Raw genomic sequence first — 57,671 nt, 5'->3', positions numbered from 1 at the left:
AGCCAAAGACGGAAACTTTGGCAGGACCTCCGGCATAACGGCCCGCGATGGCCGAGGCGACGTCCAGAAATAATTGCCCCAGGCCGATACGGCTGGCCAGCACACCGAACAGCACAAAGTGAAAGACGTAGGTGGCGACCACGCCTACGGCGACACCATAAATGCCCTGGCTGGTCAGGTACATGTGGTTGACGATCTGCGGCCAGGTATTGCCAGCGTGCTTGAGCAGGCCGGGAAACCAGGGTCCGAATGCAGCGTAGGCGAGAAACACCAGCGCGATGATGGGCAAGGGCCAGCCCATGGCGCGGCGCGTGCCCTCCAGCAGGCCGATGATCAAGACGGAACCCATGAATACATCCATCGGCAGCGGGTTGCCGACGCGGAACGCCAGGTCTTCGAAGATGTACGGGATGTACAGCACGCTGAGGGCCAGCACGATGGCGATGATCCAGTCGTACAACGGCACGCCGCCCGGCGATAGCAGCGTCGAACGGGGCTCGCGCTGATAATGCGATTTGCTGAAACCGAACACGAGGAAAATCAGGCTCAGCACAAAGGCCAGGTGCACACCGCGGTGCGTGGCCTCGCGCAACAGGCCAAATCCTGCCGTGTAATAGTGAAATATCGACAGCGATACGAGCAGGACCGACACGATCGCGGTGGCGGTTTTGGCCAGTGGCCGGAAGCGGATTTCGGAATCGAATTTTTCCGCGAGTTGCTGGGTTTTATCGTGATCGATTTCCATCGCCAGGCCTGTCAAAAGAAACGCAGCGCGCCGGGGTGCGTTCCGGCGCGCTGAGAGAGATACTGCAAGCGATACGGCTTACTTCAGCAGGCCGGCTTCTTTGTAGAATTTTTCGGCGCCCGGATGGAACGGGATGCCAGCGCCTTTGACGGCGTTTTCCTTGGTGATCAATTTGCCTTTGGCGTGACCGTTGTCGAGCACTTTACGGGTTTCCGCGCTGTAGAGGGCTTTGGTGATGTCGTAGATGGTCTCGTCGGACAGTTTGGCGGACGTCACCATTTGCGCATTGACGGAGATGGTCTTGATCTCGCCCACGCCTTGGTACATGCCGGCGGCGATGGTGTCGGGCGTGAAGAACTCTTGTTCGCTGCGCAGTTTGTCGATCTCGGGGCCGACCAGAGGGACGAGCTCGATGCCTGCGCCGCTGGAAGCCAGTTCCGCGATCGCACCGGCGGGTGCGCCACCTACAAAGAAGAATGCGTCCAGGCCTCCGTCACGGATCTTGTCGCCGGCTTGGTTCGGCTTCAGGTATTCGGCTTTGATGTCCTTGTCGGTCATCCCGTACGCCCCGAGAATCAGGCGAACGTCTACCAAGGTGCCCGAGCCGGGCTCGTCCATCGAGACACGCTTGCCGCGCAGATCGGCGACGGACTTGATGCCGGAGCCCTTGCGTGCCACGAGGTGGATGCTTTCGGGATAGAGGGTAGCGATCAAGCGCAGATTTTCGGCCTTGGGTTTGCCGTCGAACGTCCCTGTGCCGGTATAGGCCCAATAAGCGACGTCGGATTGCGTGAAGCCGGCTTCGAGCGAGCCGCCCAGGATGCCGTTGATGTTGGCGACTGAACCATTCGAGGCAACCGCCGTCGCGATGAGCTTGCCGGGTTGCGAAATCGCGTTGGCGATCATGCCGCCGACAGGATAGTAGGTTCCCGCAGTGCCGCCGGTACCGATGCGGAAAAATTGCTGTGCGTGCACAGTCCCGACACTGCCGGCAACGGCCAACGCGAGAGTCAGGGTCTTGATCCAGTTTTTCAACGACATGAAGCTTCTCCAGGTGCGGGTGTTTTCGATCCCCACGCGATTTTGTCACGGGGGTGATTCCAGGAGGCATAGGGTTTGCCTGGGGGATACACTATGTGCTTGTCCAGTACGCCAGATCCGATGGCGTGCATGTTCGTTCGAAAAGGAAACGCGCATCCATGGCCGCCATCCCTGCCGCCCCGATTTTGACGTTGCCGCCAGCCGCAGTGCCAGGCGATTTGCTCGCGCACGTCGACACGCCCAGCCTGGTGCTGGATCTGGATGCGTTCGAATCGAATCTGCGTGCGATGCAGGCCTGGGCGGATCGTCATGGCGTGAACCTGCGGCCGCACGGCAAGGCCCACAAATGCCCGGAGGTCGCGCGGCGTCAGATCGCATTGGGTGCGCGCGGGATCTGCTGCCAAAAGGTCAGCGAAGCACTGCCGTTTGTCGAGGCAGGTATTGACGACATCCATATCAGTAACGAGGTCGTGGGTCCGGCCAAGCTGGCCCTGCTGGCGCAATTGGCCCGTGTGGCGCGTGTCAGCGTATGCGTAGATGATGCAGGGAATTTGGCCGATATCTCGGCCGCCATGGTGCAGGCCCAGGCAGAGGTCGAGGTGTTGGTCGAGGTCGATGTCGGCCAAGGGCGTTGCGGCGTGTCGAATGCAGCCTTGGTGTTGGCACTGGCACAACAGGCTCAAACCCTGCCTGGCGTGAGTTTTGGCGGCCTGCAGGCCTATCATGGCTCGGTGCAGCACGTGCGTAGTCATGGCGAGCGGGCAGCGGTGGCGGCTCGGGCCGCACAGACTGCCGCAGACTATGCCAACCATCTGCGCGCGGCGGGCATCGCCTGTGATCGCATTACCGGTGCAGGGACCGGCAGCGCCGAGTTTGATGCCGCTTCGGGCGTCTACACCGAGTTGCAAGCGGGTTCGTACGCGTTCATGGACGGCGACTATGGTGCGAACGACTGGTCTGATGCGTTGGCTTTTCGCAACAGTCTGTTTTTGCTCACCACGGTGATGAGTATGCCCGCCGCCGACCGTGTGATCGTGGATGCGGGCCTGAAATCGACGACCGTGGAGTGTGGTTTGCCCCGGATCGCGGAATCAGTCGGGTTGCAATACACGGCCGCGAATGATGAGCACGGCGTGTTAAAGACGCTTCAGGCCGCATCGATCCCTCAGGGTCCAGGCGCCAAATCGGCCTCGGATGAGGCGTATTCCCAGGGGACAGGCGTGCGTCTGGGCGACACGCTCCGTCTGATCCCGTCTCACGTGGACCCGACATTCAATCTGCATGACCAGCTCGTGACCTACCGCAACGGCGTGGTCGAGGGCGTGTGGGATATCGCTGCCCGAGGGTTGAGCCGATAACGTACAGGCGGGGGGCACCGGCCCGTCTATGTCGATTGCCTGGCGCGTACTGCGCCAGCGGCAACAATACGGTGCTAAATTCTTCAATTCTTCCTTTTCTCTAGTTTTCCCATTCCGTAGGAACCGCCATGGAATTCAGCCAGTTCAACGTCAACGCCCTCATGGAGATCACCTCCCGCCCGGACCTCGTGTTCGTGCGCGGTCAGGGCTCGTGGCTGGAGGACCATACCGGCAAGCGATATCTGGACTTTATCCAGGGCTGGGCCGTCAATACCCTGGGTCACTGCGACCCGGCAATGAAAAAGGCGCTGCTGGATCAATCCGACAAGCTGATGAACCCCTCGCCGGCGTTCTACAACCAGCCGTCCATCGATCTGGCGCTGCGCCTGACTGGCGCGTCGTGTTTTGATCGCGTGTTCTTTGCCAACAGTGGCGCAGAGGCCAACGAAGGCGCCATCAAACTGGCGCGCAAGTGGGGCCGCGTGAATCGCAACGGCGCGTACAAGATCATCACGATGAACCATGGCTTTCATGGCCGTACGCTGGCGACGATGTCGGCCTCGGGCAAGCCCGGTTGGGACACGATGTTTGCGCCGCAGGTCGAGGGTTTCCCCAAGGCCGAACTCAACGACCTGGACTCGGTCCGTGCGCTGATCGATGACAAGACCGTGGCCATCATGCTCGAGCCGGTACAAGGCGAGGCAGGTGTCAACCCGGCGACACGCGAATTCATGCAAGGCCTGCGCAAGCTGGCTGACGAGCACAAGCTGCTGTTGATCGTCGACGAAGTGCAAACCGGCATGGGCCGTACGGGCTCGATGTTCGCGTATCAGCAATTCGACGTGGTGCCGGACATCATGACGCTGGCCAAGGGCATTGGCGGCGGCGTGCCGTTGGCCGCGTTGCTGGCTCGTGAAGAGGTCTGCGTGTTCTCGCACGGTGATCAAGGCGGCACCTACAACGGCAATCCTTTGATGGCTGCGGTAGGTGTTGCGGTATTCGATACCTTGGTGTCGCCGGGCTTCATGGAGTCGGTGCAGGCGCGCGCCAAGCAGCTGTCCGAAGGGCTCTTGGCGCTGTCGGCCAAATGGGGCATGAAAGGCGAGCGTGGCATGGGCCTGTTGCGCGCCTTGATGCTCGATCGTGATGACGGGCCTGCGATTGTCGACGCCGCTCGTGTCCTGGAGCCGCAAGGCATGCTGTTGAATGCGCCGCGCGCCAATCTGCTGCGCTTCATGCCGGCGTTGAACGTCAGCGAGCAAGATGTCGCGCAGATGCTGACCCTGCTGGACCAGGTGATTGCTTCGGTACGCAAGAACTAAACCGTACTATCACCAGAATGCAAAAGGGGCGCGTTTGCGCCCCTTTTGCATTGATGCTCCTGAATCGGTAGCGGCATTCAGAACGGCATTGGTTTTATAGCACCGCATCGGACGGGTCCAATTAGCCGTTTTGATCGTTCGTCGAATCCAACGCGGCGGCTTGATCACGTAAAACGAATTTCTGGACTTTGCCGGTTGCGGTTTTTGGCAGCTCGCAAAACACCACCGTGCGTGGCACTTTGAATCGTGCGAGATGTTCGCGGCAATAACGCAGTACATCGTCTTCCGTGCACATGGCTCCCGGTTTGAGCGTGACAAAGGCGCAGGGTGTTTCGCCCCAAGTCGTATCCGGCCTTGCCACTACTGCTGCTTCCAGGATGTCAGGATGCCGGTACAACACGCTCTCGACTTCCACCGTGGATATGTTCTCTCCGCCCGAGATGATGATGTCCTTGGCACGATCCTTGATCTCGATATAGCCGTCGGGGTGCATGACCCCGAGGTCGCCGGAGTGAAACCAACCGCCCGCAAAGGCCTGTGCGGTGGCATCGGGATTGCGCAGATAGCCTTTCATGAGCGTGTTGCCACGCAGCACGATTTCTCCCATGGTCTTGCCATCGGCGGGTACGGGGCGTAGCTCGTCGTCGACGACTTGTACATGTTCGACATTGAGTTTGCGCACGCCGATGCGTGCCTTGAGCGCGGCGCGTTCGGCCAGGGGCAGCTCATCCCATTCATCGTGCCAGGCACAACTGATGGACGGCCCGTAGGTTTCCGTGAGTCCATACAAATGCGTGACGCCGATGCCGAGCTGTTCCATGGATTCGATCACAGCGGCTGGCGGCGCGGCGCCACCGGTCAATACTTGTACGGGATGCGTGGCGCGATACTGGACTTGCTTGGGCGCATTGATCAGCATGCTCAGCACCACGGGAGCCGCGCAAAAGAAGCCGACATGATGACGCCGGATGGCCTCGAAAATCGCAGTGGGCTCGACGCGGCGCAGGCAGACGCTGGTACCCGCCAGCGCCGCGAGCGTCCACGGAAAGCACCATCCGTTGCAGTGGAACATGGGCAACGTCCACAGGTAGACGGCATGAGGTGGCATGCCGCAGGCCAGTACGTTGCCCGTGGCATTGAGATAGGCGCCGCGATGGTGATAGACCACCCCTTTGGGGTTGCCGGTGGTGCCGGACGTATAGTTCAGGCAGATGCTCTGCCATTCGTCGGCAGGCCATTCCCAAGCATGATCCGAGGGCTGTGCCGCCAACCAGGATTCGTACTCCGCGTCGCCCAATGTGCCGTGATCACCTTGGTACTCGCGGTCTTCGATGCGGACGGTGCGCGGTGGGATGGAGAGCCTGGAGAGCACGTCGCTTACGAGTTCTGCATATTCACTGTCGTACAGGAACACGGCGGCGCGGCCGTGTTCCAGAATGAACGCCAAGGTGGCGGCATCCAGCCGGGTATTCAAGGCATTGAGCACCGCACCGGCCATCGGCACGCCAAAATGCGCTTCGTACAGCGCGGGCGTGTTCGGCGCCAGGACGGCGACCACGTCACCGCGGCGAACGCCCCACGCCTGTAGCGCTGCCGCCATCTGTTGGCAGCGTTCTCGTGTGGTTTGCCAATCTTGACGGTAGTCGCCGTGCAGCAGCGCTGGTCTCTGTGGATAGACGTCCGCGGCCCACTGCAGAAAACCCAACGGGGTCAGTGCGACGTGATTGGCGGGATTGGGCGGCAAAGCATCATTCGGATCAGTCATCGCGGTCTCTTTTGATGCAGCGCAGACATTCAATGATGCGTCTCCTGCCATGTCCGCGCGACTCGGGTTTCTAGGACGAAAAACCTGCACGACCTATTTATACCTCGTGAGGTCCACGTAGTAATGGTAACCATGCATCGGGAACCTCCAATTCGAAACGTAATACTGCGCTGGCGAGCGCTTTACCGTAGTTGTCGATCGCCAGGCTGCGCGAGACGCCGCCGCCCAATGCACCCTCCAGCACAAAGTTCAATACGCCCAGGCCATCGACGTCGTAGCGATTGATGGCACCGCGCACCGCTGTATCGTTATAGATCGAGCGCATTGCGTCGACCGTCAGGGTTTGTTTTATCAGTGGATAAAACATGGGCTCGTAGGCGATGACGGCGATATTCGAGGTGTTGCCCTTGTCGCCCGAACGGGTGTGGGCGATACGCCGCAAGTTGACTCTCATGTTGTCTCCTTAGACGAATTCAATCGTGCAGTGAACCGAGTCGCGGGGCACCAGGGTGGACCACAGGCCGATGACTTCGCGTACGCGGTCTTGATGCGGTACGCGTTTGCCTGTCGATGCCAGACCGCACACCGCCATGCCGTCGACCTCGCGGCCGATTTTTTCTGCTTGTGCGCGAGATGCGCAACGCGCGGCGATGCGTACGGCGATTTCCGCCGGAACATGATCCTGAGACGGCGTCGCAGAGGCCGCACCATGCACTGCGTTCAACCCGATGAAATCAATGCGCAGATCGTCGGCTTGCAGATTGGCCATGTGCAAGCGCTCGCGCAAGATCGTATCGGCCAATTGGGCTTTTTCCAGGCATCCGGGACCTGCGAAAAAGAACATGTCCTCGCCGATATAACCTTCGGTGCATCCCACCGAGACCTTGAGGGTCGGGGTGCAGGGGCGTCCCGAAATTCCGCTTACCATGACGCGGTTTTCACCTGTTTGCTCCAATTGTGCGGTCGTGAAGTCCACCACCACATCGGGGGTGATATAGCGCGCCGGATCGTGCACCTCGTAGAACATCTGCTCTTTCACGGTACGCAGATCGATGCAGCCGCCCGTGCCGCTGACTTTTCCGATCTCGGCAGTACCGTCCGCTTCGATGTCTGCATAAGGAAACGCGAGATTCCAGGGCTCGGGCACATTTTTGTAGCCAGGGTCGCCAAAATAGCCGCCGGTGACTTGGGCGCCGCATTCGAGCAAATGGCCGATGCCGCTGCCCTGCCCCAATTTGTCCCAATCGTCATGGCGCCAACCGTAGTGATGCATCATGGGCGCGAGAAATAGCGATGGATCGGCAACCCGGCCGGTGATGACGATGTCGGCTCCTTGATCCAGTGCTTGCACGATGGCCTCGGCGCCTGCATAGGGTTCGGCCGAGATCAAGGTATCGCGCAGCGATGCAATCGGCGCGCCGCTTTCCATGATGGACAGGCCGCTGGCGGCGATGGTGGCACTGAGGTCCGTGGCCGTGATGGCGGCGACTTTGGCGTTTTTCCAGCCGACTTCCGCACACAACTCTGCGACGCGCCGGGCCGCCGCCTGGGGATTGATCCAGCCCTGGTTGGAGATAATGCGTGTACCGTTGGCCATGCAATGCGGCAGTACCGCACGCATGCGATCGTCCAGCCAGGTGTCATAACCGGGAAAGCCCGGGTCGCGGCGTTTGCGGACCTGAGCCGCAGAGACCGTGGCTTCGGCCATGGTTTCAAAGCACAGAAAATCCAACTCGCCGCGTTCGGCATTCCAGCGCGCGGGATCGATGCGATCGCCCCACCAGCCAGCGCCGGAGCCGATACGCAATTTGTTCGGGTTGCGGGTCATTTACCTCTCTCCTGATGAGTATGGCTATATGAGCGTTGTGGCGCGTGCCGCATCATTGCGGTTTGATTCCCGCGTTGCGGATGACTTGTTGCCATTTCTCCGTATCGGCGCGGATGATGTCGCTGAACGCCTGTGGCGTGCTGGCAACCGGGATGGCGCCCAGGGCCTCGATCTGGCGGCGTACGGCGGGTTCGGCCACGGCGTTGGCGACGGCCGAATAAATGCGGCTTACGACGGCATCGGGTGTCCCGGCAGGGGCGAGTAATCCAAACCATGCGTTTACTTCATAGCCGGGGAGCCCGGCCTCGGCAACCGTGGGCACATTGGGTAATAGCGGCACGCGCTCGGGAGTCGTCACTGCCAGGGCCTTTACCGTACCGGCCTGGATCTGCCCCATGGCCGAGGGCAAGTTGTCTATCATCATCTGCACCTGGCCGCCGAGCAGATCAGTCATCGCCGGGGCTGATCCCTTGTATGGCACGTGACGAATATCGACCTTGGCCATGCCGTTGAACAGCTCTCCGGACAGATGAGGCGAACCTCCCAGGCTTGTCGACGCAAAGTTCAATGCGCCTGGCGTGCGTCGTGCTCGTTCGAGCAATTCCGCGACGGTGGAGATGCCCAGCTTGGGACTGACCAACAAGACGTTCGGAGAGTTGGCAACCAATGTGACCGGCGCAAAATCCCGCGCCGAGTCGTAAGGCATCTGCGCATAAATGAATTGATTGGTGACTTGCGTGCCCAGTGTTCCCATTACCAATGTGTAGCCATCGGGCTGCGCACGTGCGACGGCTGCGGCGCCAATGCCGCCGCCTGCACCGGGACGGTTCTCGACAACCATGTTTTGGCCCAGACGATTGCCGGCTTCGCGGGCGACGAGGCGCGCCAGCAGATCGGTAGTGCCGCCCGGCGGAAACGGCACGACCAAGGTGATGGGACGTGTAGGCCAATCCGATGCTGCCTGGGCATGAACTGCCGTTGCAAAAGGTGTTGCCAGTATCAACACCATGGATAAGAGCAAACCGCGCATGGGTGTCTCCTGATAGTTGTGGTGCTTCAGGTTTCAGAGGCGTTTGACAGCTCGACTAACGCATCCAGTGCGATCGCGCCTTGACCTTGCGCGCACACCAGAACAGGGTTGATGTCGATCGAGGCAATTTTTCCGTTGGCAGCCAACGCGCACTGACCGAGCCGCACGGCCTGTTCGGCCAGCGCCGCCATATCCGCAGACGGGTCGCCGCGCACGCCTGCCAGCAGCGTGCCGATGCGCAGGCCCTGCAGTTTGCGGATGACGTCTGCGGTGTTAAAGGGCGGCAGCAGCAGGGCGACGTCCTGCATGGCTTCGACATATTTGCCGCCACTGCCGATCATGATCACGGGGCCAAAGACTGGATCATGCCGCATACCCAGCGCACATTCGTGCAGGCCGTCCTGCATGCGCGCGACGATCCATGTGGCGTCGTGGACGTTCAAGTCTTTCAGCGTTTGCGCTTGCCGACGCAGCGCCTCGCGCAGGTCGTGTTCGCTGTTCAGGCGCAACGTCACGAGGCCGTGTTCGGATTTGTGAGGTAACTGGGCCGAGCAGGCTTTCAATGCGACGGGCGCATTGATCGTGCGCCAGGCTGCCACGGCAGTGTCTGCATCGGTGCAACAGCGGTAGTCGGCCACGGTCAAGTCGTAGTCCGACAACAGTTCGAGGCTTTGAGATTCAGAAAGAAAGCGTGATGGCGATGACAATCCATCGAGCGAACCCGGTATGCCTTGTCTGGCGTCCTGGTGTGGCGCAGTGTCGCGCGTCTGCCATTGATGCAGGCGATACAAACTCGCCATGGCGTTGGCTGCCTGTTGTTCATCGGCGTAGACTGCGACGCCGCGTGCACGAAACGTGGCGGCTACGTTCTCTTGCCAGGCGACGACGGCGACCGGTTTGCCAGAGGCTGCGGCAAACTCTGCCGTGTCCGCCGCAAACGTCTCGACGTCATAGCCGCGCCCCGCGACCGGAATATCGATCAGAAACATATCGGCGGCCGGGTCGTCAGCGATGACGGGCAGGACCTGACCGAACAGACCATTGTTCGATAGCAGTGCCGCCGTGATGTCGATCGGGTTGGTCGTGGTCGCATAGCCCGGCAGGCGATCGGTCAATGCCTGCTGAGTACGATCGGCCAGCGGCGTAATCTGCAGACCGTGTTCGACAGCGGCATCCGATGCCAGCACGCAGCTCGCACCGGAATTGCTGACGGCGACGACTCGCGGGCCTCGAGGTAATGGGCCGCGCAATGACAACTCCGCCCACCGCACCAATTCATGTGGATCTCGGGCACGCAAGATACCGTGATGTTCGAAGTACGCATCCACCACGCGGTCTTCGCTCGCCATGGCGCCGGTATGCGACGCTGCCGCGCGTGCACCAGCCTCGGAACGGCCGGATTTGACGGCGATCAATGGGACGCCACGCTCGCGTGCGAGTGCGGCTGCTCGCGCCAGAACGTCTGCGTCTTGCAGGGATTCGAGATAGAGCAACACCATGCGTACCTGCGGGTCGCACAACACGGCGCAGGCCAGCTCCGATACGGTGACATCGGCTTCATTACCGGTGGCATGCATGTGACGTACACCGATACCGCGTTGGCGCAACAGCCCATATATCATCGCGCTCATTCCGCCGCTTTGGCTGATGACGGCGACCGGTCCATCGGCCGGTTCGACCTCCAGGAACATGGTTGAAAAGCAGGCGATCGCACCATTGCCAAAATTCGCAAGGCCTTGCGAGTTGGGACCGACGATGCGCATGCCCGCCGCGCGTGCGCGTGCGGTCATGGCATCCTGCAAGGCTTTTCCTGCGCTGCCTGTTTCAGAAAAGCCCGCCGAGATCACGATGGCTGTGGATACGCCAAGCTCCGCGCATTTATCCACAGCTTGTACGGCTTGTTCACCGGCTACTGCCACGATGGCCAGGTCGGGCGTCGTGGGCAGTGCATCCAGACTGGGCCAGGCGCGCTCGCCTTGCACCTCGGTGCGTTGCGGGTTGATGGGATATATCGTGCCCGCATAGCCATGCCGGCGCATGTAGAAAATGGGCCGTCCGCCGATTTTGTCGGGGTTGTCCGAGGCGCCCACGATGGCAATGGATGCTGGGTCAAGCAAGGTGTTCAGGTTGTCATGGCGAGAAGTAAAGCCCATGGAGATTCCTATGCCGGTGATGATATTCAGTTGACAGTGGCGCCCGACGTCTTGACGACGTCTGCCCATTTCTTGATTTCGTTGTCGACGAACTGTTGATAATCCGCCGGACTCATCCACTGCGCGTCGAACCCTTGTTGGGCAAATTGCTGCTGTAGCGCCTTGTCTGCCAGAACCTTTTGCAGTGTGGTGCTCAGCTTCTGCACGATCGCATCGGGAGTCCCTGCCGGTGCCATCAGGCCGTTCCACGCCGTCGCCTCGTACCCCGGTAATCCGGATTCTGCGACGGTAGGGATCTCTGGCGCTGCTGGCGATCGCGCCGCACTGGTCACCGCGAATGCTTGCAGCTTGCCGTCGCGCACATAGGGCATCGATGACAGCATGGTGTTGAACATGACATCGGTTTGACCTCCCATCACATCCGTCATGGCGGGCGCGCTGCCTCGGTACGGGACATGCACCATGCGCGTTCCCGCCATGGCGTTGAACAGCTCCGCGGCCAAGTGTGTCGACTGCCCGTTTCCAGACGAGGCAAAGGTCAATTTGCCCGGCGTGGATTTCGCCAGCGCGATCAGCTCACGGACGTTGTGCGCGGGCAGATCGGGGCGCGCCACGATGACCAGCGGACCTTGTGTCAGCAGTGACAGAGGAACGAAGCTCTTGCTGGTGTCATAGCTCAGGGTTTTGAACAGCGACATGTTGATGGCATGAGCCGTCGTGGCCAACAGCAGCGTATAACCATCGGGGGCGCTCCTGGCGACGAGCTCTGCACCGATGTTGCCGCCCGCGCCTGAGCGGTTGTCGATGATCACGGTTTGCTTGAGTTCGTCGCCCAGGCCTTTCGCCACCGACCGGGCCACGATATCGGTGGGCCCTCCTGGTGGATACGGCACGACCAAGGTAATCGGTTTGGCTGGCCAGTCAGTGGAGGCAGCATGGACAGAGATCGTCGCGGTGAATAGCGTCAACGCGGCGAATGCGCCACGCCATAGCGTTTTGATAGGCATGAGTGTCTCCTCCGTCCTCTCGGGACGTGTTGTGGATGCGGTTCATTTGGATGTGATGCCGTGGATACGGCCAGCATCACGGCGGGGAGCGGGCTTCGAACTTCAGTAGCAGGCGGCTGTTGATTTCTACGGCGTGTCCATGCACGTGCTGGCCGACGGTGATGGTGGCGTCTGCATGCCCCATCAGCGTGACATGTTCATGCAGTTTGACGAGCACCAACGTATAGGGTGTCAGCGCTTTCCATTGCGCATCCGGGGCACGATGTACCTCGCTGCGTGCGATGACGACGCCCTCGCCTGTGGCGCGTTGCCACGACAATGTGGTGCCGCCACAGGAGGCGCAGGCGTAGGGCCGCAGCGCCCACCATGTGCCGCAGTGGTCGCAACGTTGGATATCCAGAGGATGCTGTGTACTCACGTTGTGCCCTCCGCTTCCAGTACCAGGCTCACATGTGCAGAGAGCACGCCACCATCGGCATGGACCAGGGCTCGCCGCCGCGGGTCGATCTGGCGTTCGCCAGCGCGGCCGGCCAGTTGAGTCCAAGCCTCGACGATGTGTGCCAAGCCACCCGCCACGCCGGAATGGCCGAACGATAGCAATCCACCGTGCGTATTGAGAGGCAGTGCACCAGACGCTGCAAAATCTCCGCGACGCAGCCGGGTTCCTGCGCCGCCACGCGGCGCGTATCCCAGCTCTTCAAGCAACATGACCAGCGTAATCGTGAAAGAGTCATAGATCGCCAGATAATCGATGTGCCGTGACTCCAGCTTTGCCTCGGCCAGGGCTCTGGCGCAGGCACGCGCGGCACCCGTGTCCAGCACGTCGCGCATCGCTGACAAATGCTGATGACGGTGCGCCTGGCCATCGCCAACGACCTGGACCGGGCCTTCGTCGGCGCTGATCACCAGCGCTGCCGCCCCATCCGATATCGGGCAACAATCCAGCAGATTCAATGGTGTTGCGATCGGCTTGGACGCCAGCACTTGATCGACAGTGATAGGGTCGCGCAGATGGGCATGAGGATGGCCAGCGGCATGTTCGCGCATCAGCACCGCAAATTCCGCCAAGGTCTCGCGATCGAGTCCGGTCTGATGCATATAGGCCGAGGCCAGCAATGCGTAGTAGGCCGGCACGGATGCGCCATTGGGCACCTCGGTATCGGGCTCTCCGACCTGGGCCAAGGTCTGGATGGATGTATCCACGGCCTGGCCGGTCAATCGATTTTCACCAGCAACCACCAGAATGTGCCGGCAGGTGCCTGCGCGCAGGAGCGTACGCGCCAGCATGACCATGGCAGCCCCGGTGGCCCCGCCCATTTGCATGCCGTGCGCATAGTGGGGCTGCAAGCCCAGCTTTTCGCTCAGCAGATCGGCCAGCATCAAATGCGGAAAGGTCGTCGCGTAGCCGCACAATACGCCGTCGATGTCGCTGCGTTGCAGGCCCGATTGTGCCAAGGCCTGATTCGCAGCTTGCGCCATCAAATCCAGCGCACTGCTGCCCTCGTGCCGGCCGTAGCGCGTCGTCGCGGCGGCGTGGATATAGGCGTGGGGATAGCGGATATCACGCATGGGGCCACCACGAGCGTTCGATGTCGCGGGCCTCTTGCGAGAGGGCCTGGGCGAGTTCCGCTTCGCGAGACTCGATGCGTTCATTCAACGCCGCGATGCTGAGCGCGGCGATGGCGCGTCCGCTGGGGCCTCGCACGGCGACACCCAGGCCGCCCATTTTTTCTACCACTACATCCAGCAGCATGGCGTGTCCCAGACCTCGTGCACGTTGTGTTGCCGTGATCAAATCCGATTCCGGAAAACGGGGATACTTGGCGGTCAGGCGTTGCCGCACCATGGGCATGACCGCCTGCGTTTCGATCTCGCCCAGCGTTGACAGCAGCGCCAGACTGCCCGCCCCCACGCCTAGCGGGCGGCGGCTGCCCACCTGCAGATAGTTGGCGCGAATGGGGTAGTCGCCAAAGCACAGATCCACGCAAACCGACTCCCAGCCCATTGGCAACGACAGAATGACGGTGTCGCCAAAACGGCGCGCCAATCGGATCAGGGCTGGCCGTGCGAGGCCGCGCAGATCGAGGCCCTCCACCATTGCATGATGCATGGCATAGACCTGGGGGCCCAACATGTAGTGTTTGTTGACGGGGTCCCGTTCGACGAAGCCTTCCGCTTCCAGGTCCTTCAGGATACGTCGCGCCGTAGAGATATCCAGCGCGGCGCGTTGCGCGATATCGGTCAGCCGTTGGACATTGGGGTCCGACAGGCTGGCCAGTACTCGGCAGGTCTTTTGCGTGGCGGATAAGGCGTTGGCGTCTGGTGTGGACATGAATGTGGGGCAGCCCGATAGGGGAACACCGCCACAAGATAAGAACACCAGCCACGCCGGTAAAGTTGCATCGCAACAAATTTTCGTCCAGCGACAATCGAGGCCGCCCAGCTTCGCGGGCCAGGCCCCTGCCTCATAGAGACAGGGCCTGGCCTGTCAGAGGCGCTACGCGACGATAGCGACCAACTCGGCACCCTCGCCGACCTGGTCTCCGACGGCGTAAAACACCTCTTGCACTTCGCCGTCGCTCGGAGCCGAGATTGTGTGCTCCATCTTCATGGCTTCCATGACCAGCAAGGCTTGGCCTTTCGTCACTTTGTCGCCTGCCTGAACGGCAATCGAAATGATCTTGCCGGGCATGGGGGCTGTCAGCCCGCCTGCATGTTCGCCCTCGCCATCCTGGGCGTGGGCCAATGCATCATGCAGACCCAGTATCTGGGTGCGGCCCTCGCGAAACACATAAGCTTTATCACCGTGCAATACCACCGTGCCTGTGCTTTCGCGTCCGTCGAGTGTCACACGCAGACCGTAGGCCAGATTCGGGTTCGCTCCCGATTGGGCCCGCCAGGAAAAAGCCCACGATGTTTGATCGCTGCGTAATGTCCAGGTCCGTCCATCACGCGCGATCGTGACATCACGCAAGGTTTCATGATCGAGCCATTGCAGCGTTTGCTGATACTGTCCACCCAAACGCCATCCATCGCGCACGTCCCATGGATCTGTGGCTGACGCATGCGCTGAGGGCGTCGTGGCTGCAGAGCCTGGCAACAACGCACCGCCTGCGGGCGCCAAGCCCTGGCGGACCAGCACTGCTGCGGTGGCCAGCGCCACATCGGTGGCATCTGCCGCGGCCGGCGGCGGCAACAGTGTCTCGCGCTGACGCTCGATCAAGCCCGTATCCAGATCCGCCCCGGCAAAGGCCGCATCCTGCATTAGACGCGTCAGAAACGCTACATTGGTCTGCACGCCCACGGCATGCGTATGCGCCAACGCCTGAATCATGCGTGCGCGGGCCTGATCGCGGTCCGCACCGTGCACAATCAGTTTGGCGATCATCGGGTCGTAGTAGGGCGTGATGGTATCGCCCATCCGCACTCCGCCATCCACCCGCACATCGCCGTTGGAAAACGCCACATGAGGCGGCAGTTCCAGATAGGCCAGCGTACCGATCGAAGGCAAAAAGCCTTTATCGGGGTTCTCTGCATAAATGCGCGCTTCGATGGCATGGCCATGAATGTGCAGGTCTTCTTGTTTGGCAGGCAGAGGCTGGCCAGCGGCGACACGCAACTGCCACTCTACGAGATCGTGGCCAGTGATCATTTCCGTGACCGGATGCTCCACTTGCAGACGCGTATTCATTTCCATGAAATAAAAACGTCCGTCTGGCTCGGCGATGAATTCCACCGTCCCCGCACCGACATAGCCGACTGCGCGCGCGGCCGCGACGGCCGCTTCGCCCATGGCCTGCCGGCGCTCTGCCGTCATGCCGGGGGCGGGGGCTTCTTCGATGACTTTTTGATGGCGGCGTTGCACTGAGCAATCGCGTTCGAACAAGTACACGCAGTTGCCATGCGTATCGGCAAAGACCTGGATTTCGATGTGCCGCGGTTTCTGCAGATAGCGTTCAATCAGCACGCGATCATCGCCAAAACTCGATGCCGCTTCGCGCTGGCACGAGGCTAGCGCCTCGATAAAGGCACCGGAGGACTCGACTACGCGCATCCCCTTGCCACCACCGCCCGCGCTGGCTTTGATCAACACGGGATAGCCGATGGCATCGGCTTGTGACTGCAGAAACGCGGGATCCTGGTTATCGCCGTGATAGCCGGGCACCAGCGGCACCCCGGCTTTTTCCATCAAGGCCTTGGCGGCCGATTTGCTGCCCATGGCGGCGATGGCCGATGCAGGCGGCCCGACAAAGGCAATGCCCGCGTCTGTCGCAGCCTGAGCAAACGCCTCGTTCTCCGACAAAAATCCATAGCCCGGATGAATCGCCTGCGCACCCGTATCGCGCGCCGCTTGCAAAATAGCCTCTGCCCGCAAATAACTCGCACGCGGCTCAGCCCCCCCTATATGCACCGCGACATCGCAAGCCGCCACATGTCGCGCACCGGCGTCAGCATCGGAATACACCGCCACCGTCCGTATGCCCAGACGTCGCGCCGTCGCCGCAACACGGCAAGCAATCTCACCACGGTTAGCTATCAGCAGAGTATCGAACATGTTGTCTTCCACACAAAATTTTTTAACGGCGATGCCAATGAAGTGGTAAGAAAAGCCTTTCACAGCGCCGCACAAATGAGATATCACTACAGTCCATCACCGCTCCCCCACAATCGGGAAAGTCACAGATCCGGCTCCGCCGGTCTGTAGACTTTGCCCCCTTGAGGGGGCGCGCGAAGCGCGTAGGGGGTGGGTTCTACTCACATCCGGAATACGCCAAAGCGCGTGTCCTCGATAGGCGCATTCAACGCCGCCGATAACGCCAGGCCCAGCACACGGCGGGTATCGGCCGGCGCAATGATGCCGTCGTCCCACAGACGCGCGGTCGCGTAGTACGGATGCCCTTCGCGCTCGTACTGATCACGAATCGGCGCCTTGAAGGCTTCTTCGTCTTCTGCCGACCACTGCCCGCCTTTGGCCTGAATCCCATCGCGGCGTACCGTAGCCAGCACGCTCGCGGCCTGTTCGCCACCCATGACGGAAATGCGCGCATTGGGCCACATGAACAACATGCGTGGCGAATACGCGCGTCCGCACATGCCATAGTTGCCCGCGCCGAATGAGCCGCCGATCAACACCGTGAATTTAGGCACGTTGGCCGTCGCGACGGCGGTGACCATCTTGGCGCCATGCCGTGCAATCCCTTCGTTCTCGTATTTACGGCCCACCATGAATCCGGTGATGTTCTGCAAAAATACCAAGGGGATTTTGCGTTGCGCGCAGAGTTCAATAAAGTGAGCGCCCTTTTGCGCCGACTCTGAAAACAGGATGCCATTGTTGGCCACAATGCCTACCGGCATGCCATGAATATGCGCAAAGCCCGTCACCAAGGTTGTGCCGAAACGCGCCTTGAATTCGTCAAAATCCGAGCCGTCCACAATGCGTGCGATGATTTCACGCACATCGTAGGGCTTGCGGGTATCGGAGGGGATGATGCCGTTGAGTTCCGCCGGGTCATAGCGCGGCTCGCGTACGGGGGCCAGTGCCAGCGGCGTGGGCTTTTGACGATTGAGCCGCGACACGGCATTGCGCGCGAGCTGCAAGGCATGCAGATCGTTGACGGCCAGGTGATCGACGACGCCGGATAGCCGTGTATGCACGTCACCGCCACCGAGGTCTTCGGCGCTGACTTCTTCGCCTGTTGCTGCCTTGACCAGCGGCGGGCCGCCCAGAAAAATCGTGCCTTGGTTGCGCACGATGATGGATTCATCACTCATTGCAGGCACATAGGCGCCGCCCGCTGTGCAAGAACCCATCACGACAGCAATCTGCGCAATGCCTTGCGATGACATCACCGCCTGGTTGTAGAAAATACGGCCGAAGTGATCGCGATCGGGAAAAACCTCGTCCTGACGCGGTAAATTCGCCCCGCCCGAGTCCACCAGATATACACAAGGCAGACGATTCTGCGCCGCGATTTCTTGTGCACGCAGATGTTTTTTGACGGTCATGGGATAGTACGTCCCACCCTTTACCGTCGCGTCATTGCAGACGATGATGCACTCCGTATCGGCGATGCGGCCGATGCCGGTGATGACTCCCGCGCCAGGCGCCTCACCCTCGTACATGCCGTGCGCCGCCAGCGGCGACAGCTCTAGAAAGGCGCTGCCCGGGTCGATCAAGCGTTCGACACGCTCACGTGGCAGGAGCTTGCCGCGCGCAACGTGTTTGGCGCGCGCGGCTTCGTTGCCGCCCAACGCGGTCTGGGCCAGGTGTCCGGCCAGATCGTCCAGCAACGCCTGCATGGCGCGCGCATTGTCGGCGTAATCTTGTGAGCGTGGGTTGATGCGAGATTCGATAGTGGGCATAGCGGGCCGTTGTCGTGCAAAGTGATCGACAGGCACTGCGGATGCAGGCCATTGTGTTTATCAGAGGCTCTGGAACGTTCGACGTTTTGTACATGGAGCCGTCAACTTGCGTAAAGGTTGATACCTCAACGCTCGGATACCTGATCGAAATGCAGTGGTCTTGCTCAGGATTCGTCTGTCGCGGTGTGTCAGATCACATGAGTGATCCGACACACGCACAGACTCGTTAGATCATTTCAATGGCCATGGCTACGGCTTCGCCGCCGCCAATGCACAGCGTGGCCACGCCGCGCTTGCCGCCAGTTTTGCGCAAGGCGCCGATCAGCGTGGTGACCAGGCGGGCACCCGATGCGCCGATAGGATGGCCCAGCGCCGTTGCGCCACCGTGCACGTTGACTTTGTCGTGAGGCAGTTTGAAGTCGTTCATGGCAGCCATGGTGACGACGGCAAAAGCCTCGTTGATTTCATACAGATCAACGTCTTCGGCTTTCCAACCCGTTTTGGTGAACAGGTTTTTCAGTGCACCGACGGGTGCGGTCGTGAACCAGTTCGGTTCTTGCGAATGCTGGCTGTGCGCCACGATACGGGCCAGCGGTTTTAGGCCGAGCTCTTCGGCGGTCGAGGCGCGCATGAGCACCATGGCGGCGGCGCCATCGGAAATCGACGACGAGTTGGCCGCGGTGACAGTGCCGTCTTTTTTGAAGGCGGGTTTCAGTGTCGGGATTTTCTCCGGCATGGCTTTGGTCGGGGCCTCGTCGGTGTCGATCACCGTATCGCCTTTGCGGCCGGCGACGGTGACGGGGGCGATTTCCCATTTAAAGCTGCCGTCTTCGCTGGCGGCACGCGCGCGGCGCAGCGACTCCAGTGAAAACGCATCCTGCTGTTCGCGCGTGAAGCTGTATTTCGCCGCGCAGTCCTCGGCAAAGACACCCATGGCCTTGCCGCGATCGTAGGCGTCTTCCAGGCCGTCCAAGGCCATGTGGTCATACACCGTGTTGTGGCCGTAGCGATAGCCTTGGCGGCCCTTGAGCAGCAAATACGGGGCATTGCTCATGCTTTCCTGGCCACCTGCGACGACGATTCGCGCCGAGCCGGCGGTGAGCAGATCATGGCCGAACATGGCGGCTTTCAGGCCCGAGCCGCAGACTTTATGGATGGTCGTGCATGCGACACCCAATGGCAGGCCGGCACCCAGCGCTGCCTGGCGCGCGGGAGCTTGGCCCTGGCCAGCTTGCAACACATTGCCCATGATGACTTCATCGACCTGGTCCGGTTTGACACCGGCGCGTTCGACGGCGGCTTTGATGGCGACGGAGCCGAGCTCGTGGGCGGCCAGGCCTGACAGGCTGCCCAGCATGCCGCCCATGGGGGTGCGAGCAACAGAAACGATAACGACGGGATCAGACATGATGGGCGCTCCTGAAAATCAGAGATAAATTAGATTGTTACGACGCGAAAACAGGCGGCGTTGCGCCAACGCGCAGCCGTCTGTCCTTATCGTAAGGGAAAAATTCTTCAATTTGACCTTGCGCAACATGGCTGCGGCAGGCCTGCCACCAGTCGGCTTGTAACAGCTCGGCGTGGTGCCGTAGAAAGGCTTTGCGTATGCGGGTATCCCCCAGCAAAAAGCGGTCGAATTCCTCGGGGAAAACATCATTGGGGCCGATGGCGTACCACGGTTCGCTGGCCATCTCGGCCTCTTCATTCGGCGCGGGCGGAATCCGGCGAAACTGCATCTCGGTCATGCGTTGGATTTCGTCGTAGTCGTAAAACACCACGCGACCTAGGCGAGTGACGCCGAAATTCTTGTACAGCATGTCGCCAGGGAAAATATTCGCGCTGGCCAACTGACGGATCGCGTCCCCATATTCGCGTATCGCATGATCCACCATCGGCTCGCTGGCATGTTGCAAATACAGATTCAGCGGTGTCATACGGCGTTCGATGTACACATGCCGGATGACGATCGAGTCGTGGTTTTCCTCGAGCAGGCTGGGAACACGTTGCCGCAGTTCGTCCAGCAAGGCCGATGAAAAACGCGCGCGCGGCAACGCGACTTGCGAGTATTCCCAGGTATCGGCCATGCGGCCGACACGGTCATGCAGTTTGACCATCTGGTATTTGCGCCGCACGGTGGCGTGATCGATGCCGTCCTTGTCGATGTGATCCTTGATCAGCTTGAACACATACGGATAGGACGGTAACGTGAACACGCACATCACCATGCCTTTGATGCCCGGCGCAATATCAAAGGCATCGCGCGAATGCGCCAGATGATGCAGGAAATCGCGATAGAACAGCGTCTTGCCCTGTTTTTGCAGGCCTATCATGGTGTAGAGCTCGGCCTTGGGTTTGCGCGGCAACAAGGTCGATAGAAAACTCACCACGGCGGCCGGCGTTTCCATGTCCACCAGGAAATAGGCGCGGGTAAAACTGAACAATGTGCTCAGATCGTCTGCACCCAGCAATAACGCATCCAGCTCGATCTGGCCCGCGGCGTTGCGCGTCAGCGCAATGGCAAAAGGCAGCAGGTTGCTCTGATTGATCAGGCGGCCGATGATGTAGGCGCCCTTGTTGCGAAAGAACAGCGTACCGAGTACCTGGATCTGGCAGTCTGGCGCGAGCCGCCGCCCCTGGTGTCGAGGCCATTGCGCACGCAACTGCCGCACGGCGGCACGTGCCAGCAAACGCGTATCGCGCGGCAGGTCTGCATACGGCGCGGCCAAGCCAAAATCAGCCACCATGCGGATCAGGCCGCTGCGCAACCCGTCGGACAAGGGGTAATAAACGCGGTACGACGGAATGCGGCTATCCAGATAGTCCGTCGCAATGGCTGGCCGGACAAACAGGAAATCGTTATGAAAATAGTCGCGATGCAGAATCCGGCACGATACCGAATTGAAAAACGTTTCCGCACATTCGGGTTGACGATGCTCTGACAACAATCCGACGAATTGCTGTTTGACGTCTTGCCAGAACGCCGTTTGCGCAGGTGTCAAGCTCGTTTCGCTATCTGATGCGGCCAAGCCGTGCAAAGTCCGTTGCAGCTGATTGGCGCACTCGCGCACGCGCATGTCGTAGTACTCGATGCGTTCGCGCGAGAGCTGCTGGATACCATGCCAATCGCCCGATTCAAACAAGGCCTTGGCACGTTGTGCGCTGTAGCGAAAGAGCGCGTAATGCCGGTCAAAACCTGCCAGGATCTGGCGGGCGACGTCCAGCGGCAATGGCGCAGGCGCGGCCACTGGCTCGATATGCTGAACGTCGCCGGTGTAGATCATGATGGCAACAGATCAGGCCGTTTCGGCAAACAGTTCACGGCCGATCAGCATGCGGCGGATTTCGCTGGTGCCCGCGCCGATTTCGTACAGCTTGGCATCGCGCCACAGACGGCCCGTAGGATATTCGTTGATGTAGCCATTGCCGCCCAGGATCTGTACGCTCTCGCCGGCCATCCAGGTGGCTTTTTCGGCGGTGTACAGGATGAGGGCCGCGCAGTCTTTGCGGACTTGCCGCACGTGCTCTGCGCCGAGTTGATCCAGGTTCTTGCCGACGGCGTAGCAAAACGCCCGGCTGGCCTGCAACGTGGTGTACAGGTCTGCGACCTTGCCCTGGATCAACTGAAACTCGCCAATGGCCTGGCCGAATTGCTTGCGGTCGTGGATGTACGGCACCACGACGTCCATCACCGCCTGCATGATGCCCAATGGCCCGCCGGACAGCACGGCACGTTCGTAGTCCAGACCGCTCATCAGGACTCGCACGCCCCCATTGACCTGGCCCAGGACGTTTTCCTCGGGGACCTCGCAATCCTGGAACACCAGCTCGCCCGTGTGGCTGCCGCGCATACCCAGTTTGTCCAGCTTTTGCGCGACCGAGAATCCTTTGAAGTTCTTTTCCACCAGAAAGGCCGTAATCCCGCGCTGGTGAGCCTCGGGATCGGTCTTGGCATAGACCACCAGGGTATCGGCGTCCGGACCGTTCGTGATCCACATCTTGGTGCCGTTCAGTACGTAGCGGTCGCCCTTTTTCTCGGCGCGCAGCTTCATGCTGACGACATCCGAGCCCGCGCCCGGTTCGCTCATCGCCAGCGCGCCCACGTGTTCGCCGGAAATGAGCTTGGGCAGGTAGCGGGCTTTCTGTTCTGCCGTGCCATTGCGGTGGATCTGGTTGACGCACAGATTGGAATGCGCGCCATACGACAGGCCGATCGAGGCGCTGGCGCGCGAAATTTCCTCCATGGCCACCATGTGCGCCAGGTAGCCCAGATTGGCACCGCCGTATTCCTCGCTGGCAGTCATGCCTAGCACCCCGAGCTCGCCGAATTTGCGCCACAGGTCCATCGGAAATTGATCGCTGCGATCGACTTCGGCCGCGCGCGGCGCGATTTCGGCCTGTGCAAAAGTCCGCACCGCGTCGCGCAGCATGTCCAGGTCTTCGCCCAGATTGAAGTTCAAGCCGGGAAGGTTCATCGCGATCTCCGTGAGAGTATGTGCTTACATTCGATGATGCTGCATGCATGAGTCCGTTTGCCAGATCCATCATGCTCCACCATGGGTGGCTAAGCAATGTAGAAGGCTTATATTACGTTTACGTAAACGTAAAGTAAAACGCGGGTTTACCCCTAATAAAAACGTGACGGCGGCTTGTCAGACCATGCCAGAATTTGCCTGGAACTTGTCTGACCAATCCATTGCTGGCCCGAGCGGGCCTCTGGAGGGACTGTCGTGATAGAACTCGCCGATCTGGACGAGATGATTGCCTTGCGGCGCGATATCCATGCGCATCCTGAGCTGGCCTACGACGAGCATCGTACGGCCGCCCTCGTGGCCGAGCGCCTGCGATCCTGGGGGATCGAAACCCATACCGGCATCGGGCGCACCGGGGTGGTGGGCGTGCTCAAGGCAGGGAGCGCAGCGCGAGCCATCTTGTTACGGGCGGACATGGATGCATTGCCCATCCAGGAAGCCAACACCTTTGACCATCGCTCGCGCCACGACGGCAAAATGCACGGCTGTGGCCACGATGGCCATACGGCCATGCTGCTGGCTGCGGCCCGCCATTTGAAGCAGGCAGGCGGCTTTGACGGCACCGTTTATGTCTGCTTTCAGCCCGCCGAGGAAAACGGCGGCGCGGGTGCCCGGGCCATGATCGAGGACGGCTTGTTCGAGCGGTTCCCGTGCGAAGCCGTATTCGGCATGCATAACTGGCCCGGGATGCCGGCGGGCAGTTTCGGCGTTTGCAGCGGCCCGATGATGGCGGCGGCGAATGCCTTCAAGATCACGGTGACTGGACGTGGCGGGCATGCCGCGGCCCCGCAGGACTGCGATGACCCTGTACCAGCGCTATTCGCGATCGGCCAGGCGCTGCAAACCATCTTGACGCGTAGCAAACGGCCGCTGGACGCCGCGGTCGTGTCCATCACGCAAGTGCAAGCGGGTGGCGAAGTGACCAACATCATTCCCGGCAGTGCGTGGCTGGGGGGCTCGGTGCGGGCCTACAGCGCGGGTGTCGTGGACTTGATCGAGCGCCGCATGAACGAGCTGGCCGAGCCGATTGCTGCCGCGCATGGCTGCCGGGCCGAGGTGTATTTCGAGCGTCGCTATCCCGCCTTGGTGAACACGGCTGACGAAACGGCGTTTTGCCTGGACGTCATGCGCGACGTAGTGGGTCCAGACCAATCGCGAGTAATCGAGCCCGTGATGGCATCCGAGGACTTTGCCTTCATGCTGCAGGCCAAGCCTGGCTGCTACGTGTTTCTGGGCAATGGGGACGGCGAGCATCGCCTGGCAGGCCACGGGCTGGGCCCGTGCATGCTGCACAACACTAGCTACGACTTTAACGACAATTTGATTCCTGTCGGCGCGTCCTATTGGATTCGTCTGGCGCAGCGTTACCTGGCTTGAGTGTTTTATGCCTCGCGGCCTCGCGAGGCACCTTCTTTTTCATTGGTGTTCATCGATTGCCATCTTGATGGCTTTTCCCCGGCATGAGCAGCGGGGATTCTCGGAGCGTTGAAATGATCAGAATGGCAGCACTTTCGAAGTTCACCCGCACGGTCGCAGTTATAGCCCTGGCGGCAGCGGCCACGGCCGCTCAGGCTCAGCCGGCGTGGCCCGGCAAAACATTGACGCTCGTCGTTCCCTATACCGCTGGCGGCACAAATGACACGCTAGGCCGCACGCTGGGCGACATTCTCCGTCAGGCCTATGGCACGGCGACCATCATCGAAAACAAGCCTGGCGCGGGGGGCAGCGTGGGTACCGAGACCGTCGCGCGAGCCACGCCTGACGGGACCACATTGCTGCTGGCATCGACCAGCCCGCTGACGATTTTTCCGAACCTGGTAAAGACCTCGTATGACCCGATGAAAGATCTCGTTCCGGTTGCCAGTGTGGCGGTCGGGCCGGTCGGCATCCTGGCGACGAAAGCGCTGCCCGTGAGCACGTTTGCCGAGTTGGTGGACTATGCCAAGCAGCACCCCGGCAAAGTCACGTTCGGCATTCCTGGCCTCGGTTCCGTCGCACATATTGGCATGGCAGCACTGAACAAGCAGGTGGGCATCGAGATGCTGCAGGTTCCGTATCGCGGCGGCAGCCAGGCTGTCTCGGATGGTCTAGGCGGCCAAGTCGATCTGTTGGTCGTCAACACGGACATCGTGCTGCCTCACGTCGCCGCTGGCACGCTCAAGCCCCTCGCGGTGATGGCGCCGCAACGGCTTGCACCGTGGCCCGATGTGCCGACCATGGCAGAGCTGAAGTTGCCGAACATCCGCTATTTCTCGAACTTTTCGCTGTTCGCGCCTGCCGGCGTGCCACCCGAAGTAATGAAAACAATGCGCGATGAAATAGCAAAGGCGCTCGCGAACCCGCAGTATCAACAGATGCTGGAGAAAAACTCCATGCAACCTGGAACGGGCATCGGCGACGATTTTGCGAAACAGGTTCGCACGGACTACGAGAACAATCAGCGCATCATTCGTGAAAGCAAGATTCAAGTGCAGTAGTTCTGTGTGACGAAAACAAGGGATTTCCTTTGGAGCATCTGATGACGCGTACGCTGGTCTTTTTGTTTGTACTGTTGACGACGGCCTTGAGTCCCGCACTATCCAATGCGGAATCCAACCCCGCGCTGGCGGGCCAGAGTGTGACCAAGGATATTGAGGGCGGCCGGCACACCAAGGAATACGCGCGCAATGGGACATTGATCTACGAGGTCATCGAGCGCGAGGTTTTGCAGGGAGGGACCAAGACGATTCAAGCCACTGAGCGCGAGTGGCTGGACAACGCAACCCCGGTACGTGAACAAGAATTTCTGGGTGGCAGAGAAATGAAGGCCACGTTCTGGTACATGAATGGCAAGGTCAAAGAAGCCCGTGTGGATCAATCGATTCATGATCCCAAGGGGGTGCCGGGCACTTACGTAGAGCGGTTTTCCGATCTCGGCGTCTTGCAATCGGCCGGCGTGTTTCAGGGGCAATTCCGTCACGTCGGCGTGCATCGCTACTATGACGAGGTTGGTAAATTAACCAGCGAAATCACCTACGGACGTGATGGTGCGAAGCTTTCCAGCAAGACATTCGATGCGAGTGGGGCACCCAAAGGCACTGCGCAGTATTACCCCGATGGATCGCGCAAGGCTCCGTAGCCGTACAGGATCGCTGTCGCGGTACGGGATGTCGCTGTGCGGCGCGGATTTTCTGCAGCAACAAAGCACAGCCGTCGAGACACAACGCCAACGCGTCGAACAGGATACGTCGTGACGCCCGCTATTCCGCGCGTGGGCCGATCACGATGAGGGCCATACCAGCCAGGCAGAGCCCGACACCGGCCCAGTCGGTCAGCGCGGGACGCACGCCGTCTACGGCCCATAGCCATATCAATGCCATGGTGACGTATACGCCGCCATAGGCCGCATACACCCGCCCCGACGCTGCGGGGTGCAACGTCAACAGCCAGACAAATAACGCGAGACTCAACGCCGCCGGCAACAATAGCCACGCGGAATGGCCCTGCTTTAACCAGAGATAGGGCAAATAGCAGCCGAGGATTTCGGCGAGCGCCGTCAAAACGTACAGGCCTAGTGTGGGCAGCAATGTCATCGTTTGTTCCGAGACGTCACGGCATTGATGCGGGAGGACAGTGGCACGGTCAAGGCTTTTGTGCCAGCAACATCTGACACTGCTGTTCCTGTTCCGCGATTTCAGAGAGCGTGTCTTCGATATCGCGGCGTTGTTGTTCCAGGGCCGCGCGATGCTTGGCCAGCACATCCAGATACTGCCGTAATTGCATCGCGTTGTCGCTCGGGCTGTCGTACATGTCGATCAACGCGCGGATTTCCGACAATTGCAGCCCGAGCCGTTTGCCGCGTAACGCGAGCTTCAGGCGAGTACGGTCGCGCGGGCTGTACACACGGTTGCGCCCATCGCGCGCAGGGCTGACGATGCCCTGGTCTTCGTAGAAGCGGATGGTGCGCGGTGTGATGTCGAACTCGCGCGAGAGCTCGGAAATCGTCCAGGTGGATGGCATGCGATGTTTGGCAGTTTACGTAAACGTAAATTATGATGGTCTGGAACAATCGTCAAGCTTATTTCTGACTGCCGACGCAGTCCGGCGGTTTAACCGAGAGCGAACAGATGAACCCGAACGAGCATCAACTGCAGTATCCCTGGGGAGATACACAGCCCGAGCCAGGCGTTGCGCTAGAGGTCGCGCCAGGCGTGAAGTGGATCCGCATGCCGCTGCCTTTTGCGCTGGATCACATCAATCTATGGTTGCTGCGCGACGAGATCGACGGACGCCAGGGCTGGACCATCGTCGACTGTGGTATCAGCCGTGACGAGGTGCGCACGCTGTGGGAACAGGTCTTTGCCCAGGAGCTGGACGGGCTGCCGGTGTTGCGCGTGCTCGTCACCCATATGCACCCCGATCACGTCGGGCTGGCCAATTGGTTGTGCGAGCGGTGGAATGCGCCGTTGTGGATGAGCATGACCGACTACATGGTGGCCGTGCTGTGGTCATCGCGTTCGACCGGCTCGGGCCCCAATGGCGAGGCGGCCGTGGCGCATTTCGCTCGCCATGGGATGACGGACCCTGATGCCCAGGAACAGATTCGCCGCCGCGCGGGCTATTACCCGGATCTGGTGCCGGCCATGCCGACGCGTTACACCCGCATGCTGCACGGCGATCAAGTCGCCATCGGCGGCCACGATTGGCGTGTCATCGTGGGCTATGGGCACGCGCCTGAGCATGTCTCGCTTTACAGCCCTGACTTGAACGTCGTGATCTCTGGCGATATGGTGCTGCCGCGCATTTCCACGAACGTCAGCGTATTCGATTACGAGCCGGACTCGGATCCTCTGCGCTTGTATCTGAATTCGCTGGATGGCTATGGCGATCTGCCGGCCGATGCCCTGGTATTGCCGTCGCATGGGCGCCCATTCAAGGGTCTGCACGAGCGTATCGCGCAGCAGCATCAGCACCACGCGGATCGGCTGGCAGAGGTGCTGCAGGCTTGCGTCGCGCCGCAATCCACTATGGATATCGTGCCTGTGCTGTTCAAGCGCAAGCTCGATCTGCATCAGCTGACTTTTGCCATGGGCGAGGCGCTCGCGCACCTGCATACTCTGTTTTTCGAGGGCAGGCTGACTCGCAAGACCGATGAAGACGGGATTGTGAGATTCACCGCACGCTGAACGCGAGCGCCAACCGAGCGTGAGTGTTAACGGCTGGCTGTGGCCAGCCGGATGGCCAGCCCGAGAAAAACAATACCCGTCACCCGGTTCAACCAGCGTGACGCGGTGGGCGAGCGTTGCAGCAGTTGCCCGAAAGCGCCCGAGAAAAAAGCGATAGCGCTGAATACCACTAGCGCGGCCAGCATGAACAGCACACCCAAGACAGCCGTTTGCAGGCCTACAGGACCGTACTCCGGTTTCGGCGAGGTGAATTGCGGCAAGAACGCAAAAAAGAACAGCAGCACTTTGGGATTGGTCAGACTCATGATGACGCCGCGCCGATAGAGCGCGCCCGGCGTCATCGCGGGCGGCCGCTCGGCGTTTGCCGCACCGCCACGCGCGCGTAGCGCCTGCCACGCCAAATAGGCCAGATAGGCTGCCCCAGCGAGTTTGAGGACGGTAAAAGCATGCGATGACGCCGCAAAAATCGCCGCCAGACCGGCGGCGACGGCGGCGGTATGGCCGAGTACGCCCGTGCATAACCCCAACACCACGCACATCCCCGCGGAACGGCCCCACAGGGCCGATTGCATCAAGACGAACAGATTGTCGGGGCCAGGCGTGAGAGCCAGCACAATCGCGATACCGAAAAAAGCAAGCAATGTGTCAAAGGGCAGCATGGCGCGGCGGCCGCAGATACGGCCAGAGGACAGTGGGCGTCGAAGGACTTCAAGGGTACAGCGCGCAGGCTTGGCGAGCAATTCATCAGGCGATGGAGGACACGATAAAACCGTAGCCGGCGAAGCGGGAGGCGCAGGAACCTTGCCGATGATGAAGCTTCCTGTGGTCCGCAACGTGACCCCCTAACGTTTACCGTGCCCATCTCGGCACGAATACCGCGAATCTCCTAATATCGAGGTTCTGACCGTTTTCTGTCCATCCTCATTGCATTCCTATGGCCAAAGATCCTGTCTCGCATATCGACACGCTGTTGCAGCATACCGGCACGGCGCCATTCAATCCGCAAACGGGGGCGGCGCCGGTCAACCTGCCGTCGATGCGAGCCAGCACCGTGCGCTTTCAGAATCTGGACGCGCTCGAGGCCACCCAGCGGCGCAAGGCGTCTGGCCAGCGCGCCGCGACCTATGGCCGCATGGGGATGGATACGCATGCCGCGCTCGAGCAGGTGTTCTGCGAACTCGAAGGCGGCACGCATGCCTATCTGGCGTCCTCGGGGATGTCGGGCATCACCTTGGTGATGCTGTCGCTGCTCTCCGCTGGCGACCATGCGCTGGTGGCCGACTGCGTCTATGGCCCGGTATATGAACTCGATGCGGCGTTACTCAAGCGCTTGAATATCGAGATCACCTATTTCTCGGCGGATGACGATCTGGAGTCCTTGGTGCGGCCGAACACCCGGCTGTTGTACGTCGAATCCCCGGGTTCGTTGCTGTTCCAGATGCTGGATATTCCCGCATTGGCGGCGTTTGCGCGCAGCCATGACCTCGTGCTGGCTTGCGACAACACGTGGGGATCGGGGTACATCTATCAGCCGTTGAAGTTGGGCGCGCACGTCTCGGTCGTGGCCGGCACGAAATACGTGGGCGGACACTCGGACCTGATGCTGGGCGCGGTCGTCACGAATGATGCCGAGGTTGCGCAGCGCCTGAATCGCACGCAGTACGCCATGGGATATTCGATCAGTGCCGACGATGCCTGGCTGGCGCTGCGCGGGGTGCGGACCCTGCCCATCCGTATGGCACAACACGCCAATCATGCACTGCAGGTATGCGAGTTTCTCGCGGGACGCCCAGAGGTCGCGCGCATTTATCACCCCGCCTGGCGGGACGACACGGGCCATGCGCTGTGGCAGCGCGACTGCACTGGTTCAAATGGCATGTTGGCTGTCGAGCTGCGCCTTTCTCCCGAAGCCTCGCGCCGTTTCGTGGACGCGTTGCAGCTGTTCGGCATCGGCTTTTCCTGGGGCGGCTTCGAAAGCCTGGTGCAGTGGGTGACGCGTGGCGAGCTTGCACGGCATCGCTATTGGACGGGCGGTGATCACGCATTGGTGCGGCTGCATATCGGGTTGGAAAACCCGGCAGATGTGATCGCCGATCTGTCGCAGGCGCTGGATCAGGCCAGCGGGTCACAACCACAGTAGAACTATTGAGTTTCAACGAAAAAAAGCCCCACGCTACGCGCAAGGGGCTTTTTGTTTTGGGCGGCCCGGCAACAAAAAACCGCCTGAATCACAGGCGGTTTGATCACGTGCTTACTTGCGCGCCATCGGGATCAAGCGATCGATTTCCTGGATCGCACCCTCGTAGCTGTTGCCCGCCAAGCTGGGCGAGGTGATGAACTTGCCGCCCACGCTGAACGTCGGCGTGCCGTCGATCTTGTATTCCTGAGCCAATTGATCGGCGCGTTGCACTTGGGTCTGCACGCTGAACGAATCGAAAATCGAATCGAACTGGGCACGATCGACACCCTGCTCGGCCGCCCAATCGCCCATGGCTTTCTTGTCGAACAGGCGCTTGCGCTCGACGTGCATGGCGGTGAACACCTTGGTGTGCAGGTCGGGGCGATTCAGCGTCTGCAGCGTGTAGTACAGCTGCTGCAACGGCTTCATGCTGGCGTTGAAAGCGATGGGAACTTGCTTGAGCACGACATCGTCCGGCTTGGTCTTGGCCCAGCTCTCGACCATGGGTTCCATCGTGGCGCAGTGCGGGCAGGTATAGGCAAAGAATTCCAGCACCTCGATTTTGCCCGGGGTGTCAGACGGCAGCGGCGGATTGACCGCTACATACTGCTGGTTGCTTTGTGCCTGGCTGGCGGGGGCGAACAAGGTGGTGGCAGCCAACGCGGCGGCGGCGGCAAAGCGGGTGAGCATGGAGAACTGCATCGTGCGTATTCCTGAGTAAATAGTTACTAGCTACGGTGACAGACTGATCGTACCCGAGATAAGTTCCGGGGGTTACCAGGTGCAACGGCCGTGGGCGGGTTCGACGGGTGGCGCCAGATGATGCGTCACCTGATGTTTCCTACTGCCGCACCACAGCCGTCTCGATCTTGTTTTCGCCCAAACGGCCTCGGGCGCGGTTCATATCGTCCAGCCGGGCAAAGGGACCGACTCGTACGCGGTTGATCTGTTTGCCATTGACCTCGGCACGCTGCACGGCGACGGGCAGGCCCAACAACAAGATGCGGGCTTTGACCGCCTCGGCGTCCGCTGCCCCCTGGTAGGCGCCGGCCTGCAGAAAATACTTGCCGCTGGATGTGGCTGCTGGGGGGGCTGCGGCAGGAGTTGCCGCCGGGCGTTTTTGCGTGGCGGCGGGGGCCGGTGCCGGTGCTGCAGCGGGCGCCTGGGCGCCGCTGGGCGGCAACGTCGCAATCAACGCGCCCAGTTCGTCTGACGGCTTGCTAGCGGGCGTGTCGGGCGTAGGCGTCGGGATAGCCGGCTGCAAATTGGGCAAAGGCGCGGGCGCCGTGGCCGTCGGGCCGCTGGGCGGTATGCCTGCGGCGCCATCGCGTCCATACAGTCCCAGATTCGGGTCCGGCGCCAGGCGAGGATCGGGCTGTTCGGTCCGGTCGGGATCGCGTGTGGCACGGTCTACAAAAGGCATCGGGGCCTTGGTGACGTAGAACGCCACGATGGCCGCGATGATGAGGCCGATGAGCAGTCCGGCCAGCGCACCGTACATGGTGCTGCCGCGTTGTTGGGGCTGACGGGAGGTTGATTTGCGTTTGGTTGCCATGAAACTGCTTACATTCGTTGCGGGGCCGATACGCCCAGCAGCGCCAGCCCGTTGGCCAGGACCTGCCGGGTGGTGGCGGCCAGGCGCAGACGGGCTAATTTGAGAGACTCATCGTCGACCAGGACACGTTCGGCGTTATACCAGGCGTGGAAGTCAGAGGCACAATCACGCAGCCAGAACGCGATGTGATGCGGCGAGAGCTCCTGCGCCGCGAGCGCCACGACCTGAGGGAGCCCAGCCAGACGTTGCATCAGGGCGAATTCCGAGGGCGCGGTCAGCAGCGCCACGTCGGCCTGCGCGATCTTGGCGTCGTCGGCGTCCGCATTTGCAATCATCGAGCAGATGCGGGCGTGGGCGTATTGGATGTAGTACACCGGGTTTTCGTCGCTCTTGGACAGTGCCAGATCGATATCGAAAACGAATTCGGTATCGGCGCGGCGCTGGATCAGGAAATAGCGAACGGCGTCGCGGCCCACCCAGTCGATCAGGTCGCGCAGGGTGACGTAGCTGCCGGCGCGCTTGGAGATCTTGACCTCTTCGCCGCCGCGCATGACCTTGACCATCTTGTGCAGCACATACGACGGGTAGTCTTTCGGGATGCCCTCTTCGAGGGCCTGCAGGCCGGCGCGCACGCGTGCTACCGTGCCGTGGTGGTCACTGCCCTGAATGTTGACGGCACGGTGAAAGCCGCGTTCCCATTTGGCCTTGTGGTAGGCCACGTCGGGGACGAAATACGTATAGCCGCCCTCGCTTTTGCGCATGACGCGGTCTTTGTCGTCGCCCGTACCCAGCTCGGTCGTGCGCAGCCACAGGGCGCCGCCTTCTTCGTAGGTATGGCCCTTGGCGATCAGGGCCTGGACGGTCTGTTCGACCCGGCCAGATGTATACAGCGAGCTTTCGAGATAGTAGTTGTCGAAAGCCAGGCCGAATGCCTGCAGGTCCAAATCCTGTTCGCGGCGCAGATACGCCACGGCGAATACGCGGATGTCGTCGAGGTTGTCGACGTTACCCGTGGCGGTGACTGCCTGGTCATCGGCGGTTACCGTTTTGCCGGCGACGAAATCCTGGGCAATCTCGACGATATAGTCGCCCTTGTAGCCATCGGCGGGATAATCCGGCGAGTCGGGGGCAATGCCGCGGGCGCGCGCCTGCACGCTGATGGCCAGGTTCTGGATCTGGTTGCCGGCGTCGTTGTAGTAGAACTCGCGCGTGACATCCAGGCCGGTGGCCTCATACAAGCGGCAAATGGCATCGCCCAGCGCTGCCTGGCGAGCGTGGCCCACGTGCAGCGGGCCGGTCGGGTTGGCCGAGACGAATTCGACCAGGACTTTTTCGCCATTGCGGGGCGCGCGGCCAAAGGCCTCGCCCTGCTCGGCTACCGCCTGGATCACGGCCTGTCGGGCGGCCGCAGTGATGCGGAAATTGATGAACCCGGGACCTGCGATCTCGGCGCTCTCGATGAGCGCCCGCGCCGGGGTCTCGGCCATCAGGGCATCGACGATCCCCTGAGCCAATTCGCGCGGATTACGGCGGGCGGGCTTGGCCAGTTGCATGGCGACATTGGTCGCGACATCGCCGTGCGCGGCGACTTTGGGACGCTCCAGCAGCACCTGGGCCTGGGCATCGGGCAGGCAGCGCGCGACAGCGGCCTGAATCAGCGAGATGAGTTGTTGTTGTTGCTCAGGGAGCATGAGAGAAATCAGAAGAAAGTTTTAAGTATCAGTGACGAGATGCCAGTCAACGGCAAGCCGGCTGCCCATGTCGGGCGTATCAAGAACCATGGCATTCACGGGAATTCCCTAGATCATAGCGTGATTTGGCCGGTTTTCTCTGTGTAACGGCAATGTAGCGGTTCATCTCAAGCTGTCGCCCGCATGAGGAAATCCGTACTATGTATCTTGCCAGTGGCAGTGTGCGCCACATTGCGGTAGTGTATGCAAATGTCCATTGTGGAAGTCCGCAACATGCTTATCAAATTTCACTCCAAAACCGTCGCTGAAGTCCTGATGTTGTCGCCCAATGCCGCGCCATTGTTGCGTGCCGCAGGCAAGTCGATAGGCGATCAGGTGCCCGAGCGTGGGGTCTTTACGGTCGAGCAGTTGCCCGCCGCCATTGCGGGTATCGAGGCCGCGATCAACGCCGAGGAACGCGGCCACCCGTCAAAAGCGAACGATGCTGACGAAGACGAGGAAAAATCCGTCCCCGCCATGGCTCAGCATGTGGAATTGCACCAGCGGGCGTATCCCCTCGTGGACATGATGCGCCGTTCGCTGGCGGATGGCGAGGATGTTACCTGGGAAGCCACCAAGGGTTGGTGAGGGACAGATGGAGGGCGCCATGCGCAGCGATGTGACAGTCATTTTCGATACTCGTCGTACGGTCAATCTTTCCGTCGATGTTGAGCCCTCTGCGCAAGCTGCCAGCGACGCGCGCGATTGGTTCGAGGCAGCCTGGGATACGCTCGGATGCGAACCGCTGCGCCCCAGTGGCAAGGTGCTGCTGCTCGACAAGATCATGGGCGTGGCCGATGCCCTGGGGTATGAAATCCTGACCTCCGACGCCAAGGAAAGCCAGGAATTCGCTCAGCATGCCGCGCTGGCCCTGGACAAGCCCCGCGTCATCGTGGACCTGCCGGGACTGTCGGTTGGCTATTAATCGTCTCGATAGCCGCGTTTCGCTTCGCTGCCGCGCTAACGGATTCCCGCTCGCATAAACGATTGCACGAATTGCCGCTGAAACAGCAGAAAAGCGATCAATAAAGGGGCGGCCGACAGCAAGGTCGCTGCCGTGATCACGGACCAGTCGATGCCCTGGTCCGTCGACGAAAACACCTGCAAACCGACCGTCAGAGGCCGTGACTCTACCGAATTGGTGATGATCAGCGGCCACAGAAAATTATTCCAATGGTGGCTGACCGATACCAGTCCGTACGCGACGTAAATCGGCTTGGCCAGCGGCACGTAGACTTTCATCAAGATCTGCAACGGACCCGCTCCCTCTACGCGTGCAGCCTCCTCCAGCTCTCGCGGTACGGTCTTGAACGTCTGCCGCAGCAAAAAGATGCCGAATGCCGACGCAAAATATGGCAAACCCACTGCGAAGACGGTATCGCGCACCCCCAACAGGCTCATGGAGCGGTAGTTTTCCACCAGCAATACATCGGGCATGATCATCAGTTGCAGCAGCACCAGCATGAATGCGACATCGCGACCGCGGAATTCAAAGCGTGCAAAGGCATAGCCCGCCAGTGTGGACAACACCAACTGTGCCGCCAACACCATCGTCACCAGTAGAAACGTATTCAGGAAATACCGTGGAAACGGCGCCGCGTGCCAGGCGCGGCTGAAGTTTTCCAGCGTCAACGGCGCCAGCAGATCGAAACGCGTGGCATAGGCCGGCGGATGAAACGCTGCCCAGACGGCATAGGCCAGCGGCAAGATCCACAGCAGGCCCAGCAGCCAGGCACCCAGAGTGTCGAGTTTGTGGGTCATTGGTAGTGCGTCTTTCTATCGAGCCAGCGGAACTTCACCAATGCGGTGATGGCCAGGATCAGCAACAACACGACGGTCAGCGTGGCGGCATACGAGGTGTCCCAGAAACTGAAACCCACCTGGTAGATGTAGTACAGCAACAAGGTACTGGCGTTATCGGGCCCGCCCCGTGTCATGACCACCACATGGTCCACCAGCCGGAATGCATTGATCAGCGCGTTGACCAGCACGAACAGCGTTGTGGGCATCAGCAATGGCCACAGCACGCGGCGGAAATATTGCCAACGTGATGCACCCTCCAACAGCGCCGCTTCGCGCAGCGACGGCGATACCGTCTGCAATGCAGCCAGATAAAAAATCATGAAAAAACCGGCTTCTTTCCAGATCGTCACGACCATCAACGCCGGCAGCGCGGTATCGCGGCTGCCCAGCCAGTTCGGACTGGGCATGCCGAACATCTGCAGCACCTGCGCGATCAGGCCATATTGCGGGGTATAGAAAAACAACCAGATATTGGCCACGGCCACCATCGGCAGGACCGTGGGCGTGAAATACGCCATGCGCAGAAAGCCGCGCCCTGCCAAATTGCGATTGACCCACAAGGCCATGATGAGCGCGATCGCGATCGATGTGGGAATCGTACCCAGGGCAAACCACAAGTTGTTCCATAGCGATTGCCAGAACACCGGATCATCGCGCATCAGCGTGTAGTTCTCGAGCCCCACGAAGCGCGCAGGACGGCTGCCTCGCGGGGTCGAGAAAAAGCTGTGCCACAACGTAGCCAGCGCAGGATAGTGCGTGAACGCGGCCAGCAATACGATCGCCGGCAGCAACAGCAGCCAACCGTAGACCGCTTGCATGGACTTGTTCATCGCACGGTGCCTTTACCGATAGCTGCGCAGCACGCGGTCGGCTTCGCGTTGCGCGTCGCCAAGTGCTTGCTCAGGGGTCTTGGAGCCCGTCAGCATGGCTTGCAGCGCATCGTTCAGGGTCTTGGTCACGCGCTGATTGTCGTGCGTGGAGAACTCCGCCACGCTGACATCCAACTGGTCACGCGCGACCGTCGCGGCTGGGACTTCCTCGGCGTATTTTTTCATCTTGTCGGTGGACCAGGCCGCAGGCGTGACGGCAACGTAGCCCGTTGCAATACTCCAGTCCGCAGCGCGTTCGGGCGTCGTGGCCCATTGCGCGAATTTCAGCGCCGCGGCCTGTTGCTCCGGCGTGCCGCTCTTGAACACATAGAAATTGCCGCCGCCCGTCGGGCTGCCGCCGCGTTTGGCCTTGGGCATCATGGCGACACCGAACGGAAAGCTGGCATTCTTGCGGATGTTGGTCAGATTGCCGGTGGTGGTCCAGACAATGGCGGCCTTCTTTTCCAGGAAATCCTTGGGCGTAGTGCCCCAATCGATCGTCCCACGCGGCATGACGCCGTGCTTGGCCGACAAATCATTCCAGAACGTGGCGGCTTCGATGGCGCCGGGTTTGTTCAGATAGACTTCGTTGCCTGCTTCGTTCATCAATATGGCATCGTTGGGCGTGGTCAATGCCTGGAACAGCCAATATGCAAAGGCACCCCCCGACGGGATTTCCAGGCCCCACTGCGTGACGTTGCCGGAGGCGTCTTTCTTGGTCAGCTTCTTGCTGTATTCAACCAACTCGTCCCAGGTCGCGGGCGCGCGTTCAGGATCCAGGCCGGCTTCTTTGAACAGATCCTTGTTGTAGTACATCACGATGGTCGAGCGCTGAAACGGTACGCCCCACACATGACCGCCGGTGCGGCTGTTCTGCATGAACGCATCATAAAAACTGCCCAGCCATTTTTTGTCGGCATCGGATTTCGCCAGGCCGTCGATAGGGACAATGGCGTCTTCATCGATCAGCGTAAACATGTCGGTCGATAACAGCACCGCCAGTTGCGGGGGCGTGCCGCCCTTGAGCGCCGTCAATGCCTTGGCGATCGAGTCTTGATACGAGCCCGCGTAGATAGGCTTGATGTCGATGTCGGGATTTTCTTTTTCGAATGCGGCCACCATGTCGTCGACGATTTTGGTGATCGGACCGCCGACGGCAACGGGGTAATAGAACTCGACTTCGACAGGTTTGGCCTGCGCGTAAATAGGCAGTGACAGAACGGCGCCAGCCAGACCGGCTGCAATGGCTTTGAGAGCGGTGCGTCGCATGATGGCTTTCCTAAAGGGATGGAGAGTCGGCGCCTGAGCGCCCAGAGGGGGTAATAGCGGCCGCATCGGCGGCGAAAAAATGCTGGTGCTCGGGTTGCCACGTCAGCTTCACCGCATCGCCAGCCGCAGCCCGTAAATGGCCTGGCGCACGTACGGCAATGCCGCTACAAGTACCGATCCGGCACACCACAATGGAATCTGCGCCAAAATATTCGACGCTTTCCACGACAGCAGGACGGCCATCGCCGTCAATCCGAATATGTTCCGGCCGAACGCCTAGACGCTTTGCTTGAACAGGGGCTGCGATGGCCGGCAGGCTTTCTGTGCCGGCGATGCCGAGGCCGTTGCCTTGTGTAGACAAGTCCATGAGGTTCATCGGCGGTGTGCCGATAAAACGCGCCGCAAACTCAGTGGCAGGCCGTGCATACAAGCCATCAGGCGTGTCGCGTTGCTCGATGCGTCCATCACGCAGCAACACGACCTGATCGGCCATGCTCATGGCCTCGGTCTGATCGTGCGTGACATACACCATGGTGATCCCGAGCGACTGTTGCAAGGCGCGGATCTCGCGCCGCATCTCATGGCGCAACTGTGCATCCAGATTCGAAAGCGGTTCGTCCATCAGGCATACCGGTGCCTCTGAAATGACTGCACGCCCTAATGCCACCCGTTGTTGTTGCCCGCCTGACAACTGCGAGGGCTTGCGATCCAGCAGGGCCGTCAAGCCCAGCAAATCCGCCACGCGCTTGAGCCGGCGAGGATAGTCGGCAGACGGTTCTTTGCGAACCTTCAGGCCAAACAAAATATTCTCGCGCACCGATAGGTGAGGAAACAACGCATACGACTGGAACACCATCGAGATGCGCCGTTGGGACGGCGGCAGATGCGTGACATCGCGATCCCCGATACGAATGTGGCCCGACGTCGGCGTGTCGAGTCCTGCGATCATGCGCAGCGTCGTCGATTTGCCGCAGCCTGATGGTCCCAGCAGCACCGTAAAACTCCCCGCAGGCGCAGTGAAGCTGACGCCCTGGATGGCAGCCGCATCGCCGTACTGTTTGGTCAGGTCTTCCAGGATGAGCGTGGACATAATGATCGTTGGGTGGAATCGGATATGCGTGCGGCGGTGTGAACCCCTGGGGGCGCGAACCTCCTATTCTGGGGGTAAATGAAATCCTTTTCATTCTGCGGTGCAAACATGACGTGGCCGTGTCAGGGCCACGCCTGCAGCACCAATTACTCATCGATCAGGACGCCGCCCTCTTCGTGAAACGGATAGGGGCCGGGATAGTCGCCGATGTAGGCATGGTGCGTGACCAGGACGCCGTTACGCCATTCATGTAAGTGAAAACCCGGTGGCTCCATGACAAAAGCAGAGGGGCCATCCGGCCGTAAATCCAGTGCGACTTGATGCGCCGGACTCGGGCAAGTCGAGGCAATAGTGCCGCCAAAACGCTGAAAAATGGTGCGGTGCAGATGGCCGCACAGAATGCGTTCCACATTGGGATGCGCGGCGACGATCTGTTCCAGCTCGGGCGCACCCGAGAGCAGGCCAATTGCATCCATGTGAGCAATGCCGGTAATGAACGGCGGGTGATGCATGGCAATCGCGGTGGGCCGGCCCGGTTGTTCCGCGAGGCGTTCACGCAGCCAATCCAGCCGCTGCGAGCACAATGTGCCGTGGCTTTGCATCGGCACGACCGTGTCCAGCATCAACAGGCGCAGAGGGTGATCCTCGACCGCGTATTGAACAAAGCCGTTTGCACCCTGCAGATAGGCGTGCGAGGGAAAGGCCGCCAATAATGCTTCGCGCGCATCGTGATTACCGGGCATCAAAAAATACGGCGCATGCAAAGCATCCAGCATATTTTTGAGATGGGCGTATTCCTGCGGCCGGCCAAAATCGGTGAGATCTCCACTGATGATGACCAGATCGGGCGCGGGATCGAGGCGGTTCAATGCTTCGATGGCAGGCGGCAGATATCGGTCGGTTTCGACCACGCGATAGGCTTTCTGGCCCGGCATGCGGATATGCAAATCAGTAATCTGTGCGATGAGCATGATGAGTGTATAGGTGAGAGTCGTTAAATATGGCCGGCAGCAGGCAACGCAATCGCGGACCTCGCCAGCACAATGCTGACGTGATCGCCTGCGGCATGTTGACTATGTGCGGGGGCAACCACCGGAAATCGCTGACCGTCGTCCAGGCCGATTTCGTAGCGGACTGAACTGCCGAGAAAGAAGCGGGCCAGCACACGGCCTGTCAATGCGCTGTCGTGNGGNGCCTCGAGTTGCGCCTCATGCGGACGAAACGCGACGGCATCATCACCGGCAATCAACCTGCCATCGTGCAGCCGCGCACGGACGCGGCACAAGGTGCCGAGAAACTCCGCGACGAAATCGCTGGCCGGCTCTTGATACAGGGTTTCTGCGGTGCCGACTTGTTCCAGATGCCCTGCAGACATGACGGCGATGCGGTCACCCAGCATCATCGCTTCGTCCTGGTCGTGCGTGACGATGACCGTGGTGATGCGTAATTCACGCAGCATCTGCGCCAACTCCACGCGCAGATGCTCACGCAGTTTGGCATCCAGTGCCGTCAGCGGCTCGTCAAGCAATAGCACACGCGGCTCGATAGCCAGGGCACGGGCCAGGGCCACGCGCTGACGCTGTCCACCGGACAACTGATCGATGCGCCGATCGGCATAGACCTCCAGGCGCACCAGCGCCAGCAGTTCGCGTGCGCGCCGTTCGCGCTCGCTCGCGTTGATATTGCGCACGCGCAGACCATACGCCACGTTCTGCACGACCGTCATGTTGGGAAACAAAGCATAGCTTTGGAACACTACGCCTACGCCTCTATCTTCTGGCGAGAGCTGTGATACCTCGTCATTGCCGAAACGAATAGACGCGCCGGCATCGGCCTGCTCCAGGCCACAGATCAGACGCAGCAGCGTCGTTTTTCCACAGCCTGATGGACCCAGTAATGCCAGCGTTTCGCCGCCCTGCACGTGCAGATCAATGGGATGCAGGGCGCGCGTTCCATCTGGCCAGGTCTTGGCGCAGCCGCCGAGCGTAATAGCGACAGGGTCGGTCATGATGAAGAAGTCCGGATAACAGGTGTGTGGGCGGGCCGATCGCCGCGCGCAGCCAGCCATTGCAGGCCTACCAGTAGCGGGATCAGCATCAACAGAAAGACCAGGGTATATGCCGATGCGATCTCCAATCGCATCGAGGCATAGCTGTCGGCCAGCCCGACAGGTAAAGTCTTGGTCAACGGCGTGTGCAGCAACCAGGTCAGATTGAATTCACCGATCGATAGCGTCAGCACGGTCAACGCGCCAGTGACGATGCCGGGCGCGGCATTGGGCACGACAATGTGCAAAAAACGCTGTATGCGTGTTGCGCCCAGCGTCGAGGCGGCCTCGTCCAGCGTTGCCAGGTCAGCGCCTTGCATGCTGGCGCGCGCGGCACGCACCATGAATGGCAGCGTGAACAACACATGTCCGATCACGATGAACCAGACGCTGCCGCGCAGCCCGCTGACGGTGCCCCACGATACGATCAGGGCCAGCGCCGAGGCCAGGCCCGGGACGGCAACGGGCAAGGTCAACAGTTCCTCCAGCGCGCGAGCCAGACGCCCGCGATGCAGCGTGAGCACCCACGCCGCAGGGACACCGACGAGCGTACAAATCGCCAGGGTTAACAACGCTACTGCGAACGAACGCCAGATGGTATCGGCGTAGAGTGCCCACACCTCGGCCACCCATCGCAGCGTCAGTCCGCTGGAAAGTCCGACAAAATAATTGTTGGTGAGACCCGCCAGGACGGACAGCACAACGGGGCCGATCAAGAACGCCGCGACCGCCAGCGTGACGGTCAGTCCCAAGCGCGTATCAAATTTGGAAGCATGCATCATGGACCTCATCACGCAGCCGCACCTGCGCGGGCTCCCGCCAGACTATGAGCGAGATACAGCACTGCCCACGTGGCCAGGCCCAGCACGATAGACAGTGCCGCGGCGACCGGGATGTTCGCGTAGTTGGTGAACTCGTTATAGATAGTGATGGGCAGCACGTCGATTTGTGTTGCCAATGTGAACGCCGTACCGAATGCGCCCATGCTGGTCGCAAAACTCATCGCACCTGCGCCGATCAAGGCAGGCGTCAATGCCGGTAATTCAATATCCATGAAGCGACGCCACGGGCTCGCGCCCAATGTCCGTGCGGCCTCGAGCAAGCTCTGATCAATTTGTTCGGCCGCCGCCGTCAGCACACCGACACAACGCGGCAGCGAAAAATACAGATAACCCAAAAACAGTCCGGCCATGCCATAGGCAAACACCACGGTATCACCGGTGAGCCATTTCGTGAGTGCGCCAATGATCCCCTGACGTCCCGCGAGCAAGATGATCAGGAACCCGACGACTACACCCGGAAAGGCCAATGGAAACATCAGCAAGGAAATCAGCAAGCGGCGTCCGGCAAAATGCCGATGGCGGGCCAGAAAGCGGCCCACCGGCAACGCCACCAGCAATGTGGCCAACGTCGCGGCCAGTGACAGCACGACGGTATTGAACAAACTGATCCAATACTGCGTGCCCGTCAGCACCGTCCAGTAGGCCGATTGCCCGTTGCGGCTTTCTGCGCCTGCCAGCGCCAGCCCTGCCATGGGCAACAGCCAGAATGCCAGAAACAGCGTGGCAGCAGGCGCCGCAAACCAAATCCATCCGCGACGTCCCATTTCAGTGCACTCCCAGGACAATGCCGACAAGCACGCAGAACATCAGTTCACCTCTTTGGCGTACCGCTGCGAAAACGCGCGCTGACCTTCGGCCATTTTGACGTAGTCCACCGTACCGGCGCGAGCATACTCTGCCTCAGGCAAGAATTTTTTCTGTGCTTCGGCCGACATGGCTTCCGGCCGCACGGGACGCAGGAACGCGTTGGCCCAGATGGCTTGGCCCGCATCCGACAACGTAAAGTCCAGCACTTTCTTGCCATTGTCGGCATGCGGTGCATTGGCCACCAGGCTCATAACGTAAGGCACGGCGATCGTGCCCTCGGCGGGGATCACGAATTCAACGTTGCTGTGGTCCTTATATTTGGCCCGATACGCATTGAAGTCGTAGTCGATCAAGATCGGAATTTCGCCCGACAAGACGCGCGCATACGCCGTTTGTTTAGGCACGATGGGTTGGTTGGCCTTCATGTCCTTGAACCACTTGAGGGCCGGGTCGAAGTTATCCGGCGTGCCTCCCAGCGCGCGGTTGATGGCGACGGCGCCGACATAGCCGACAAAGGCCGAGGCCGGATCCAGATAACCAACCATGCCCTTGTACTCAGGCTTGAGCAGATCGGCCCACGAACGCGGAACAGGCTTGCCATCGAGGGCGTCGACGTTGACCATCAGGCCCAACGTGCCCGAATGGATGGCGAACCACTTGCCATCAGGATCTTTCATGCCGGCGGGAATTTGATCCCAATGTTGCGGCTTGTAGTTTTGCACCAGTCCGTCCTGGGCAGCCTGGATACCAAACGTGACGCCGTAGTACACGACATCGGCCACGGGATTGCCTTTTTCCGCCGCGATGGAGGCTAGCGATTGTCCCGAGTTTTTGTTGTCTGCAGGTACGGTGATGCCGGTGGCTTTCTTGATGGCTTGGAGCTGTGTGCCCCAATCCGCCCACTCGGGTGGACAGTTGTAGCAGATTGCGTTTTGCGCGTAGGCCGATGCGCCTGTCAGAGAAAGCGCCAATGTGGCAGCGCGTAACACGCAATGGACGAGGGATTTCATGTCGAACGTTTCCTTGGCGAGGGGGGAAAAGAATGCGCCGCCACGCTTGCTGCAGCGCGGCGACGCTGCCCTTCATGAGGGCGTTTTGCTTCTTCAGACGGGTTGGTAATGCAGAGCGCAGTAGCCGTGCCGCCATCGGAAATACGGTGTGGCAGCCTGACTGATGAGGGTTTGTCTCCCTCCAGGCAGCCCAGTAATAAGGCGCACGCTGTCGCGCCAATTTCGCGGCTCGGTTGTGCCACCGTGGTCAGCGCCGGGACCATGAGTGCGCCAATGCTTGCACCGTCGAATCCGCAGACAGCAACGTCATCGGGTACGCGTATCCCCAGCGAAGCGAGTTGGGCAATGACGGAGACGGCCAGCAGATCGTTAGAGCAAAACAATGCACTGGGGGCATCTGGATGCGCCAGCATGTCACGCAGCATCGGCGCGCTGGACTCGGTGTGCGCAGGCATGACCCAGTGCGCAATCGGAGGCAAGCCTGCCGTTTTCGCACAGGCCTGCGCGCCTTGCAGGCGGCGTCGCGCGCGATCCGACGCCGTCAATGGGCCGCTGACAAAGGCAATGCGCCGATGGCCCAGTGCGCTCAGACGCGACACCATGTCATGTGCGGCGGCCTTGTTATCAACCGAGACAAAAGGGTGCGAGTTTGATTCGTTATAGGCCAGAATGTGCGGCATGCCTGCTTCATCCAACGCGCGCAAAGTCGCATTGCGCGAGGGATTTCCCACTGTCAGGATCAAGCCATCGATCTGATGATCGATCAAGGCTTGCACACATTCCGATTCCACCGACGGGTCGTAGCCCGTGATCCCCATCATGACGCTATAGCCCGCTTTGCGTGCGTATTGCTCGGCGCCTTCGAAACAATCTGCGAATACCGGATTGGCCAGCGTAGGCAGCAACAGACCGATGGTACGCGTGCGGCCGGCGCGCAAACTGCGGCCCACCCGGTTGGGGCGAAATCCGATGCGTTGCGCGACAGCGGCGATATGCGCACGCGTTTCGGGGCGCAGCAGCTCGGGTTGGTTGAAGGCGCGCGAAACCGTCGCAGGCGATACGCCGGCCTGCTTGGCGATCTCCAGTATCGACGGTCGGTGCGGTGTTTTTGCGGTCACGGCAGGCTCGGCAATGAAAACGATTTCATCTTAGGGGTAATACATGACAGCCAGATTTCACGAGATACGGTATCGTGCTTGTATGGCAGTGCCAATGAAAATCGGTGTTGCGATGCGGCACGAGTTCATGATCGTGACATTTTTTTGTCGTATGAACTTACAGAAAACCAATGTTGCCGCAACGCAATAAAGATGGTGCGCCTGTGCTACATCTGTAGGACGCAAAATTGAGGATCATCCCGGGGAAGGGGTATGGGTGTGCAGCAGAAAAAAACTATTGAACTGAATCGTCTGAGCGCAACGCGTGCGGCGCAGCTATTGGCACGTCGCGAATTGAGCGCCGAGCAATTGCTACGGGCGTGTTTTGCGCGCATCGAACAGCGTGAGGGCGTGGTGCGTGCATGGGCTGCCTTGGACAAGGAGCTCGCGCTGACGCGTGCCCGCGAGTTGGACCGGTCGAGCACGCAAGGGGTTTTGCATGGTTTGCCGATCGGTGTGAAAGACATCTTCGCGACCAGCGATTTGCCCACGCGCTATGGCTCGCCCATCTATGACGATCATCAGCCGTCTATGGACGCGGCAGCGGTCGCGTTGTGCCGCGAGGCGGGAGCCGTGGTAGCGGGCAAAACCGTAACGACGGAGTTCGCAACCTTTCAAGCGGGCCCCACACGTAATCCACACAATCCGGCTTACAGTCCAGGCGGTTCATCCAGCGGCTCTGCGGCTGCAGTGGCCGATCATATGGTGCCACTGGCGCTGGGCACTCAGACCGCCGGTTCGATCATTCGTCCTGCCGCCTATTGTGGCGTTGTCGGATACAAACCTTCCTTTGGCCGCATTCAACGCGCCGGTTTAAAGACAACCGCCGATTCATTGGACACCATTGGCGGCTTCGCACGCTCGGTTGACGATGTTGCATTGTTAGCCTCTGTGCTGATGCGTGATCCCGAGCTGCGCGAACTCGACTACGATGCCAAGCCTCGTATTGGCATGTATCGCACCTCGCAATGGCGGCATACGGATCATGCCACGCGCGATGCCTATGCACAGGCTGCGAGCGTGCTGTCGCGTGCGGGTGCGCAGATCGATGAGGTGGAGCTGCCACCGATACTGTGTTCCCTGGTGCAGGTGCACGCCGATATCATGGGCTTTGAGATGGCGCAGTCGTTGGCTTTCGAGCGCACGCGTCATCGAGCGAGTCTGAGCAGCTCGCTACAGGCTTTGCTGGATGCTGGATCCCAGATCACTGCAGAGGAGCATCGCGCGAATCTGGTCCGCGTCGAAGAAGGCCGCCAGCGTGCGCTGGATTGGTTTGAGCAGTACGACGTTATCTTGGCGCCCAGCGCCAGCGGCGAGGCTCCTTTTTTTGACCAGGGTACGGGCGATCCTTTGTTCTGCCGCGTGTGGACACTGTTCGGTGCACCTTGCGTGCATCTGCCGTTCTACACCGGTCCTCAGGGCCTGCCTGTGGGATTGCAGGTGGTGGGGCGCAGTGGCGACGACAGGCGTACGCTCGCCCTCGCCCGGTGGCTTTTGAATGTGCTGCGTCCCGATGACGTGGATTGATCAGCGCCATAGTATGGACCGACGGCATGACTGCATGCGCCGCGACTCCATGGTTGCCTCATAGAACACAAGCTAAAAGGCCTGAGTCCGATGCAGAATCGGACTCAGGCCTTTTCAATTCAGCCCGGCTTTTGGACTTCAACTTCCTTGTGGGCAGTTCAAGTAGACGGGCTTTTCATGGTTACCCAGGACTGCGGATCACGCAGCCTGGGCCGTCTCGCTTTCAGCTTGTTCGGCAGTAACGCGCGACAAATGACGGTTGACGGCGCCGAGCACGGCGCGGAACGAGGCGGTGACGATATCGCGGTCGATGCCGACGCCAAAGCCGGTTGCGGAGTCTCCGACGCGCAGCTCAACATAGCTGGCCGCGCGGGTATCTGTGCCCGTGCCGATGGCGTGCTCGTGGTAATCCATGATGCGCACGGGAATATCCAACGCGTTCACAAAGGCCGAGATGGCGCCATCGCCCGAGCCCGTGACGACGCGGCGTTCACCGTTGTAGTCCAGCTCGACCTGGATGTTGAATTGCTTGCCTTCACCGGCAGACGGATCGCCCTCGATGCGGTGGCGCACCAGCTTCCAGGGCGTATGTTGTTCCAGGTATTCGCTGCTGAAGATCGTGTGAACGTCATCCGCTGTGACTTCGCGGCCGGTTTCGTCGGTGACCCGTTGAATGGCGCGGCTGAATTCGATTTGCAGGCGGCGCGGCAAGACCAGGCCATGTTCTTGTTCGAGCAGGTACGAGACACCGCCCTTGCCCGATTGGCTGTTGACGCGGATGACGGCGTCGTAGCTGCGGCCGAGGTCGGCCGGGTCGATAGGCAAATAGGGGACTTCCCAAACGGCATCGGCCTGCTGTTGAGCAAAGCCCTTTTTGATGGCGTCCTGATGCGAGCCGGAAAAGGCCGTGAACACCAAATCGCCCGCATAAGGATGGCGCGGATGCACGGGCAACTGATTGCAGTACTCGGCACAACGGCGCACTTCGTCGATATCGGAAAAGTCCAGGCCCGGGTGCACGCCTTGGGTGTAGAGGTTCAGCGCGAGCGTGACCAGGTCGACGTTACCCGTACGTTCACCGCTGCCGAACAGGCAGCCCTCGATACGATCGGCGCCGGCCATCACGGCAAACTCGGCGGCAGCGACAGCAGTGCCGCGGTCATTATGCGGATGTACGCTGATGATGATGCTGTCACGGCGAGCGAGGTTCTTATGCATCCACTCGATCTGATCGGCATACAGATTCGGCGTGGTCGCCTCGATCGTTGCGGGCAGATTCAGCACCATTTTTTTCTGCGGCGTGGCGCCCCAGGTTTCGGCGACGGCATTGGAGACTTCGAGCGCGAATTCAGGTTCGGTGGTGCTGAAGACTTCGGGCGAGTATTCGTAGCGCCATTGCGTCTCCGGATACTTGGCCATGTGTTGCTTGATCAACTGCGTACCGGTGACGGCGATTTGCTTGATCTCGTCTTTGCTCATGTTGAAGACGATCTTGCGAAACGCCGGTGCGCACGCGTTGTACAGGTGCACCATCGCTTGCTTGGCGCCGGCTGCCGATTCGACCGTGCGGCTGATCAGGTCTTCGCGTGATTGGGTCAGAACGATGATGGTGACGTCATCGGGAATGCGTTTCTCGTCGATCAGCTTGCGTACGAAATCGAAATCCGTTTGCGAGGCGGACGGAAAACCGACTTCGATTTCCTTGAAGCCGATCTTGACCAGCTGTTCAAAGAAACGCAGCTTGCGTTCGATGCTCATCGGTTCGATCAGCGCCTGGTTGCCGTCGCGCAAGTCGGTGCTCATCCAGATGGGCGGCTGCGTGATGCGGCGGCTGGGCCAGGTGCGTTCGGAAAAGTCACGCGCGAACGGGGCAAACGGTACGTATTTGGTAGCGGGGTTGGCAAGCATCATTACACCTTGATCAGTAGTCCCGGGGGTGGCGGGATAAGTATTTCCGGGTTTTGTTACCGGCATGCTCTGTTCGGCTGGTCAGGGTTCTAGGCCTGGACCGTCAGTGGACCGTGGATGGGCCGACTGGAATCAATAAGTGAACAGAGAAACTTGTGGCGTACGAGGCTGCCGAGCTACCACAGGCGCGAGGCCCGGCAACCGATCGGTAGGTGTAGCGATAGCGCGATGAGGGAAATACGAGCGCGCAGGCCGGCACCCGGTGCGCTGAAGCGTCCGGAGGCAATCGCGAGGGGGATTCGGATATCGGCCATAAGACGATAGTCAAACACATTTTTGGCCAAGATGCAACGGACACGGGCGGGACGAGCGTAAAAAGCATCACACGGCGCTCGCCGCATGCTGTCCGCCTCACGGCAATAAGCCTTGCGGATTGGTCGGAAACAAAGCAGCAGGCGGGCGGATCTGCCCGGGAGGTACATTTTGGATGCCAAGTCGAAAAAAAATCGCCTCGAGAGGCGATTTTTTCAAAGACCGGAGTGGCGCTGCCTGCTACAGGTTGGGCTCGATGCGCCCTGAGGTTGGGCGTGTCTCGGTAGCGGCGGCTGGCGTCGTCAGGATGGCGGCCTGGGCGGGGGCCGGAGCCGGAGCCGCCGCAGGTGTGCTGCGAGCGGGTTGGGAGCGTGTCGCGGCAGCCGTCTGGCCATCAAGAATGTTGCCTTGCTCTCGGACCAAGTCGATTTTATCGATGCGGCCATGGCGCAACTCGATATGCGCCTGGCGCAAGTCGCCGAGCGTAAACGGCTCTTCGCGATTGCCCCAGACCCAGCGCAGAACATTGGTGACTTCGTCGCAGAGCTGCGAAGTCAAGGCGGACAGATCTCTCGGGGCGACCGGTTTGGCACGCGCGGCGTCAATGTCTGAGGTCACCCAGGCGCGTACTGCGAAAAATACAATCAGCGACCAGATGACCACGACACCCCACCATAGATAGGGGTTGACGCGCGTCAGGAGGTCGATCGCCTGCTGGCCAAAAGCCTGCAGGCCTTCAAAGCTCAGGCTGCGGCCGAAATCCAGCAACCACGAGGCGACTAATAGCCATATGATGGCGGCGATGACCAGCACCACCCCCCGGACTATGAGTCGAGGCAGCGCTAATTTCAGCAGCGTTTGGCCGATCAGTCGGCGATCTTGGCGTACGCGTTCGGGCGAGGCGGCATTCATCATGCAAAATATTGTACCTATGACTCGGCCCGCATTAGAACTTCGTACTGGTCAACATTTGACGTTGACCCCTCAACTGCAGCAATCTATCCGATTGTTGCAGCTTTCGACGCTGGACTTGCAGGCCGAAATCTCGCAGGCGCTGGCTGAGAACCCGATGCTGGAGCGCAGCGAAGAACAGGCGGAGGCCGAGCCAGACGCGCCGGCCGAACGCGAAACGTCGATGGACGACGAGTCATTACGCGATACGGAGCCCCGCACAGAGGAAATGCCCGGCTCGGGGGGCGTCTATCCCGATGACCGTTCCGACGGCCCGGATCGCGCATGCGTCGATACGTTACGTGAGCACTTACTTTCACAGTTGGGCCTGACCCGCGCGGGAACCCGTGATGCAGTATTGGTCGCGTTGCTGATTGATGAGCTGGATGAGAACGGTTATCTAGGGTCTTCGCTGGAGGAGATTCTCACGTGGATGCCCCTTGAGGCCGAGACGGACCTGGACGAGCTGAGGGCGGCGCTGACGTTACTGCAGTCATTCGACCCGCCCGGGATCGGTGCGAGGGATATGGCGGAATGTCTAGTGTTGCAATTACGCAACCCCGACGTGCAACATTTGCGCGAAGCCGCCGATCCGAAAGTGCTGGCCTGTGCACGTCGGCTATGTGCCGAGCATTTGCAGTTGTTGGCCACCGGCAATATGACGCGGCTGCGCGATGCCTTGCATTGCGATGAGGCGACGGCGCGCGCGGCGCAAACGCTGATTCGCAAACTGGACCCTCGCCCGGGCCGCGCCTGGACGGTGCCCGCGGCCGATTATGCGGTGCCGGACGTCATTGTGCGCAAGACCCGCCTGGGATGGCAGGTGGTGCTGAACACCGCGGCTGTCCCGCGTTTGCAGGTCAATGCACTGTACGCCCAATTGCTGGGCAATCAGCGTGAGGCCAGCCATGCGGGGCTGCATGCCCAGTTGCAGCAGGCGCGTTGGATGATCCGCAATGTGGAGCAGCGCTTTGACACCATCCTGCGTGTGGCGCAGGCCATCGTGGCGCATCAGACCGCTTTTTTCAGTGAGGGCCCCGCTGCCATGCGTCCGTTGATTCTGAAGGATATTGCTGCAGAGCTGGGATTGCACGAGTCCACCATTTCACGGGCGACGACGCAAAAATACATGTTGACGCCGTTCGGGACCTTGGAGCTGAAGCATTTCTTTGGAACGGGCGTGGCGACTGACGGTGGCGAGGTGGCCTCGGCCACGGCGGTACAAGCCGTGATCCGCCAAATGGTGGCCGACGAGGACCGCGGCAAGCCTTTATCCGATAGCCAATTGACAAAGCGCCTGGCCGATCAGGGCATCGTGATTGCCCGCCGCACGGTGGCCAAGTATCGCGAGGCCATGCGGATTGCCCCGGCCAGCCTGCGAAAGGCGCACGCGGCACGATAGATAGTTCGGGTGCTGCGGCGCTGTGCGTCTGTAGGGCGGTTTTTCTGCCAGAGTGAAATGGCGATAGTTTTGTCCCTATTTTTCAATGACTTGGAGGAAACGGATCGCCATTTGACCCGCTTGCTTTTGCGAGAATAAATCACGATAATTATTCTCATGTACATTTGCATATGTAATGCCGTCACTGAACGCCAAGTTCACGCCGCCGTCGATGCGGGCGCTACTACATTGTCCGATTTGCAGTTTGAATTGGGGGTAGCCTCGTGCTGTGGTTGCTGTGCAGAGATGGCTCAAGAATATCTGCCAGGTGGCCGCTGTTCCAGCGTGTGTCAGGGCAAGTCGATGGCTGTGGATCTCACGGCCTCTGCACCCATGGTCGACGCCCAGCCCGCTGCCAATAGTTTCCCGATCGCGCTGGTTGCAGCAGCCTGAGCCGGGGCATCGTTGCGCAGTCAGGCAGCGCGTGTATCGTGCCTGGTAGCGACGGCGCGCGGTCGCGTGCGTTGCAGTTCTCCAACATCACGCCTTGTCGAGATTTGAGTCGATTTGCCCCCGTACGGTGCTGATAATTCGACATTCGGCAGGCAATTTTCCCCGAGATTTTCCGTATTGGCCGGCCTCAATGGCAAGCCTGGCGTCACGCTATGTGCGGATAGTCCGAAACGCATACTCATTCTCATTGTGTTGTCGCTTTCAGATTGCGCTTGCAAAGCCATTTATCAAATGCAGCGCGGCTCTAGCCGTGACCCTGCCGGCGGTGTTAGCCTGCGATCGTTGCATACGCGATAAGGCGTACGCAGGGTCGCGGGCGCCGCGTCCCGGGATCGTAAGGAGTACACCATGAAAGGCGATAAAACCGTCATCCAGTTTCTGAACAAGCAACTGACCAATGAGCTGACGGCCATCAATCAATATTTCCTGCATGCCCGCATCTTGGGGCATTGGGGCCTGAAGAAGCTGGGCAAGCACGAGTACGAAGAATCGATTGGTGAGATGAAGCACGCCGATCGTTTGATCGAGCGTATCTTGATGTTGGACGGTCTGCCGAATTTGCAAGACCTGCACAAACTGCTGATCGGCGAAGACGTTCCCGAGTTGCTGGCCTGTGACCTGAAGGTCGAGCAAGGCGCGCAAGCCACGGTGAAAGAAGCCATCGCTTACTGTGAGTCAGTGCGTGATTACGTGTCCCGCGATCTGTTCCAGGCCATCCTGGACGATACCGAAGAACACATCGACTACCTGGAAACCCAGATCGAGTTGATCGACAAGGTCGGCCTGCAGAATTATCTGCAAAGCCAAATGGAAGTCGAAGGCTGATTGGTTGCAGGTGGCGTCGATGCGCTAACGCCCGCATTGCCGTTGTGTTGATGAGCCCGTACAGGCCTGCTGGTCTGTACGGGCTCAATGCATTTGAAGGTCAGCGGTGTATATCGCCGCTGCCTCATTGCCAATCAGTCTGTCAGTGGCCCCTATCGTTCAGGGTTTGACGATATGCCAGACGTCTTTGACGTTGTCGCCCGTCTTGTCGCCCGGGTTTTTGTCTTTCACGAACAGGTACAGGGGCTTTCCTTTGTAGGCCCATTGTTTGGAGCCATCGTCGCGGGTGATGATGCTCAGGTCGCCTTGCGCTTTCGCATCGGCGGCGGCCATCACCGGCGGCCATGCCTTGGCGCACTGGTCATAGCAGGCGCTCTTGCCGTTTGTGTCCTTGTCGAAGGTATAGAGCGTCATGCCGGCGTTGTCGACCAGCATGCCGTCCTGGGTCTTGACTGCCTGAGCGTGGGCGCCGACCGAAAACAGGGTGGCGCAGGAGACGAGCAGGGTTGCAGCGATTCGAGTGTGCATGGCGTGTCATCCAGTATGAGAAAAGGGGACTGCTTGCTATAGACGTCACTGATATCTACTTTATTCCACTTCCGATGAAAATAAGGATAAAAAAAGGCTACCTCGTTTGAGGCAGCCCTTTTTAGCGGAGGTGATACCAGTCGCCCGGTCGCCCGGCGGATGGTGCACCTGCCGTCCTGTGCCGGTGACCTATGCTCCGAGTCCTATTGACGTGCCGGACACTCGGCGATGGTGCCCCAGGCCCGATTCGGGCCACAGTACTTGTTGCGAGCGTTCCAGGAGCACGTGGGGCGTTGGAAGAAGCCCTCATTGGCGCATTGGGCCAGTTCTCGTTTCAGGGATTCCTGCCAGTTGCCCGCAGGAGCAGGCGTTGCTCCTCGAGGCGCGGCGCTTGGCGCAGTGTTCGCCGCGGTGATCGCATAACCGTCCTGATTGGCGGGCGGAGGCGTGGTGGTGGTGGGCGGCAAGGCCTGCAGATCCAGCGTGGTGACGTCAGAGGTGCCGGAAGGCAGCGGGACGTTGGATGCCGCTGCGAGGTGGCGGGCCTCGTCCATACTGATATTGTTACGCGAAATCTGAATCGACGGGTCCTTGGCCGTTTCGAACAAGGAAACCGTCGGTACGGCCCAGCTCTGGCCGTTGGGCTTGTCGGGCACGCCGAGGCTGCCGTCCACCCGAGGCTGGGGAGGCTGAGCGACATAGGGACGACCGTTGGCGTCCAGGATCGGCTCTTGAGACGCCAGGGCTTCCTGGCCCGGTGCGGCCGAGGCTTTGGGGGCGTGTGAAACCAGCCAATCACCCAGTTGGATTCCACCCCACGCCGCGACGCCCAGTGCCAGCAGAAGCGTCGCGAATAATACTCGCCAAGACATTGCTACCCTCATTTTTGCGGCGCCCTGTGCAGTTTACGCATGGCTGCCAAAAACCTGACCGCCGTGCTCACGCATGGCGTGGAATTTCACATCCGGATACAGGTCCTCAGCCACGCGCAGCTGCGCAGGCGAACCAATCAAAAAAGCCGCCGCATCAACGACATCATAGGCGATGTGCGCTGCGTTGGCATCCATGAACTTGCGCAGCGCGCGTGGGTTGTCCGACGTGATCCACCGAGCCATGGTGTAGCGCGACGGCAACATCCGGGCCTCGACACCGTATTCGGTCTTAAGGCGATGGGCGACGACCTCGAACTGCAGTTGACCGACTGCACCGAGCAGCAGCGTGCCGCCAGCCGCCTCGGGACGAAAGACTTGGATCGCGCCTTCTTCGCCCAACTGGGTCAGACCCACGCGCAACTGCTTGGTGCGTAAAGGATCTTTGACTTCCACGGCTTGAAAGAGTTCGGGCGCAAAGAACGGCAAGCCCGTAAAACGCAGGCTTTCGCCCTCGGTGAGCACATCACCCAGCTGCAATACGCCGTGGTTCGGAATACCGATGACGTCGCCGGCATAGGCCTCGTCGAGCAGCTCGCGGCGCTGAGACAGGAACGACACCACGTTATTGGGGCGCATTTCCTTGTTGGTGCGTGCGACTTTCAGGCGCATGCCCCGCTCAAAACGCCCCGAGCTGACGCGTACGAACGCCACGCGGTCACGGTGGGCGGGGTCCATGTTGGCCTGCACCTTGAACACGACGCCAGTGAATTTGGGCTCTTGAGGCTCGACCAGACGTTCCAGTGCCTGGCGTGCACCAGGCGCGGGGGCTTGTTCCACCAGCGCGTCCAGGACCTCTTGAACACCGAAGTTGTTGATGGCCGAGCCGAAAAATACCGGGGTCTGCTTGCCGGCCAGAAAGGCGTCGCGATCGAAGGCGGGAGCCGCCTCCTGGATGAGCTCGATTTCGCCGTTGGCCTGTTCGAAGGCCGAGCCGAAGCGTTTGGCGATTTCCGGGTTGGACAGGCCATTGATGATGTCGTCGTCGTCCGAGCGGCGTTCCTGGCCGGGACGGAAGACGCGCATGCGATCGCGGCGGATGTCGAATACCCCGCCAAAGGCCTTGCCCATGCCGACTGGCCAGGAGAACGGCACGGCGTCCATGCCCAGATGGCCCTCGATTTCGGAAAGCAGATCCAGGGGCTCGCGGACTTCGCGGTCCATCTTGTTGATGAACGTGATGATGGGGGTATTACGGGCACGGCATACCTGCAGCAACCGGATGGTTTGCGGCTCTACCCCGTTTGCGGCATCGATCACCATGAGCGCGGCGTCTACCGCCGTCAGCACCCGATAGGTGTCTTCGGAGAAGTCTTGGTGGCCGGGAGTGTCCAGCAGGTTGATGACGCAATCGCGGTATTCCATCTGCATCACGGACGATGCGACCGAAATCCCGCGCTGCTTTTCGATTTCCATCCAGTCCGACGAGGCGTGGCGCGAGGCCTTGCGCGCCTTGACGCTGCCGGCGATCTGAATCGCACCTGCGAACAGCAGGAGCTTTTCGGTCAGCGTGGTTTTGCCCGCGTCCGGGTGAGAGATGATGGCGAAGGTACGTCGCCGGGCGACTTCTTGGGAAATATTCATGGTTGATGCGATTTTACTGACGCGGATCGTACGCCGGTAACCGGCCCTGTTACATAGGCTTTGTTACGAGTGACGACGAAAAGTGGCCAGGAAGGCGCCCGCCAAGATGAACAGAGAGCCGAAGATGCGGTTCATCCAACGGATATGGCGGGCGCTGCGCAACAGGCGCAGCACCTTGGCGGCCAACAGGGTATAGACGCCCATGGCGACCAGGTCGGTGAATACCAGTGTGCCGGCCAGGGCCAGGTACTGGGGCGTCAGAGACGCTGCGGGGTTCACAAACTGGGGCACCACGGCCAGCAGGAAAACCGTGCCTTTGGGGTTCATCAGATTGACCAGGACGCCGCGCAGCACCAGATCGCGCACCGAAAAGTCGGCAGGGTTGCCGGCATCGACGGCGACGGGCGCCGCATCGGTACGAATCTGGCGTATGCCCAGATAGACCAGATAGGCCACCCCCAGGTATTTCACGATCGAGAATGCGAGCTCGGACGTGGCCAGTACCGCGCCCAGGCCCACCGCAACAATCACGAACTGCGCCATGATCCCGATGATCAAGCCCACCGTGTTCCAGTACCCGCGTTTAAAACCATACTTCAGGCCCGAGGTCATGGCCGAGATGGCGCCCGCGCCCGGCGAGAAGGAAATAGCCCATGAGGCCACAAAAAAGGTCAGCCAGGTCGAGAGCGTCATGATGGTTTACAGACAGAATGACACGGGTGAAAGGAACGAGGGATAGATATTACTTGCCCAACAACGCCGCGCGGGGAGCACCGGCAGAGCGATTGGCCCCTGCAGCGGGGCGACCAGCGCCTGCGGGACGGCCTGATGAACGGACGTTGCCCTCGGTGCTGCGGGGACCTTGCGATGACGGTCGGCTGTCTTGGCGATGGTTGCCGGCTGGGCGGTCGCCGCGGGCGGCGGCCGGTTGGCGCGGATTGCCTGCCTGACCTTGGCCCGCGGGGCGGCCTGCTCCCGCACCATGGCGAGGCGACTGCCCCGGGCGCGCTGCGCGGTGTTCCGCATTGTTGCCGCCATGGGACTCGCCGCTATTGCGCGCGGGACGAGACTCGCCATTGACGCTGCGAGCGTCGTTGGTGCGAGGGCTATTCGTACCGGCGCTGCGGCTGCCGCCCGGGCGTTGGCCGCCCTGACGGCGCGGCTGGCGCGAGTCTTCGTCGCGCTCTTGGCGCGCATAGGCTGCAGCGGTGCTGCCGGCGGACGGCGTCCAGCCTTCTACGGGCAGGCGCTCGATGGTTTTGCCGATGAGGCGTTCGATGCCTTTGAGCAGCTTGATTTCACTTTGGTCGACCAGCGAGACTGCCGCGCCTGTCGCCCCTGCCCGGCCCGTGCGGCCGATGCGGTGCACGTAGTCCTCGGGGACGTTGGGCAGTTCGAAGTTCACGACTTGCGGCAATTGATCGATATCCAGGCCGCGCGCGGCGATATCGGTGGCCACCAGGACGGCCACGTTGCCGTCTTTGAAGCCGGCCAGCGCGCGCGTGCGTGCCGCCTGGCTCTTGTTGCCGTGAATGGCGGCGGCGCTCAGGCCGTCTTTCACCAGTTTTTCGGCCAGCCGGTTCGCGCCGTGTTTGGTGCGCGTGAAGACCAGAACCTGATACCAGCCGCTTTCGCGGATGATGTGGCTGATGAGATCGCGTTTGTGGTGTTGTTCGACCACGTGCACGGTCTGCTTCACCAACTCGGTCGCGGTATTGCGCGGGGTGACGGAGACTTCGCCGGGATTGTTCAGTACGCCGCGGGCCAGGCCGCGGATCTCGTCCGAGAACGTTGCCGAGAACAGCAGGTTCTGGCGTTGCTTGGGTAGCAGTGCCAGGACTTTGCGGATGTCACGGATAAAGCCCATGTCCAGCATGCGGTCGGCTTCGTCCAGGACCAGAATCTCGACGCCGGACAGATCCACGGTTTTCTGGCCGCAGTGATCCAGCAGGCGGCCGGGCGTGGCCACCAGGATGTCCACGGGCTTTCTCAGCGCGCTGATTTGGGGATTGATGTTGACTCCGCCAAACATCACCATGGAGGTCAACGGCGTATGTTTGCCGTAGGTCTGCACGGATTCGGCGACCTGCGCGGTGAGTTCGCGCGTCGGGGTCAGAATCAGGCAGCGCGGTCGCCCTGGGCCTTTCAGGGCGGGTTTGTTTTGCATCAGCAGATGCAGGATGGGCAGCGTAAAGCCGGCGGTTTTGCCGGTGCCCGTCTGGGCAGCAGCGAGCAAATCGCCGCCTTTTAGTACCTGAGGAATGGCTTGCGCCTGAATCGGGGTGGGCGCGGTGTAGCCGGTTTCGGCAATGGCACGCAAAAGGGGATCGGCCAGCCCGAGGTCGGCAAAAGAAACAGTGGCAGTCAAAACAACTCCAGCAACAGCCAGTCGCTCTAGTTGAGAGACTCCAATCCAGGCGGTCGAGTGAGGAGATAAAGGAAAGGCCCGGCTCATGTCGGGCCTGGCGTGGCGGCCTAGCGCCAGCGAATGTGTGCTGATTGGCTAAGCACACGACGTGTATTGTAGCCCATGCCCGGGGGATTTCGCG

General features: G+C 60.6%; 52 protein-coding genes and 1 pseudogene (1 of these 53 running past the window's edge). 13 read left to right on the top strand and 40 right to left on the bottom strand.

Annotated features, from left to right (window positions below):
- Both ACNA0I_RS04315 and ACNA0I_RS04310 read right to left on the bottom strand, forming a co-directional pair.
- Positions 1-745, bottom strand: partial view of a TRAP transporter permease gene (locus tag ACNA0I_RS04315; protein ID WP_415804803.1) — the 5' portion only. Its footprint begins 1,289 nt before the window's first position; only the first 745 of its 2,034 coding nucleotides appear in the window; the start codon lies at positions 743-745; its stop codon lies beyond the left edge, outside the window.
- A 78-nt stretch (positions 746-823) separates the two neighbouring features.
- A complete protein-coding gene (locus ACNA0I_RS04310) occupies positions 824-1,786 on the bottom strand; it encodes a TAXI family TRAP transporter solute-binding subunit (protein WP_415804802.1) in 963 nt (320 codons plus the stop codon).
- A gap of 158 nt (positions 1,787-1,944) precedes the next feature.
- Here ACNA0I_RS04310 and ACNA0I_RS04305 point away from each other — a divergent pair, with 158 nt between their 5' ends.
- Positions 1,945-3,144: a DSD1 family PLP-dependent enzyme gene (locus ACNA0I_RS04305; RefSeq protein WP_415804801.1), complete on the top strand. Its 1,200-nt coding sequence runs from the start codon at positions 1,945-1,947 to the stop codon at positions 3,142-3,144.
- A 128-nt stretch (positions 3,145-3,272) separates the two neighbouring features.
- The gene (locus ACNA0I_RS04300; RefSeq protein WP_415804800.1) at positions 3,273-4,466 is read left to right on the top strand and encodes an acetylornithine transaminase; all 1,194 of its coding nucleotides are present in this window, start codon (positions 3,273-3,275) and stop codon (positions 4,464-4,466) included.
- 121 nt (positions 4,467-4,587) lie between these two features.
- On the opposite strand, the gene ACNA0I_RS04295 is transcribed toward ACNA0I_RS04300, so the two are convergent.
- The 14 genes from ACNA0I_RS04295 to ACNA0I_RS04230 all read right to left on the bottom strand — a co-directional run bounded on the left by ACNA0I_RS04295 (position 4,588) and on the right by ACNA0I_RS04230 (position 23,084).
- On the bottom strand, positions 4,588-6,231 hold the full coding sequence (locus tag ACNA0I_RS04295) for an acyl-CoA synthetase (protein WP_415804799.1): 1,644 nt from the start codon (positions 6,229-6,231) through the stop codon (positions 4,588-4,590).
- Positions 6,232-6,328: 97 nt separating this feature from the next.
- Positions 6,329-6,685, bottom strand: coding sequence for an AtuA-related protein (locus tag ACNA0I_RS04290; protein WP_415804798.1), 357 nt, complete (start codon positions 6,683-6,685; stop codon positions 6,329-6,331).
- A gap of 9 nt (positions 6,686-6,694) precedes the next feature.
- Positions 6,695-8,059: an acyclic terpene utilization AtuA family protein gene (locus ACNA0I_RS04285; protein WP_415804797.1), complete on the bottom strand. Its 1,365-nt coding sequence runs from the start codon at positions 8,057-8,059 to the stop codon at positions 6,695-6,697.
- A 52-nt stretch (positions 8,060-8,111) separates the two neighbouring features.
- Positions 8,112-9,089, bottom strand: coding sequence for a Bug family tripartite tricarboxylate transporter substrate binding protein (locus tag ACNA0I_RS04280; protein ID WP_415804796.1), 978 nt, complete (start codon positions 9,087-9,089; stop codon positions 8,112-8,114).
- A gap of 26 nt (positions 9,090-9,115) precedes the next feature.
- A complete protein-coding gene (locus tag ACNA0I_RS04275; RefSeq protein ID WP_415804795.1) occupies positions 9,116-11,242 on the bottom strand; it encodes an acetate--CoA ligase family protein in 2,127 nt (708 codons plus the stop codon).
- Positions 11,243-11,268: 26 nt separating this feature from the next.
- Positions 11,269-12,249 carry a tripartite tricarboxylate transporter substrate binding protein gene (locus ACNA0I_RS04270; protein ID WP_415804794.1) on the bottom strand — a complete coding sequence of 327 codons (981 nt, stop codon included), beginning with the start codon at positions 12,247-12,249 and terminating at the stop codon, positions 11,269-11,271.
- A gap of 76 nt (positions 12,250-12,325) precedes the next feature.
- The gene (locus ACNA0I_RS04265) at positions 12,326-12,667 is read right to left on the bottom strand and encodes a Zn-ribbon domain-containing OB-fold protein (RefSeq protein WP_415804793.1); all 342 of its coding nucleotides are present in this window, start codon (positions 12,665-12,667) and stop codon (positions 12,326-12,328) included.
- Entirely contained in the window at positions 12,664-13,818 is a 1,155-nt protein-coding gene (locus ACNA0I_RS04260) for a thiolase family protein (protein WP_415804792.1), read from the bottom strand. The genes ACNA0I_RS04265 and ACNA0I_RS04260 overlap by 4 nt, the downstream gene beginning before the upstream one ends.
- Positions 13,811-14,581, bottom strand: a complete 771-nt coding sequence (locus ACNA0I_RS04255) for an IclR family transcriptional regulator (RefSeq protein ID WP_415804791.1) — start codon at positions 14,579-14,581, stop codon at positions 13,811-13,813. Before ACNA0I_RS04255 ends, ACNA0I_RS04260 begins: the two co-directional genes overlap by 8 nt.
- Before the next feature lie 165 nt (positions 14,582-14,746).
- The gene (locus tag ACNA0I_RS04250) at positions 14,747-16,804 is read right to left on the bottom strand and encodes an acetyl/propionyl/methylcrotonyl-CoA carboxylase subunit alpha (RefSeq protein ID WP_415804790.1); all 2,058 of its coding nucleotides are present in this window, start codon (positions 16,802-16,804) and stop codon (positions 14,747-14,749) included.
- 200 nt (positions 16,805-17,004) lie between these two features.
- A complete protein-coding gene (locus tag ACNA0I_RS04245) occupies positions 17,005-18,612 on the bottom strand; it encodes a carboxyl transferase domain-containing protein (protein WP_415804789.1) in 1,608 nt (535 codons plus the stop codon).
- A 226-nt stretch (positions 18,613-18,838) separates the two neighbouring features.
- On the bottom strand, positions 18,839-20,020 hold the full coding sequence (locus ACNA0I_RS04240) for an acetyl-CoA C-acetyltransferase (RefSeq protein WP_415804788.1): 1,182 nt from the start codon (positions 20,018-20,020) through the stop codon (positions 18,839-18,841).
- A gap of 37 nt (positions 20,021-20,057) precedes the next feature.
- Complete coding sequence (aceK, locus tag ACNA0I_RS04235) at positions 20,058-21,893, bottom strand: bifunctional isocitrate dehydrogenase kinase/phosphatase (protein ID WP_415804787.1); 1,836 nt, start codon at positions 21,891-21,893, stop codon at positions 20,058-20,060.
- A gap of 12 nt (positions 21,894-21,905) precedes the next feature.
- Positions 21,906-23,084 (bottom strand): isovaleryl-CoA dehydrogenase, encoded by a 1,179-nt coding sequence (locus ACNA0I_RS04230; RefSeq protein ID WP_415804786.1) that lies wholly within the window; start codon positions 23,082-23,084, stop codon positions 21,906-21,908.
- Between the two features lie 255 nt (positions 23,085-23,339).
- Here ACNA0I_RS04230 and ACNA0I_RS04225 point away from each other — a divergent pair, with 255 nt between their 5' ends.
- The 3 genes from ACNA0I_RS04225 (at position 23,340) to ACNA0I_RS04215 (ending at position 26,259) form a co-directional block, all read left to right on the top strand.
- Complete coding sequence (locus ACNA0I_RS04225) at positions 23,340-24,518, top strand: M20 aminoacylase family protein (RefSeq protein WP_415804785.1); 1,179 nt, start codon at positions 23,340-23,342, stop codon at positions 24,516-24,518.
- Positions 24,519-24,640: 122 nt separating this feature from the next.
- A complete protein-coding gene (locus tag ACNA0I_RS04220; RefSeq protein ID WP_415804784.1) occupies positions 24,641-25,618 on the top strand; it encodes a Bug family tripartite tricarboxylate transporter substrate binding protein in 978 nt (325 codons plus the stop codon).
- 41 nt (positions 25,619-25,659) lie between these two features.
- On the top strand, positions 25,660-26,259 hold the full coding sequence (locus ACNA0I_RS04215; RefSeq protein ID WP_415804783.1) for a toxin-antitoxin system YwqK family antitoxin: 600 nt from the start codon (positions 25,660-25,662) through the stop codon (positions 26,257-26,259).
- A 121-nt stretch (positions 26,260-26,380) separates the two neighbouring features.
- On the opposite strand, the gene ACNA0I_RS04210 is transcribed toward ACNA0I_RS04215, so the two are convergent.
- Complete coding sequence (locus tag ACNA0I_RS04210) at positions 26,381-26,713, bottom strand: YnfA family protein (protein WP_415804782.1); 333 nt, start codon at positions 26,711-26,713, stop codon at positions 26,381-26,383.
- A 49-nt stretch (positions 26,714-26,762) separates the two neighbouring features.
- Positions 26,763-27,140 carry a MerR family transcriptional regulator gene (locus tag ACNA0I_RS04205; RefSeq protein WP_415804781.1) on the bottom strand — a complete coding sequence of 126 codons (378 nt, stop codon included), beginning with the start codon at positions 27,138-27,140 and terminating at the stop codon, positions 26,763-26,765.
- Between the two features lie 107 nt (positions 27,141-27,247).
- Between ACNA0I_RS04205 and ACNA0I_RS04200 the strand changes: the two genes are divergently transcribed.
- On the top strand, positions 27,248-28,306 hold the full coding sequence (locus ACNA0I_RS04200) for an MBL fold metallo-hydrolase (RefSeq protein WP_415804780.1): 1,059 nt from the start codon (positions 27,248-27,250) through the stop codon (positions 28,304-28,306).
- Positions 28,307-28,332: 26 nt separating this feature from the next.
- On the opposite strand, the gene ACNA0I_RS04195 is transcribed toward ACNA0I_RS04200, so the two are convergent.
- Positions 28,333-28,965 carry a LysE family translocator gene (locus ACNA0I_RS04195; RefSeq protein ID WP_415804840.1) on the bottom strand — a complete coding sequence of 211 codons (633 nt, stop codon included), beginning with the start codon at positions 28,963-28,965 and terminating at the stop codon, positions 28,333-28,335.
- 275 nt (positions 28,966-29,240) lie between these two features.
- Here ACNA0I_RS04195 and metC point away from each other — a divergent pair, with 275 nt between their 5' ends.
- Entirely contained in the window at positions 29,241-30,446 is a 1,206-nt protein-coding gene (gene metC / locus ACNA0I_RS04190) for a cystathionine beta-lyase (RefSeq protein ID WP_415804779.1), read from the top strand.
- A gap of 111 nt (positions 30,447-30,557) precedes the next feature.
- On the opposite strand, the gene ACNA0I_RS04185 is transcribed toward metC, so the two are convergent.
- The 3 genes from ACNA0I_RS04185 to argS form a co-directional block, all read right to left on the bottom strand.
- Positions 30,558-31,187, bottom strand: coding sequence for a thiol:disulfide interchange protein DsbA/DsbL (locus ACNA0I_RS04185; RefSeq protein WP_415804778.1), 630 nt, complete (start codon positions 31,185-31,187; stop codon positions 30,558-30,560).
- 139 nt (positions 31,188-31,326) lie between these two features.
- Entirely contained in the window at positions 31,327-32,040 is a 714-nt protein-coding gene (locus ACNA0I_RS04180) for an SPOR domain-containing protein (RefSeq protein WP_415804777.1), read from the bottom strand.
- Positions 32,041-32,048: 8 nt separating this feature from the next.
- The gene (gene argS / locus ACNA0I_RS04175; RefSeq protein WP_415804776.1) at positions 32,049-33,731 is read right to left on the bottom strand and encodes an arginine--tRNA ligase; all 1,683 of its coding nucleotides are present in this window, start codon (positions 33,729-33,731) and stop codon (positions 32,049-32,051) included.
- A 273-nt stretch (positions 33,732-34,004) separates the two neighbouring features.
- Between argS and ACNA0I_RS04170 the strand changes: the two genes are divergently transcribed.
- A complete protein-coding gene (locus tag ACNA0I_RS04170; RefSeq protein WP_415804775.1) occupies positions 34,005-34,358 on the top strand; it encodes a DUF1840 domain-containing protein in 354 nt (117 codons plus the stop codon).
- 19 nt (positions 34,359-34,377) lie between these two features.
- A complete protein-coding gene (locus ACNA0I_RS04165) occupies positions 34,378-34,695 on the top strand; it encodes a hypothetical protein (protein WP_415804774.1) in 318 nt (105 codons plus the stop codon).
- A 35-nt stretch (positions 34,696-34,730) separates the two neighbouring features.
- Here the strand turns inward: ACNA0I_RS04165 and ACNA0I_RS04160 are convergent, their stop codons facing one another.
- From ACNA0I_RS04160 to ACNA0I_RS04110, 11 genes and pseudogenes are all read right to left on the bottom strand, one after another.
- Positions 34,731-35,531: a carbohydrate ABC transporter permease gene (locus ACNA0I_RS04160; RefSeq protein WP_094824040.1), complete on the bottom strand. Its 801-nt coding sequence runs from the start codon at positions 35,529-35,531 to the stop codon at positions 34,731-34,733.
- A complete protein-coding gene (locus ACNA0I_RS04155; RefSeq protein ID WP_415804839.1) occupies positions 35,528-36,391 on the bottom strand; it encodes a carbohydrate ABC transporter permease in 864 nt (287 codons plus the stop codon). Before ACNA0I_RS04155 ends, ACNA0I_RS04160 begins: the two co-directional genes overlap by 4 nt.
- A 24-nt stretch (positions 36,392-36,415) precedes the next feature.
- On the bottom strand, positions 36,416-37,711 hold the full coding sequence (locus ACNA0I_RS04150; RefSeq protein WP_415804773.1) for an ABC transporter substrate-binding protein: 1,296 nt from the start codon (positions 37,709-37,711) through the stop codon (positions 36,416-36,418).
- Between the two features lie 10 nt (positions 37,712-37,721).
- Positions 37,722-38,801 (bottom strand): ABC transporter ATP-binding protein, encoded by a 1,080-nt coding sequence (locus ACNA0I_RS04145; protein WP_415804771.1) that lies wholly within the window; start codon positions 38,799-38,801, stop codon positions 37,722-37,724.
- A 146-nt stretch (positions 38,802-38,947) separates the two neighbouring features.
- Positions 38,948-39,772, bottom strand: a complete 825-nt coding sequence (locus ACNA0I_RS04140) for a phosphodiesterase (RefSeq protein WP_415804770.1) — start codon at positions 39,770-39,772, stop codon at positions 38,948-38,950.
- Between the two features lie 23 nt (positions 39,773-39,795).
- Positions 39,796-39,990 (bottom strand): annotated as a pseudogene (locus tag ACNA0I_RS04135) (TOBE domain-containing protein); the annotation flags it as partial.
- Between the two features lie 4 nt (positions 39,991-39,994).
- The coding region (locus tag ACNA0I_RS04130) for an ABC transporter ATP-binding protein (RefSeq protein ID WP_415804769.1) at positions 39,995-40,809 on the bottom strand (815 nt) is incomplete at its 3' end.
- Complete coding sequence (locus ACNA0I_RS04125; protein ID WP_415804768.1) at positions 40,806-41,630, bottom strand: ABC transporter permease; 825 nt, start codon at positions 41,628-41,630, stop codon at positions 40,806-40,808. The genes ACNA0I_RS04125 and ACNA0I_RS04130, both read right to left, overlap by 4 nt.
- 8 nt (positions 41,631-41,638) lie before the next feature.
- Positions 41,639-42,454, bottom strand: a complete 816-nt coding sequence (locus ACNA0I_RS04120; protein ID WP_415804767.1) for an ABC transporter permease — start codon at positions 42,452-42,454, stop codon at positions 41,639-41,641.
- Positions 42,455-42,496: 42 nt separating this feature from the next.
- Entirely contained in the window at positions 42,497-43,507 is a 1,011-nt protein-coding gene (locus ACNA0I_RS04115; RefSeq protein WP_415804766.1) for an ABC transporter substrate-binding protein, read from the bottom strand.
- Positions 43,504-44,625 (bottom strand): LacI family DNA-binding transcriptional regulator, encoded by a 1,122-nt coding sequence (locus ACNA0I_RS04110; RefSeq protein ID WP_415804765.1) that lies wholly within the window; start codon positions 44,623-44,625, stop codon positions 43,504-43,506. The genes ACNA0I_RS04115 and ACNA0I_RS04110 overlap by 4 nt, the downstream gene beginning before the upstream one ends.
- A 276-nt stretch (positions 44,626-44,901) precedes the next feature.
- On the opposite strand from ACNA0I_RS04110, the gene ACNA0I_RS04105 reads away from it, so the two are divergent.
- Positions 44,902-46,191: an amidase gene (locus tag ACNA0I_RS04105; RefSeq protein WP_415804838.1), complete on the top strand. Its 1,290-nt coding sequence runs from the start codon at positions 44,902-44,904 to the stop codon at positions 46,189-46,191.
- 198 nt (positions 46,192-46,389) lie between these two features.
- On the opposite strand, the gene leuA is transcribed toward ACNA0I_RS04105, so the two are convergent.
- A complete protein-coding gene (leuA, locus tag ACNA0I_RS04100; RefSeq protein ID WP_415804763.1) occupies positions 46,390-48,102 on the bottom strand; it encodes a 2-isopropylmalate synthase in 1,713 nt (570 codons plus the stop codon).
- A gap of 549 nt (positions 48,103-48,651) precedes the next feature.
- Positions 48,652-49,326: a hypothetical protein gene (locus ACNA0I_RS04095; protein WP_415804762.1), complete on the bottom strand. Its 675-nt coding sequence runs from the start codon at positions 49,324-49,326 to the stop codon at positions 48,652-48,654.
- Between the two features lie 16 nt (positions 49,327-49,342).
- On the opposite strand from ACNA0I_RS04095, the gene rpoN reads away from it, so the two are divergent.
- The 3 genes from rpoN to bfr all read left to right on the top strand — a co-directional run bounded on the left by rpoN (position 49,343) and on the right by bfr (position 52,081).
- Positions 49,343-50,764 carry an RNA polymerase factor sigma-54 gene (gene rpoN, locus ACNA0I_RS04090; protein WP_460478296.1) on the top strand — a complete coding sequence of 474 codons (1,422 nt, stop codon included), beginning with the start codon at positions 49,343-49,345 and terminating at the stop codon, positions 50,762-50,764.
- Between the two features lie 156 nt (positions 50,765-50,920).
- Positions 50,921-51,196 carry a (2Fe-2S)-binding protein gene (locus ACNA0I_RS04085; protein ID WP_094824053.1) on the top strand — a complete coding sequence of 92 codons (276 nt, stop codon included), beginning with the start codon at positions 50,921-50,923 and terminating at the stop codon, positions 51,194-51,196.
- A 408-nt stretch (positions 51,197-51,604) separates the two neighbouring features.
- Positions 51,605-52,081 carry a bacterioferritin gene (gene bfr / locus ACNA0I_RS04080; protein WP_094824054.1) on the top strand — a complete coding sequence of 159 codons (477 nt, stop codon included), beginning with the start codon at positions 51,605-51,607 and terminating at the stop codon, positions 52,079-52,081.
- 159 nt (positions 52,082-52,240) lie between these two features.
- On the opposite strand, the gene ACNA0I_RS04075 is transcribed toward bfr, so the two are convergent.
- The 5 genes from ACNA0I_RS04075 to ACNA0I_RS04055 all read right to left on the bottom strand — a co-directional run bounded on the left by ACNA0I_RS04075 (position 52,241) and on the right by ACNA0I_RS04055 (position 57,490).
- Positions 52,241-52,609, bottom strand: a complete 369-nt coding sequence (locus ACNA0I_RS04075; protein WP_415804760.1) for a COG4315 family predicted lipoprotein — start codon at positions 52,607-52,609, stop codon at positions 52,241-52,243.
- Between the two features lie 203 nt (positions 52,610-52,812).
- A complete protein-coding gene (locus ACNA0I_RS04070) occupies positions 52,813-53,493 on the bottom strand; it encodes a hypothetical protein (protein WP_415804759.1) in 681 nt (226 codons plus the stop codon).
- Positions 53,494-53,514: 21 nt separating this feature from the next.
- On the bottom strand, positions 53,515-55,122 hold the full coding sequence (locus tag ACNA0I_RS04065; RefSeq protein ID WP_415804758.1) for a peptide chain release factor 3: 1,608 nt from the start codon (positions 55,120-55,122) through the stop codon (positions 53,515-53,517).
- Positions 55,123-55,185: 63 nt separating this feature from the next.
- Entirely contained in the window at positions 55,186-55,815 is a 630-nt protein-coding gene (locus tag ACNA0I_RS04060) for a LysE family transporter (RefSeq protein WP_415804757.1), read from the bottom strand.
- Positions 55,816-55,864: 49 nt separating this feature from the next.
- Positions 55,865-57,490, bottom strand: coding sequence for a DEAD/DEAH box helicase (locus ACNA0I_RS04055; protein ID WP_415804756.1), 1,626 nt, complete (start codon positions 57,488-57,490; stop codon positions 55,865-55,867).
- Between the last annotated feature and the right edge of the window lie 181 nt (positions 57,491-57,671).

Origin of the sequence: Bordetella muralis (genome assembly GCF_965139205.1) — a bacterium.
GTDB lineage: Bacteria > Pseudomonadota > Gammaproteobacteria > Burkholderiales > Burkholderiaceae_B > Bordetella_A > Bordetella_A muralis.
Note: the sequence above shows the minus strand (reverse complement) of the source record. Positions and strands in the feature narration are given on the sequence as shown.

Bases quoted from the DNA above. Each gene is read 5' to 3' on its own strand.
- ACNA0I_RS04250 (WP_415804790.1), bottom strand. From the start codon at position 16,804: ATGTTCGATACTCTGCTGATAGCTAACCGTGGTGAGATTGCTTGCCGT.
- ACNA0I_RS04060 (WP_415804757.1), bottom strand. From the start codon at position 55,815: ATGACGCTCTCGACCTGGCTGACCTTTTTTGTGGCCTCATGGGCTATT.
- ACNA0I_RS04075 (WP_415804760.1), bottom strand. From the start codon at position 52,609: ATGCACACTCGAATCGCTGCAACCCTGCTCGTCTCCTGCGCCACCCTG.
- rpoN (WP_460478296.1), top strand. From the start codon at position 49,343: ATGACTCGGCCCGCATTAGAACTTCGTACTGGTCAACATTTGACGTTG.
- ACNA0I_RS04155 (WP_415804839.1), bottom strand. From the start codon at position 36,391: ATGCAAGCGGTCTACGGTTGGCTGCTGTTGCTGCCGGCGATCGTATTG.
- ACNA0I_RS04210 (WP_415804782.1), bottom strand. From the start codon at position 26,713: ATGACATTGCTGCCCACACTAGGCCTGTACGTTTTGACGGCGCTCGCC.
- ACNA0I_RS04230 (WP_415804786.1), bottom strand. From the start codon at position 23,084: ATGAACCTTCCCGGCTTGAACTTCAATCTGGGCGAAGACCTGGACATG.
- ACNA0I_RS04295 (WP_415804799.1), bottom strand. From the start codon at position 6,231: ATGACTGATCCGAATGATGCTTTGCCGCCCAATCCCGCCAATCACGTC.
- ACNA0I_RS04160 (WP_094824040.1), bottom strand. From the start codon at position 35,531: ATGACCCACAAACTCGACACTCTGGGTGCCTGGCTGCTGGGCCTGCTG.
- metC (WP_415804779.1), top strand. From the start codon at position 29,241: ATGGCCAAAGATCCTGTCTCGCATATCGACACGCTGTTGCAGCATACC.
- ACNA0I_RS04290 (WP_415804798.1), bottom strand. From the start codon at position 6,685: ATGAGAGTCAACTTGCGGCGTATCGCCCACACCCGTTCGGGCGACAAG.
- ACNA0I_RS04245 (WP_415804789.1), bottom strand. From the start codon at position 18,612: ATGCCCACTATCGAATCTCGCATCAACCCACGCTCACAAGATTACGCC.
- ACNA0I_RS04205 (WP_415804781.1), bottom strand. From the start codon at position 27,140: ATGCCATCCACCTGGACGATTTCCGAGCTCTCGCGCGAGTTCGACATC.
- ACNA0I_RS04120 (WP_415804767.1), bottom strand. From the start codon at position 42,454: ATGGGACGTCGCGGATGGATTTGGTTTGCGGCGCCTGCTGCCACGCTG.
- ACNA0I_RS04170 (WP_415804775.1), top strand. From the start codon at position 34,005: ATGCTTATCAAATTTCACTCCAAAACCGTCGCTGAAGTCCTGATGTTG.
- ACNA0I_RS04185 (WP_415804778.1), bottom strand. From the start codon at position 31,187: ATGCAGTTCTCCATGCTCACCCGCTTTGCCGCCGCCGCCGCGTTGGCT.
- ACNA0I_RS04220 (WP_415804784.1), top strand. From the start codon at position 24,641: ATGGCAGCACTTTCGAAGTTCACCCGCACGGTCGCAGTTATAGCCCTG.
- ACNA0I_RS04150 (WP_415804773.1), bottom strand. From the start codon at position 37,711: ATGCGACGCACCGCTCTCAAAGCCATTGCAGCCGGTCTGGCTGGCGCC.
- ACNA0I_RS04145 (WP_415804771.1), bottom strand. From the start codon at position 38,801: ATGTCCACGCTCATCCTGGAAGACCTGACCAAACAGTACGGCGATGCG.
- aceK (WP_415804787.1), bottom strand. From the start codon at position 21,893: ATGATCTACACCGGCGACGTTCAGCATATCGAGCCAGTGGCCGCGCCT.
- ACNA0I_RS04240 (WP_415804788.1), bottom strand. From the start codon at position 20,020: ATGTCTGATCCCGTCGTTATCGTTTCTGTTGCTCGCACCCCCATGGGC.
- ACNA0I_RS04215 (WP_415804783.1), top strand. From the start codon at position 25,660: ATGACGCGTACGCTGGTCTTTTTGTTTGTACTGTTGACGACGGCCTTG.
- ACNA0I_RS04085 (WP_094824053.1), top strand. From the start codon at position 50,921: ATGTACATTTGCATATGTAATGCCGTCACTGAACGCCAAGTTCACGCC.
- ACNA0I_RS04125 (WP_415804768.1), bottom strand. From the start codon at position 41,630: ATGATGCATGCTTCCAAATTTGATACGCGCTTGGGACTGACCGTCACG.
- ACNA0I_RS04305 (WP_415804801.1), top strand. From the start codon at position 1,945: ATGGCCGCCATCCCTGCCGCCCCGATTTTGACGTTGCCGCCAGCCGCA.
- ACNA0I_RS04255 (WP_415804791.1), bottom strand. From the start codon at position 14,581: ATGTCCACACCAGACGCCAACGCCTTATCCGCCACGCAAAAGACCTGC.
- ACNA0I_RS04140 (WP_415804770.1), bottom strand. From the start codon at position 39,772: ATGCTCATCGCACAGATTACTGATTTGCATATCCGCATGCCGGGCCAG.
- argS (WP_415804776.1), bottom strand. From the start codon at position 33,731: ATGCTCCCTGAGCAACAACAACAACTCATCTCGCTGATTCAGGCCGCT.
- ACNA0I_RS04285 (WP_415804797.1), bottom strand. From the start codon at position 8,059: ATGACCCGCAACCCGAACAAATTGCGTATCGGCTCCGGCGCTGGCTGG.
- ACNA0I_RS04065 (WP_415804758.1), bottom strand. From the start codon at position 55,122: ATGAATATTTCCCAAGAAGTCGCCCGGCGACGTACCTTCGCCATCATC.
- ACNA0I_RS04070 (WP_415804759.1), bottom strand. From the start codon at position 53,493: ATGAGGGTAGCAATGTCTTGGCGAGTATTATTCGCGACGCTTCTGCTG.
- ACNA0I_RS04165 (WP_415804774.1), top strand. From the start codon at position 34,378: ATGCGCAGCGATGTGACAGTCATTTTCGATACTCGTCGTACGGTCAAT.
- leuA (WP_415804763.1), bottom strand. From the start codon at position 48,102: ATGATGCTTGCCAACCCCGCTACCAAATACGTACCGTTTGCCCCGTTC.
- ACNA0I_RS04115 (WP_415804766.1), bottom strand. From the start codon at position 43,507: ATGAAATCCCTCGTCCATTGCGTGTTACGCGCTGCCACATTGGCGCTT.
- ACNA0I_RS04180 (WP_415804777.1), bottom strand. From the start codon at position 32,040: ATGGCAACCAAACGCAAATCAACCTCCCGTCAGCCCCAACAACGCGGC.
- ACNA0I_RS04195 (WP_415804840.1), bottom strand. From the start codon at position 28,965: ATGCTGCCCTTTGACACATTGCTTGCTTTTTTCGGTATCGCGATTGTG.
- bfr (WP_094824054.1), top strand. From the start codon at position 51,605: ATGAAAGGCGATAAAACCGTCATCCAGTTTCTGAACAAGCAACTGACC.
- ACNA0I_RS04275 (WP_415804795.1), bottom strand. From the start codon at position 11,242: ATGGGCTTTACTTCTCGCCATGACAACCTGAACACCTTGCTTGACCCA.
- ACNA0I_RS04095 (WP_415804762.1), bottom strand. From the start codon at position 49,326: ATGATGAATGCCGCCTCGCCCGAACGCGTACGCCAAGATCGCCGACTG.
- ACNA0I_RS04280 (WP_415804796.1), bottom strand. From the start codon at position 9,089: ATGCGCGGTTTGCTCTTATCCATGGTGTTGATACTGGCAACACCTTTT.
- ACNA0I_RS04310 (WP_415804802.1), bottom strand. From the start codon at position 1,786: ATGTCGTTGAAAAACTGGATCAAGACCCTGACTCTCGCGTTGGCCGTT.
- ACNA0I_RS04300 (WP_415804800.1), top strand. From the start codon at position 3,273: ATGGAATTCAGCCAGTTCAACGTCAACGCCCTCATGGAGATCACCTCC.
- ACNA0I_RS04200 (WP_415804780.1), top strand. From the start codon at position 27,248: ATGAACCCGAACGAGCATCAACTGCAGTATCCCTGGGGAGATACACAG.
- ACNA0I_RS04260 (WP_415804792.1), bottom strand. From the start codon at position 13,818: ATGCGTGATATCCGCTATCCCCACGCCTATATCCACGCCGCCGCGACG.
- ACNA0I_RS04270 (WP_415804794.1), bottom strand. From the start codon at position 12,249: ATGCCTATCAAAACGCTATGGCGTGGCGCATTCGCCGCGTTGACGCTA.